The sequence below is a fragment of the Bdellovibrio sp. ZAP7 genome, assembly GCF_006874645.1.
Lineage (GTDB): Bacteria > Bdellovibrionota > Bdellovibrionia > Bdellovibrionales > Bdellovibrionaceae > Bdellovibrio.
In genome coordinates, this window is record NZ_CP030082.1 from 1 (window position 1) to 57,671 (window position 57,671).

The following is a 57,671-nucleotide window of genomic DNA, read 5'->3' on the forward strand; positions in this document are numbered from 1 at the left end:
ATGGAGTTAAACGCTTCTTTCTGGACATTGATTAAGACAAAAATGAAAAGTCGTAATGATAACAATAAGTTATTAGATACGTGGCTAGACCCTATTGAATATATCAGTACTGGGGGCTCTTTTGAGCGTCCCAAATTGATACTTGGAGTACCCAACGCCCTCCACCAATATTTTGTGATCGAGAACCTTCAGGATAAGATTTACACTGAGATTTCGGATACTTACAAGAGACCTTTCGAAGTTGAGTTTAATGTTACGGGCGCCAAAGTGAATACTCATATTGAAACTGTGAACACCGTGGAGGAGACTCCTTCTCACCAAGGTTCAGAGGTTCTTCAGGCACAACTTTCACGTGCTCAGGCTATTCAGACTACTCAACCTAGGTCCAGCGATACGTTAAATGTGGATTTGACCTTTTCGACCTTCGTCGTGGGTAAAAATTCTGAATTCGCTCATGCAGCTTGTTTCAACGTAGCCAGGAATCCTGGAGCGGACGATTACAATCCTCTCTATATATATGGACCCGTTGGGATGGGTAAAACCCATCTTTTACACGCAGCTGGAAATCACATTCGTGAACAATTTCCGCAACTTAGAATCACTTACTTATCGGCTGAACGCTTTATGAATGAGTGCATTTCGGCGATTCGTCGTCACGAAATGGATAAGTTCCGCCAAAAATACCGCGAAAACTCCGACATCCTATTAGTGGATGATGTGCAGTTCATCGCGCGTGGTGAGGCTGTTCAAGAAGAGTTCTTCCACACAGTGAATAGCTTCATCGACACTCGTAAGCAGGTTATCCTGGCCAGTGATCGTATGCCGAAGGATATCCACGGACTTGAAGATCGCAGTCGTACCCGTCTTGAACGTGGTTTGATCGCAGACATCACCATGCCTGATTTGGAAACTCGTATCGCGATCCTTAGATATAAAGCTGAAAAGTTTAATATGCGACTGCCTGAAGATGTTGTTCATCACATCGCACGCATCTCTAAACGGTCCATCAGAGAGCTGGAAGGCAACCTTAAGAAGGTGAAGATGTTCTCTGAGCTTCAAGGTCTGCCGATTGATGGCGAGCTTGTGAAGCGCATCCTTTCACACCATGAAACTCAATCCACTATCTCTGTTGAAGAGATTATGAAAATGACAGCGGATCACTTTAAAGTACGTGTTTTGGATCTAAAATCCTCCACGCGCGCCAAGCCAATTGTCGTTCCACGTCAAATCTCGATGTATTTGATTAAGAAGTTTTTGGACAAATCACTCGTGGATATCGGCAAAGCTTTCGGCGGAAAAGATCACACGACGGTGATGAACGCGCTGGATCGAGTGAAATCTCTACAGGCGACGGATCAAGATATCGCAAAAGATATCGAGGATTTAGAGCAGAGAATCCACAATATCACAGGGGTGTGAATGTGGACTGTGGATAGAGTTGTGGAAGGATCTGGGGGAAGAAATGTGGATCTGAGTTACCCCCAAAATTCGCAACTTTCAGCCAAACTTGTACAGAGGCTTTATCCACAATTGTTTTTTAGTGTTTACACGCACTTACAGGATTTGTTAGGTTTTCCACGCCCCTACTACTACTACTAGTTATTTATATTAATAGTAATAGATAATAAGAAGGGTGTTTTAAGAGGAATTAGTTATGAAGATCGAAATTGATAAAAGAGATCTATTAAGCCTTATCGGTAAAACTCAAAACATCGTTGAGAAGCGCAATACAATGCCCATTCTCATCAACGTACTTCTTGAAGCAGATCAAAATTTACTGAAAGTATTCGCAACAGATTTGGAAGTAAGTCTTACAGACCAAATCAAAGCGCAAGTTCATCAACCAGGTAAAGTAGCGGTATCTGCAAAAAGTCTTTTCGAAATCGCGAAAGAACTTTCTGAAGGCCCAATCACTTTAATCAAAAAAGAAAATAACTGGTTGGAGATCAAACAAGGGAAATACACATCTAAGATTGTTGGTATCTCTGCTGAAGAATATCCGATCTTCCCTACTTACAACTCTCAAGCCTTCATCAAAATTGCAGCGCAAGTTTTGAAAGAGATGATTGATAAAACAATTTACTCAGTATCGAACGATGAAACTCGTTATCACTTGAACGGTGTATTCTTTGAATTGAATCCACAAGCCGGTTTCAAAATGGTAGCGACAGATGGTCATCGTATGAGTTTGGTTTCGAAAGAATCCTCAGACGTAAAAGTTTCTGCAACTCAAGGTGTGATCATTCCTCGTAAAGGTCTTCATGAAATCAAAAAGATTTTGGAAGGCATCGATGGGTCTGTGGAAATAGCTGTGGAAGGCTCCCAATTCGTATTAAAACATTCATCAACAATCTTGATGATTCGTTTGATCGAAGGAAAGTACCCGAATTATCAACAGTTTATTCCACAGAAGCTGACGCAAAAAGTGATGATCAACAAGGAAGCTTTCCTGACTTCACTAAAACGCGTTTCACTTTTGGCGAATCAAAAATCAAAAGCAGTATTGTTGAATCTTTCAAACGGCCGTATGGAAATTTCTTCGAACAATCCAGAGTTGGGTGACGCGAAAGAGGAAATCGAAGTTGAATACGCTGGTGGCGATATTAAAATCGGTTTCAATGCAAAATACATCACTGACATTTTGACTAGCATGAACCACGACAAGATCGATTTCGAATTGAACGATCACTTGTCACCTGGTTTGATGAGACCTCATAACGACACTTCTTACACTTGTGTTGTTATGCCTATGAGAATCTAATGATCTTTGAACGACTACGTCTTGTAAATTTTCGTAACTACCGAGACGTAGTATTAAAGTTTTCCCCTCGCGTGAATGTCTTCGTTGGAGACAACGGTCAGGGGAAAACAAATCTCCTTGAAGCAATGTACATGATCTCTCAAGGTGATTCCTTTCGCTACTCAGATAACTCTACGATGATTAACTCGAATAATCAGGAAGCGCTTATTCAAGCACTGATTACTCAAAACGATCTTCACTACAAATTGAAATTGGGATTATCGAAAAGTCGCAAAGTGCTTACGTTGAATGAAAAACGTGTGAGCTCGGCAGACGTTCGCAAAATTTTCGCTAGTGTTGTGTTCAGTCCGGAAAGTTTAGCAGCAATCAAAGAAGGTGCTGATCACCGCCGCGAACTGGTTGATGATTTGCTCGTGACGTTTGATCGCAAGAACACGGATTTGATCTCGGATTATCGTAAAGCACTGAAAACTCGCAACAAGATGCTTAAGAACTTTATTGAGGGTGAGGCTGACCGTGGGCTTACTCAGAACCTTTTAGAGTCCCTACACCCCCAATTCGTGCGTTTAGCGACGGATTTAACTCATGCGCGCATCACCGCACTAGCGGGTTTGGCGAAAGATTTTAATAATGCCATGCAATACATTTCTGGCACTTCTGCTGTGGATATCTCAGTGGAATACCTGATTTCAGACGAGAACGCTGTGAGTTTCACTCGTGAACAAGTCCAAATGTCTCTCGAAAAACGTCTCGGAGAATTGCATGATGCGGAGCTCTCATCTGGAACTAGTTTGGTAGGGCCACACAAACATGACATCGTCTTCCTATATGGTGGAAAAGACTCAAGATTTTTTTGTAGCCAAGGGCAGCAAAGAGCGATCATTCTTTCTTTCAAAATGGCTCAAATTGTGTATCATAGGAAGGCTCACGGAACCTATCCCGTGCTGATGTTGGACGATGTCTTATCCGAGCTCGATAAAACTAAAAGAGATGCGCTGATTACGTTCTTACACGAGATCAACACTCAAATTTTTGTTACGACTACGGACTTCACATTGCCCGACTCCTTCAGTCTGGATCAGCTTTCCGTTGTGCGTATCAAGGATGGACAAATCCTTGATGCATAAACGCGACTTACTCGACAGCGTCGAGTGGTATGCAAAAGCAATGAGGGGTTACAGTGTCTACAGAAGAACAACAGCAACCAGCTTCCTATTCAGCTGATTCAATTCAAGTTCTTGAAGGTCTTGAAGCGGTTCGTAAACGTCCCGGGATGTATATCGGTGATACACAATTCAAGGGTTATCATCACCTTGTGTATGAGATTGTGGATAACTCGGTAGACGAACATCTTGCGGGATATTGCAAAACAATCAAAGTATCTATCAACGCAGATGAGTCCATCACAGTCGAAGATGACGGTCGTGGTATTCCTGTTGCGACTCAAAAACAAACTGGTAAATCAGCTCTTGAGCTAGTTATGACCGTACTTCACGCCGGTGGTAAATTCGATGGCGGTGGATATAAAGTTTCTGGCGGTCTACATGGCGTGGGTGCTTCCGTTGTAAATGCCCTTTCCACTCGCGTAAGCGTTGAAGTTCAACGTGAAGGTCACTTCTGGAGACAAAACTACGAGCGTGGCAAAATCTTAGCGCCAATTGAAAAAGGCGAAGAGACTACAAAAACTGGAACAAAAACAACTTTCAAACCAGATCGTGATATTTTCAAAGACGAAACTTTGACTTACGATTTTGCGACTCTTGCAAATCGTTTCCGTGAACTTGCTTTCCTAAATGCAGGTCTTCATATTTCTTTATCTGACGAACGCACAGGTAAGAAACAAGATTTCCAATACGCTGAAGGTGTTGCGGAATTCGTCAAGTACATGAATCAGTCTAAAAAATCTCTTCATAACGAAGTGGTTTACTTCAAAGGCGAAAAAGACGAAGTCGAAGTTGAGATCGCAATGCAGTGGAATGATTCATATTCAGAATCTATTTTCACATATTGCAATAACATCAACACACATGAAGGTGGTACTCACCTTGTTGGTTTCCGTGCAGCGCTAACTCGTACAACGAATGCATATGCGACTGAAAAAAATCTTTTAAAAGATCTAAAAACAAATCTTGAGGGTGAAGACATCCGTGAAGGTTTGGCAGCAGTTATCTCTGTAAAAGTTCGCGAACCGCAATTCGAAGGACAAACAAAAACTAAACTTGGTAATGCCGAAGTAAAAGGTATCGTCGAGTCTTTGGTGAATGAGAAACTTGCTGACTGGATGGATCGCAATCCGTCCGTTTCTAAAAACGTTATCATGAAATGCGTGGAATCAGCGCGTGCTCGTGAGGCGGCTCGTAAAGCTCGTGATTTGACTCGTCGTAAGACAGCGTTGGATGGTGGTTCATTGCCAGGTAAAATGGCGGACTGCCAGGAACGTGATCCAGCTCTTTGCGAACTGTACCTGGTGGAAGGGGACTCCGCGGGAGGCTCCGCGAAGCAAGGTCGCGATCGTCGTACACAAGCGATTTTGCCGTTAAAAGGTAAAATCCTAAACGTAGAAAAAGCGCGCTTTGATAAAATTATTTCTTCTGAAGAGATCAAAGTTATTATCTCGGCACTAGGTACTGGTATCGGTAAAGATAACGTGAATGTTGATAAAATCCGTTATCACAAAATCATTATCATGACCGATGCCGACGTCGACGGTTCTCATATCATGACTCTGCTTTTAACGTTCTTCTATCGTCAAATGCCATTGGTACTTGAGCGCGGTTATGTGTATATCGCACAACCACCTTTGTACCGTGCTAAAAAAGGTAAAGAAGAAACATACTTAAAAAATGAAGCTGCTTTGACTGAGTATCTTTTGAGCTCGGGTCTTAACAACTTCAAAATCAAAGGCAAAGAAAACTTGCCTGAAGCAGATCTTCGTCAGTTGATCTTAAACATCCAGAAACTAAACAGTTTGATCCGTGTCTCTTCCAAGAAATACGACAAAGACGTTTTATATTTCATGTTAAGCAAAGTGGCTGATCTTGAAAAAACATTGAGTGATGAAGGCAAGTTGAAAACCGTTCTTGCTGACATGACGGCTTGGGTGAATGCGGATCCAAAACTTGGAATCACAGAATTCAAAGCGGAAGTAAAACAAGATGAAGCCACTGGGAAGCCATACGCAGACATCTATACTGTTCGCTATGCAGACCGCATGACAACAAAGTTCAGTCTGGACAGCTTGCGCTCTTCAGAAATGATCGAGCTTCGTAAAATCTGGGGTCAAATCCAAGGTATCAGTACACTTCCACTTACGATCATTGAGGGCGAAAACGAAGTGCAATTCGAAAGCTACAATGAGTTCTATGAACACGTTATGGAATCTACGAAAAAAGGAATCTACATCCAACGTTATAAAGGATTGGGAGAGATGAATCCGGAGCAGTTGTGGGAAACTACACTGAACAAGGAAAACAGAACTCTTCTAAGAGTTTCTATTGAAGACGCTGTTGCGGCTGATGAAACATTCTCTATCTTGATGGGTGAAATGGTTGAGCCTCGTCGTAACTTTATCCACGAAAATGCTCTACTGGCTCGTAGCCTTGACGTTTAATTTTTAGGTATTGGTGATTGAATATGGAAAATAGTAATCAAGAAAAAGGCGTCACGGTTGTCGATATCAGCAAGGAAATGCGTGGAGCATACCTTCAGTACTCGATGTCAGTTATCGTGGGTCGTGCACTTCCAGACGTACGTGATGGTTTAAAACCTGTACATCGTCGCGTTCTTTTCGCTCAAAGTGAAATGAACAACCGTCACAACAGACCGTATTTGAAATCTGCCCGTGTGGTGGGTGACGTGATCGGTAAATACCATCCACATGGTGACTCGGCTGTTTACGAAACAATGGTTCGTATGGCCCAGGATTTCTCTCTTCGCTACCCGCTTGAAGATGGTCAAGGTAATTTCGGTTCTATCGACGGCGACAGCGCAGCAGCCATGCGTTATACGGAAATCCGTATGACTCCGATGGCGGAAGAATTATTGAATGATCTTGAAAAAGAAACAGTAGCCTTCGGACCGAACTACGATGACTCTTTGCAAATTCCTTTGGTTTTGCCAGCGAAATTTCCAAATCTTTTGGTCAATGGTTCTTCAGGTATCGCGGTTGGTATGGCGACAAATATTCCGCCACACAACTTGGGTGAAGTGATTGATGGTACAATCCATTTGATCAACAACCCTACTTGCCAACTTGAAGACCTAATGGTGCACATCAAGGGACCAGACTTCCCTTCTGCCGGTGTGATCGCAGGACGTGAAGGTATCTTACAGGCTTACAAAAAAGGCCGCGGCATTATTTCACTTAAAGCCGTTGCGGAAATCGTTCCAAACAAAGACCGCGAAGATATCATCATCACGGAAATCCCATACCAAGTTAATAAAGCAAAACTTATCGAAAGCATCGCGGACCTAGTTCGTGATAAAGCAATCGAAGGTATCTCTGATATCCGGGATGAATCATCTCGTGAAGGTATGCGTATCGTGATCAATCTAAAACGTGGCGAAAACGCTTCCGTTATTTTGAATCGCTTGTACAAATTCACTCAAATGCAAGTGTCTGTTGGCATCATCATGCTGGCGCTTGATGCGAAAAACCAACCGGTTACTTTCGATTTGAAAGGCATGCTTGAGGCCTTCGTTGATCACCGTCGTGACGTCGTTACGAAGCGTTGTATCTTCGAACTTAAAAAAGCCCAAGAGCGCGCGCACATCTTGGAAGGTTTGAAAAAAGCCCTTGATCACATCGAAGAAGTTATCAAGACGATCCGTGCTTCTAAAGAAGCCCATGCGGCTCGTGAAGCCTTGATGTCTAAATTCGAATTCTCTGAACGCCAAGCGATTGCAATCCTGGAAATGCGTTTGCAACGTTTGACTGGTTTAGAGCGCGACAAAATCATCGAAGAACTTGCTGAATTACAAAAGCAAATTGACTGGTTAAAATTCGTTTTGGCTGACGTTCGTGAAATCTACAAAATCATCGTTGGTGAGCTTGAAGATATGAAAAAACGTTACGCTGACCCTCGCCGTACTCAACTGCAAGGCAGTCTAGACGATATCGAAGACGAAGATTTGATCGCTGACGAAGATATGGTTGTGACAGTCACAAACACAGGTCTTATCAAGCGTATGCCAACAGCTGAATACCGCGTTCAAAAACGTGGTGGTAAAGGCTTGAAAGGCATGGAAACAAAAGAAGAAGACTATGTAACAGACTTGTTCTCTGCTTCCACAAAAACGATGCTTCTAGTGTTTACTGATAAAGGTAAAGTGTACTGGGTGAAAGTTCATAAACTTCCACTTGGCAGCAGAACTTCAAAAGGTAAGTCATTGGCAAACGTTGTCCAACTTGCTTCGGGCGAAAGTGTTCGTGCAATTCTTCCAGTGGATGAATTCAACGAAAACAAATTCGCTGTTATGTTGACTGAAAAAGGTATCATCAAAAAAACGTCTTTGGATTCTTTTGCGAATCCACGAACTGCGGGTGTTATCGCTCTGACCACAGATCTTGATGACGGCATTATCGCTGTTAAAATTTCTGATGGTCAGTCAGACATCTTCATCGCAACAAAAGAAGGTATGTCGATTCGTTTCAACGAAAACGACGTGCGTGGAATGGGTCGTACAGCTCGTGGGGTGAAAGCAATCACACTTGCGAAAGACGACGTCGTTGTGGCGATGGAAGTACTGGAGAAAAATACTCCAGACACAATCTTGATGGTGACTTCGAAAGGTTACGGTAAACGTTCAGAAGTGGGCGAATACCGCGTTCAATCTCGTGGTGGTGTAGGTATCATCACTCAGAAAACAACGGACAAGGTTGGTAACGTTGTCGGGACTAAAAAAGTTTCTGAGAAACACGAATTGATCCTTTCAACAGACAATGGACAAGTTATCCGTATGAAAATGACGGATATCTCTGTTCTTGGTCGTAACACTCAAGGTGTTCGTTTGATTAACATCGACGAAAAAGACGAGACAGTAACTGGTTTGGCAGTGGTTGAAGACGATCAATCTGACGAAGCAGCTTCTAATCCGAATGCACCTGAAGGCGTAACTCACTAATATGATCAGAGGAGTACTGGCTGTAATATTCCTACTCCTCACCGCCTGCTCCACTCAGGAGCAGGGTGACTTTAAGACCGCAGAAAAAAATGTGTCTCAGGGTAACTATAAGGTCGCCCTGGAATACTTCGACCGGGTCATTCTTCGAAACAACAAATCTGAATATCCCATGGATGCGGCTCGTGAGGCTGCCCGTGTCGCTTTCTTTGAATTAAAAGACTATGAGCGTACGATTGGGTATCATCGATTTATCGTCCTCCATTCGAGCGATGAAAAAGAGCGCCTGCAATCACAAAAGCAGATTGCAGAGATCTACTTTAACAATCTTCAGAACTATCAGGCTTCGATTGTTGAATTCAGCAAACTGCAACAGATGCCTCATACAGATCTTGAGGCTTCTCAATATCAAATGAGTGTGGCGCGTGCGCACTACTACATGAATAACTTCTTCCAGGCGGAATCAGAGATCGATTCATTGCTGCGTTTAAAGTCCGACGACAATATTCGCTTCCAGGCATTGATGTTAAAAGGAAATATTCTGGTCGCTAAGAAAGAATTCAATAAAGCCACAGATATCTTTAAAGGTATTATCGAGAAATATCCACAACGTGCTGTTCAAGAAAATGTGGGACTGACGTTGGCCGTATGCTATGAGGAAAATGATAATTTCAAAGAAGCGATTAAGGTTCTTGAGGGTTATCGCGGAAAATACAGTCCGCCAGAATACATCGAGCTTCGAATCAAACGTCTGCAAGAGCGTATGAAAAATGCCCCGGGTGCGAAAGGCTTTAGGAAGTAATGAAAAAGTATATAATTTTTGCATCCATCGGCTTCGAACTTGTCGGCTTGATCATCGGGTGTTTTTACTTGGGCGAACTTCTGGATAGTAAGTATCAAACCAAAGGCATGGCCTTTGTTGGTTTGAGTTTGGCGGCCCTGGTGGGCTGGCTCGTCCGTGTGATTTGGCTTTTAAAACGCATGGATGCCCAAGAAGAAAAAGAAAACGCGAATAAGAAACCATAAATGAAAAGAGTTTTAATTTCTCAGGCCCTCATTACAGCCCTTGGCTACTTTGCCTTGCTGTTTTTTGCCGCGCCTAATCATGCAAACTCTTACGTCTGGGGCTCTTTAACCATCCTTTTAAGCTTTTCCATGATGGGCTTGGGGTACGGGCTCGTCTTCCGAAAGAAATTGGTTGCCCTAGGCGTCTCCCTCATTGTATTTAAGTACGCGATTTTAGGCATTATTATCTTCACTCTGGTTAAACTCGATTGGTTTTCATCAATCTGGTTTGCGATGGGTGTTGCTAGCTTTATTTTATCGGCAATTTACTATGCGATCAGTGAAGCTTTGAGAGAGGAAAGAGAAGATGGCGGCAGAACACCACCCGTTTAACTGGACACAGCTTATCCCTGCAGTTGGCGTTGAGTATTATCACATTGCAACTCTTGCGATCGCAACTGTAGCAACTATCGGTATCGGTTTGATGGCTCGTGCATCTTTGGGTAAAGGTGAAGTTGCAGTTCTTCCAGCTGACAAATTCTCTCTTCGCGGCATCATGGAGATGCTGACAGAGATGATGTCAGGTCTTTCAGAAATGGTTATCGGCGAGCACGGTAAACACTACGTTCCTTTCTTTACTTCCGTATTCTTCTTCGTCGTATTCAACAACTTGATCGGTATGATTCCGGGCATGACTCCGGCGACTGAAAACATCAATACGACATTCGGTTTCGGTATCTTGATGTTCTTGTTCTATAACTTCCAAGGTGTAAAAGAAAACGGTCCTATCGCTTACCTTAAACACTTTATGGGCCCAGTTATTTTCTTGGCTCCGTTGATGTTCGTAATCGAAATCGTTTCCCACTTGGTTCGTCCCTTCTCATTAGGTCTTCGTCTTGCGAACGTAATGATGGGTGACCATACGGTACTATCTGTATTCTTGGATCTAGTACCAATCGGCGTACCAATTCCATTCTATATGATGGGATTGTTCGTATGCTTTGTTCAGGCTTTTGTATTTACTTTGCTTTCAATGGTTTACGTAGCATTCGCGATTGCACACGACCACTAAGAAGCAAATATTTAACCGTTCTCTAAAGGAGACACACATGAAAAAAATGATCGTAACTCTAGTTGCTATGTTGGTATCTGTATCTGCATTCGCTCAAGAAACTGCTGCTCCAGTAGTTGCTGCAGCTGGCACTGACAAAGGTTTGGTAGCTATCGCTGCTGCTTTGGCAATCGCTTTGTCTGTATTCGGTGGCGCTTTGGCACAAGGTAAAACTGCTGCTACAGCTCTTGATGGTATCGCTCGTAACCCAGCGGCTTCTGGTAAACTTTTGATCCCAATGATCTTGGGTCTAGCTCTTATCGAGTCTCTAGTTATCTACGCGTTGATCATCGCTTTGAAACTTTCTTAATTCCTCGCGCTCTTAAGCGCAGTAATTAAAAAGATCAGAAATGATTTTTAAAAAGGCTGGGTTCATCCCGGCCTTTTTTATTTGGTACGGACCCACTTTGTCCACTCAGACGCTCCTTTAATCAAGTAAGTCCCTACCTCCTAAAGGTACGGCCTTACTTTATCCATCTACCCAAAATTGCCAGATTCAAAAAAATCAGGATTCTTAATCAAACAATTTATTTAAAATCAGCAATTTCTACTGCCGGAGCGGCAGTGCGGCCGTCCGCACCTTCTCAAATCCAATATAATATCTCTGCAGTTTCTTTTCCTATTTACCTTGCCCTTAGGACAACCTCGATAAATAACTCGAGGTTAGGATGAAGAACTGGCTTACCATCGGACAATTTGCGAAATCTATCGGTGTATCAGCGAAAGCTTTGCGTCTTTACGAAGATATGGGTTTGTTGAAATCCCATGTGCGTGGAGAAAACGGCTATCGATATTACGATGAATCGCAATTAGAAATCGCTCAACGTTTGAAAGACTTTAAAGACCTTGGATTTACTTTGGTAGAAATCAAATCTCTGCTAGAGGCCGATGAATCTTTAAATTCAGATAAGCTCGCAGATTCAATGCATGCACGCTTGAAAGTCATTTCACACCATGCAGAACTTTTGAAATCACAGAAGGAACAAATCGAACGTATCCTCTCCTCTTTGCAAAAGAAACAAGAGCCGCTTGAAGCGGAACAAAGGAGAGCGATCATGAGTTACTACGGTAAAGTTTCGATTCTTATCACTGGCTGTGACGGTTTAGAAAAAACTGCCTACTTCGTGCAGGAACATTTCAAAAAATCTGGCCAAGATGTTCCAGTATTGACGTGGTCGTTGGGCATGCAACTGCCTGAGCTGAAGCCTTATATTCTTATCCTTCCGGAAAAGTTTCTTTCATACGAAGAAATTCTGAAAATAAATGCTGATGTGATTGTTATTAAAAGTGTAAGCGTTCACTCCGATGAAATGGAAAAACGATATCTCAAATTATTCACCGAGGTAGGTCCGCATGTGACTACTGTGATTAATGCTGATGATCGCGCATCGGTTTCATTCGCAGCCCAAGAGGACGTTCGTAAGGGTCGAATCTTTTATTTCACGAAAAATCGTGCGCTTGAGCCGCAGATTAAACACATCGGTGGAGTTATCAGCAGCGGAGAATCCTTGGAGATATACGGATTTAATTTAAAATCAAAGGTAGAGATGCAATATAAACGCATTTTAGCTTTTGAAGAAGAGATTGCACTTGTGTCTTCATTCGCTGCAGTGATGTCGGTGGGGTTAGAAAAAGAAAATCTAACAAGTGCCATCGCACAGCTCAAATAAGCAAATTGCACAAAATAAAAAGGGCCGGTGTTTCCACCAGCCCTTTGCTTTATCGTTATATTACTACCCGATTATAGGTATTTGTTCACGACCGCTTCTACCCGGTCTTGGATGCGTTTCATACCTTCGGCAGTTGTTGCTTCATAACGAACAACCAATACCGGTTGCGTGTTGGAGGCGCGGCAAAGGGCCCAACCGTCCTCGAAGCTTAGGCGAATACCATCAGTCAAATTTACCTGGTAGTCTGCGCCTGGGCCGCCCTTGAAAGCTTCTTTCATTTTCTCGACGATCAAAACTTTTTTCTCTTCAGTCGTGTCGATGCGAATTTCTGGCGTGTTGAATGCTGGAGGCAAACCTTCAAGCAATTGTGGAATTGTTTTACCCGTTTTTGCCAGGATCTCTACCAGGCGAAGACCCGCGTAAGGTGCATCGTCGTAACCGAAGTTACGATCGGCAAAGAAGATGTGACCAGACATCTCGCCGCCGAATGGTGCTTTTTCAACTTTGATTTTTTCTTTGATCAAAGAGTGGCCCGTTTTCCACATGATCGGTTGGCCACCGTGTTTTGAGATGTCGTGGTACAGGCGATCAGAACATTTCACATCGCCGACGATTTTTGCGCCCTTGTTTGTTTCAAGAATTGCGCGGGATACGATGGTCATAAGCTCATCACCGTAAACCATGCGACCTGTGTGATCGACTACACCGATACGATCGGCGTCGCCATCAAAGCCGATACCACAAACGGCACCTTCTTTTTTGACTTGGGCAGCAAGATCCACCAAATTTTCTTCAACAGTTGGATCTGGATGGTGATTCGGGAATGTACCATCTGGTTCTTCAAACAGGATTGTCGGTTTCAAACCACAGGCTTCGAACAAACCGCGAACTACGGAACCACCAGCTCCGTTACCGCAGTCTAAAACGACCTTAACGTTTTTCATTTGGCCGAATTCTTTTTTGTAGTGTTCGTAGTAGCTTGGGCGGATGTCGAAAGATTCAACAGAACCTTTTCCATCGATATATTCACCTTTTTCGATAATTTTGCGAAGCTCTTGGATTTCTTCACCAAAGATGGTCGTTTTACCCAAAGAAATTTTGAAACCATTAAATTCTGGAGGATTATGAGAGCCAGTTACTTGAACGGCGCCATCCACCTTCATTGTGAAGGTCGAGAAATAACACACAGGGCTCGTTACAAGGCCCAAGTGAATAACTTTAGCACCTGAATCAACGAAACCTTTTTCCATGCTTTTAACGATCGCCGGAGAGCTTACACGGGCGTCGTGGCCGATCGTCAGTGTTGGATTAGAAATGTTTTTAACGTTCTTCATGTGAACTACGAATGCGCGCGCCAAAAGATAAGCGAAATTGTCGTCAAACTGACCGTTGTAAACGCCACGGATGTCGTATTCTCTGAAAATTACCGGTTGATACATAGAAACCTCACTTCAACTAGGTATTGGAAAATATTAGAAATAATCCTAACTAGGACTGCTGTCGAGTCAAATTAATAGACCAGCGAATAGCATCAATCATAGAGTTGGGATTGGCTTTATTTTTGCCAAAAATATCCTTCGCTGTGCCGTGATCGACACTCGTGCGAACGAATGGAATTCCCAGGCTGATGTGCACTCCACTATCTTGTCCATGAATCATCTTAAAAGGGATTAAACCTTGGTCATGATACAGGCATAAATACACGGAATATTTTTTCCAGTTCTCTTTAAAAAAAGCCGCATCGGGAACTAATGGACCCACATAGGGAATACTTTTTTCTTTAGCAAAAGAAGCCAGGTTTGGAAAAACCAATAGCTCTTCGCCGCCGATCATCCCCTGCTCGCCCGCATGAGGATTTAAGCCTAATATGCCAATGGGTTTGGACCGTTTGGAGGCTGGTAAAGATTTGCGTAATTGATCTGCATGCAATAAGGCTTCAGCGACCGTACTAAAACTGATGTGCTTTGAAATATGAGCAACTGACAAATGCCCTGTCGCCAAAACGACATTGAATTCACTGCCCGCAAATCCCATATGCACAGTTTTGGTTCTGGAAACGCGCTTAAGAATGTCGGTGTGCCCAAGGTCTTTAAAGCCAGCATCTTTGATCAAAGTTTTTGATAAAGGAGCCGTTGCCATGCCGTCGAGTTGCTTTTTCATGCAGGCTTTGGCGGTGGTTTCAACCCAATGAGCCGGCGACAAGTCAGAGCAGATATCAACCAGATAAGGACCCTCGATTTTTAGGCCCTCTTCAAGCGAGTCGACAACAATGCGTTTGAATTTCTGATCGATGAGTTTTAGATATTTTGCAGAGGCGCTGTCGTTTCGCCATAGGAAGAATTGCACACCTTTTTGTGGACCGAGTTTGTGAAGGGCCTTGGCTGTGACTTCAAAGCCAATCCCATCATCATCGCCCGTGGTAAGTGCAATTCGTTTGTTACTCATTAATTCTGATAAAAGAGTCGTCGCGTTTGTTTTGTAACCAAAGACGAAGTTGTCTTTTGAAACTAGCTTCCAAAAGTTGAGCTTTGATGCGGTCTTTTTGTTTTTCAAACTTAGGATCTGGCGTCAGCTTTTTAGTCGTCAATTTTACGATGTGGAAACCCAGACGAGATTTTACGATTCCTGTTGTTTCACCAACTTTAAGGCTCGAGATAGCTTCCTCAATTTCCGGAATGAATTCGCCGGATTTAAAAGTACCCAAAGCACCGCCAGCAGAGAAATTTGGATCTTCACTGAATTGTTGCGCCAAAGTTTCAAAGTTTTCCCCGGAACGAAGTTTCGAAAGAGCTGTCTCAGCGCGTTTGTATGCAGCTTCAGAGCCACCTTTTTTTGGAGAAAAGAAGATGTGGGAAACGGAGAACTCGTCAATTGCGGGCTTATTGTTTGGATTTGATTTTAGATATTCATTCAAAGCGTCTTCATCTGAAATACGCAATTTTGAAATGATCTCTGTATCCATCAAATTCTGCTTTTCGATCTTTTCTTTTAGAAAAATTTTGTATTCAGGGATATTGATGCCTTGGCCCTTAAGAATGCTCATAAGCTCGGTTTCGCTTACGTTATTTCTTTTGGCCATGTCTTTGAACTCTTGTTCAACACGGTCATTCGTCACAGTCAGATTCAGGCGCTTGATTTCAGACGAAAGAATCTTTTCGTTAATCAAATAGTCCATCTGCGCTTTGCGATCTTTCTTTAAAGCATCAGCAGACTTACCATCCATCAAAGCGTCATCAATCATACCTGGCTTTGCAATACGACTTTGCAATTCCTTAAGGTCAGATTCCAAGATGATTTCGTTGTTCACAACAGCCAAAGTTTTTTCAACGACTTCGGCTTTAACCGGTACTGCTAAAAATAAAGAAACAAGCAAACTAATCATTATTCCCTCGGGTATCTACGGAGATGGAATTCATCAACTCGTAGTCCTTTAGAACTTTACTACTTCTGAGCTGGGCATCAAGCCACGCCACGTATTCTGCCTGCTCGCGTTGTGCTTTAAGCGCGCGCGTAATCTGGGGGCGAACCTCTTCGAGAGTCAAAGTAGACGCTGGAGCCTTTTTTTCCACACGAATTAGGTGAATCCCGAAGGGACTTTTGATCATTTGTACGCCAACAGAGTTTGTGAACAGGCGGTCAAAGTAATCCACGGTTCCTTTTTCAATCCAACCGATAACGCCACCCTGCTTGGCCTCGGGAGTGATGGAGAATTTCTTGGCAAGTTCCGCGAAATCTTTGGTTTTTAGATCCGTTTTAATCGCGTCTGCTTTGGATTCTTCATCGACGACGATCTGGCGGATATAAATGCGCTCTTTGCGTTTATACATATCCTTGTGGTCATCGTAATAACGTTTAATCTCTTCTTCAGCGATCGGTTTAGCCTTCTCATTAATCTTTTTGAAAACTTCACGTTCAATCAGGCTGTAACGAAGTTCTTCGCGCCATTCTGCAAAGGATAGGTTCTCTTGAGCCAAAGCACGGCGGAAAGAAAGATCATCAGGATAGTTGGCTCGGAGCTTATCCACTTCCTTATCCAGACTGTTTTCAGAAACCACGATGCTTTGCGCGCGTGCCCAATCCAAGGTTAAGCTCTTCACCAAAAAATCGCGAAGAATTTCTTCTTTGATTCTTTGAACGTTGTTGGGATCTTTGGCGGCCAACGCATCAAAGTTTTTAAGCTTACGTGCCAACTGATTTGCGAATTCCTTCGCCGTCAGAACGTGTTCATTTACTTTCTCAACAGGTTGTTTAGAAAGTTTTTGATATTTGGAAGGACAACCCGCCAACAACATGCTTGTTAAAATAAAAAGCCCCGTTTTGGCGGGGCTCTTTAGGAATTTCATCTGCTAGTTCCTTATTTGATAAGGTTTTTGTTTTCTTTGATCGAGTACGATTTTTTCAATTTTTCGAAGTACTCATTAAAGATCACTTTTCTTTTCTCATCGTATACTGCCGCTCTGATTTGGCGTTTATCCGCATTTTCGAAGCTGCGACGACCTGTTACTTTGATGATGTGGAAGCCATATGGAGATTCGATGAGCCCCTTGATGTCACCGACCTTCATGGAAGCTGCCGCCTCATAGTATGCAGGAACGATTGTTACACGTGATTGCCAACCGATGTCGCCACCAGCTTGCTTTGAAATCGCGTCGTCTGAATAAAGTTTAACCAGCTCTTCAAACGGACGTTTTGATTTTTTAACTTCCGTATAGATTTCTTCAGCACGTTTTCTAGCTTCAGCGATTTGTGCCGGAGTTGCACCTTGTTTAAACTCAATCAAGATGTTGCTAGTGCGGATTTCAGGATTGTTTTTGTACCAATCTTGCAATTCTTTGTCAGAAATCGTGATTTTTTGAACTTTAGGACCCAACTCTTTTTCCAAAAGAGCTTTGTACATCGCCTGACGAAGTTGGTCTTGAACGATAGGATCTTTTTCTAGATTGCGCTTTTCAGCCTCTTGCAAACCCACTTCATAACGAACCATATCTTCCAGGAAAAGATCTTTCGGTGGAGGGTTTGTCGTTTTAGATTTGATGTCGTTGTATTTCTTATTGAATTCATCAAGAGTGATCGTTTTTTTGCCCACCTGAGCTAACACTTCCGAAGATTTCTGCGCGAACGCCGGTGCTGCGATGAGCATCAAGATGCTGATAACTAATTTCATACTTTAAAAGTCCCTTTTAAAAGTTGATGCAAACTATGTTAAAACGCTAGCACTAGGCCTTATTATCCGCAATGAAATTAACAGCTTGCTGACGAGTCTGGTGTAAAAGGGACTCTAACTCTAGAGCAAGGTCTGGGTTTCTTGGATCCTGCTCCTTTGTGACTGGAGGAAGACATTCACTCCAAACAATCGTCACTTTCGCGAAGGGTTTAGGCAGGAAAGTTTTATTCCAGGATCTTGGGAAATAAATCGCACGATCAACGTACACGCCAGCCGCATAAATCGGGCCGTGAATCATGCGTGATAATTCAAAAACTCCGGGCTTTACTTTGTGTAACGGACCTTTAGGGCCATCCACCGCAAAGCTGCAATTTCCCCCGTCTTTTACTAAACGCAAAAGACCTTTCAGCGCTTGAACACTGCCACGAGAAGAGGATCCGCGACTGGTTTTTGCGCCCATCCATTTCAGTACAGTTGCCATCAGTTCGCCGTCTTTGGATTGAGATGCAATCGTGGCAATTCGATAGCGTTTAACGATAGAAAGAAGTGCCAGCTCGTCACCATGCCAGTGAGCAAGTACAACCGGGTTCTTATTTTCCAGGGATTTTTTAAGTGATTCAGGCTCGAAAAGACGAACCCTCCACGTCCATGAGAGGGTTCGATAAAATACAAACACAATAATCGGAAGGATGTATTTCCTAAACACGATTAGTGGTGAAGAGCCTTTTTGAACTCTTCAGTCAATTTTGGAACGATATCAAAAGCGTCACCTACGATACCGTAAGTTGCTTTTTGGAAGATTGGAGCATTTGCATCGTTGTTAATAGCAACGATAACTTTAGATGAACCCATACCTGCCAAATGTTGAATCGCGCCCGAGATACCAACCGCGATGTACAATGTTGGAGCTACTGTTTTACCAGTTTGACCAACTTGCATACCGTGTCCTACCCATCCAGCATCGACTACTGCACGAGTTGCACCTACAGTTGCACCCAAAACATCAGCAAGATCGTTCAACATTTTAAAGTTCGCAGCTTCTTTCAAACCACGACCACCAGAAACGATGATGTTTGCTTCCGTCAAATCCAACTTCTCTGAAGCGCCTTTGACAATTTCTTTGATCAAAGTTTTCAAATCAGTTGCTGCATTAGGGTTTTCAACAACACTTGCAGTTTTAGATGTGTCAGCAGCTTCAACTGGAAGTTGATTTGCACGCATCAAAACGATTTTGATAGGGCTGTTTTCAAAGTTAACAGTCGCAAATGCTTTACCAGAGTACATCGGTTTAACAGCAGTTACGTTGTCACCAGAGATAGTCAACTGAGTGCAATCACTTGCAACACCTGTATTCAGGCGAGCCGCAACACGTGGGAACAAATCCTTACCTGTTGAAGAAGCAGAAGCCAAGATGATGGAAGGTTGAACTTTGTTTACGATGGCAACGACATTTGCAGTGTAAGATTCTGGATTGTAAGAATCCAAAGCCGCGTCTTTCACAACATGAACTTCAGAAGCACCGTTGTGGCCGATAGCTGCAGTTACATCACCTGCGTGAGAACCGAATGTCACAGCAACTACTGTGTTGCCGGATTTCGCTGCCGCCTGCAAAAGCTCAATAGAGCTGCGTTTAAGTTTACCGTTTGTTTGTTCAGCAAAAACTAATACTTTACCCATTGCCAGCTCCTACAGAACCTTCGCTTCATCGCGAAGAAGTTTAACAAGCTCAGCTGCTTGTGCAGAAGAGTCGCCAGAAAGCATTTTAACCGCTGGTTTATCAGCTGGAAGTGTCATGCCAGAGTATTTTACTTTGATGTCAGTTGCAGGAATGTTCAAAGAAGAGAACTCGATCTCTTTGATCACCTTCTTCTTAGCTTTCATGATACCAGGAAGAGAAGCGTAACGAGGCATGTTCAAGCCTTTGTTCGCGCCAACCACTGCTGGTGTCATCATTTGTACAACTTCCTTCGCGCCACCCTCAACATCACGCTCAACAGTTACGTTTTCGCCGTTGAAAGCGAATTTAGAAACCACAGTCGTGTGAGGTACGTTTAAGAATTCAGCCATCATTTGGCTTACAGAAGAAGCGTTGTCATCAATCGCAAGCTTGCCGGTGAAAATGATTTTCATTCCGCCCTCAGCTTTGATCACTTCAGCAAGTGCTTTCGCAGTTGAGAAGTTATCTAGACCTTCCCCGTTGATTACGATGGCTTCGTCAGCACCCATAGCAAGCGCTGTACGCAAAGATTCTACAACACGCGCTTTAGGACCGGCGCTTAAAACCCAAACTTGAGAGCCTGGATTTGCGTCGCGAAGCTTGTTAGCTTCTTCGACTGCGTATTCGTCGTAAGGGTTCATAACCCATTTAATCCCCGCCGTATCGATACCGGTTTGGTCGGGAGAGATTTTGATTTTAGTTTCAGTGTCTGGCACCTGTTTGATGCACACGAAAATCTTCATATTTTTACCCCGTTTTTAGAGGACCAGTTCTATCGCAGATGATTTCAGAGGCAAAACTAAATCCTCAAAGTCTAACATGTTGCGAAACATGACAGGGGTCATGGACAAATCAAACCCCCGAGGAGTAAGTTAATTAAAAACTTAATGAGAATATAAAGCTATCACACAAGGGGTTTCACACCATGTTTGGATTTCTCGGAACGACTGTCGGGAAAAAGTACTTAATGGGAATCACTGGTCTTATTTGGGCGGGTTTCGTGCTTGCTCACATGGCCGGAAACATGCTCATTTTCGTAAGTCACGACGCCTACAATGCTTATGGCCACGCACTTACCAGCGGTAAAATCATCTACGTTGCCGAACTAGTTCTGGTGCTGGCGTTGATCACCCACGTGTTTATGGCGATTTCTTTGACGAAAAACAATCGCGAAGCCAAAGGCCAAAAATACGCTGTGGCGGCTAAGGGCGCAAAAAGAGTTTCCCTGGCTTCACGAACAATGGCGATTCAGGGTTCATTGATTCTGGTTTTCGTTATTCTTCATTTGATCACTTTCAAGTACGGTCAACATTATGAGACCAACGTAAACGGCGTTCCCATGCGTGATCTGGCGAAATTGATGGAAGAGGTTTTCCAACAACCAGGCTATGTGGTTTGGTATGTGGTTGCCTTGATTCTGTTGGGTTTCCACTTGAAGCACGGTGTGGGCTCCACTTTCCAATCTTTGGGTTTGATGGAAGGCACTTATCGTAACGTTTGGGCTAAGCTAAGTATCGGTTACGGAATTATCGTAGCCCTTGGTTTTATCTCTCAACCTCTTTACCTCTTCCTCACTCTCTAAGGAGCACACGTCATGGCTAACATTTTAGATAGCAAAATTCCAAGTGGTGCGATTGAAGACAAATGGGAAAAAGCCAAGTTTGAAAACAAACTTGTAAACCCTGCGAATAAAAGAAAACACTCTGTGATCGTTGTAGGGACTGGCTTGGCTGGTGCTTCTGCAGCGGCTTCCCTGGGTGAGCTTGGTTATAAAGTAAAAGCATTCTGCGTGCATGAATCCCCTCGCCGCGCCCATTCCGTGGCCGCTCAAGGTGGTATAAATGCTGCTAAAAATTATCAAAACGATGGTGACTCCACTTACCGTCTTTTCTACGACACTGTTAAGGGTGGTGACTTCCGTGCACGTGAAGCAAACGTTTACCGTTTGGCTGAAGTGTCAGCGAACATCATCGACCAAATGGTTTCTCAGGGTGTTCCTTTTGCCCGTGAATACGGCGGTACACTAGCAAATCGTTCATTCGGTGGTGCGCAAGTTTCCCGTACGTTCTATGCCCGCGGTCAAACAGGTCAGCAGCTTTTGTTGGGTGCTTACTCGCAAATGATGAGACAGGTTGACGCTGGAACGGTTGAACTTCGCTACCGTCGCGAAATGCTGGATCTTGTTGTTATCGACGGAAAAGCACGCGGTATCATCGTTCGTAACTTGCTAACAGGTGAAATCGAAGCGCACGAAGCCGATGCGGTTATCATCGCTTCTGGCGGCTACTCAAACGTGTTCTTCCTTTCTACGAATGCGATGAACTGTGCGGTTACGGCTGCATGGAAAGCCCACAAACGTGGCGCTTATTTCGCAAATCCTTGCTACACGCAAATTCATCCAACATGCATCCCAGTTCACGGGGAAAATCAGTCAAAACTTACCTTGATGTCTGAATCTCTTCGTAATGACGGTCGTGTATGGGTTCCAAAAGCCGTGGGTGACAAACGTCATCCAAACGACATTCCAGAAAATGAACGCGATTACTACTTGGAGCGCGTTTACCCATCATTTGGGAACCTGGCTCCTCGTGACGTGGCTTCTCGTCAGGCGAAATATGCTTGTGATGAAGGTCGTGGCGTAAATGAATCTGGTAAAGCAGTTTACTTGGATTTCGCTGATTCTATTAAACGCCTTGGCGAAGATAAAATTTCTGAGCGTTACGGCAACTTGTTTGAAATGTACGAAAAAATCACGGGTGATAATCCATATAAGCGTCCAATGATGATCTACCCTGCTCCTCACTACACAATGGGTGGCCTGTGGGTTGACTACAATCTTCAATCAACAATTCCTGGCTGCTTCGTTGCTGGCGAGGCGAACTTCTCTGACCACGGTGCGAATCGCTTGGGTGCTTCGGCATTGATGCAAGGTTTGGCAGATGGTTACTTCGTAGTTCCTTACTCTATCGGTAATTACTTGGGCGGCACTAAACTCAATAAAGTAACGACGAACGACGATGCTTTCAAGGCAGCAGTTGACGGCGTTAAAAAAGAGATCAGCACACTAGTAAATATCAAAGGGAACCGCACAGTTGATAGCTTCCACAAAGAGCTGGGCAACATCATGTGGGAAAACTGCGGTATGGGTCGTAATGCTGCTGGCCTTAAGAAGGCTTTGGAAGAGATTCCAAAAGTTCGTGAAGAATTCTGGCAAAACGTTCGTATCCCAGGTGATCCAAATTATCTTAACGTTGAGCTTGAAAAAGCAGGGCGTGTTGCAGACTTCTTGGAGCTTGGTGAGTTGATGTGTCGTGATGCTCTTGAGCGTGAAGAATCATGCGGCGGTCACTTCCGTGAAGAACATCAGGATAATGGTGAGGCAAAACGTGACGACACAAACTTCTGTCACGTTGCTGCGTGGGAATACACAGGCGACATGAAAACGTCTGTTCGCCACAAAGAAGAACTTACTTTCGAAAACGTTCACCTAGCAACTCGTAGCTATAAATAAGAGGCTTAAAATGAGTGGAAAACATATCAATCTGACTTTGAAAGTTTGGAGACAAAAAGGAGCTAAAGATCAGGGCTCCTTCGTTGAGTACCAAGCAAAGAATGTTTCTGAGCACGCTTCGTTTCTAGAGATGCTAGATGCCGTGAACGAAGAGATCGTGGCAAAAGGCGAAGAGCCAATTGCATTTGACCATGACTGCCGCGAAGGTATCTGCGGCACATGCGGTTTCGTTATCGATGGCGAGGCACACGGTAAGTTGAAGGCAACCACAGTTTGCCAACTTCATATGCGTAACTATAATGATGGCGAAACATTGACTATCGAGCCGTTCAGAGCGAACTCGTTCCCGGTTATCAAAGACTTGATGGTGGATCGTTCTGCATTCGACCGTATCATTTCTTCGGGTGGTTACATTTCTCAAAATACGGGAAATCCTCAAGATGCGAATGCTATCTTGGTTCCAAAAGCAGATGCTGACGAAGCGATGAGCTCGGCAACTTGCATCGGTTGTGGTGCGTGTGTGGCGGCTTGTAAAAATGCTTCTGCAGCCCTGTTTACCTCTGCAAAAATCTCTCATATGGCTTTGCTTCCGCAGGGTGCTGTTGAAAAAAATGAACGTGCTTTGCGCATGGTTGCAGCTATGGATTCTGAAGGTTTCGGTGCTTGTACGACCACGGGTGCGTGTGAAGCTGCTTGTCCTAAAGAAATTCAGCTGACAAACATCTCTCGTATGAACCGTCAGTTCTTGGGAGCAGTTTTGACTCAAAGACCTAAGCATAAAGATGGCGGCGCTGGCTAACATCCCAGCTTCGTTTGAGTAACGCATAGTTCTTAAAAATATTCGTAATATTAAGGGGTTCAGGTAACTGAGCCCCTTTTTTTGTACTATTTTTTAACCTTTAAATTCTGCATCATCGGTCCGTCTTAATGAGAGACGCAACCTCGACCTTCATCTGTGATTTTCTTCTAAAGCTCGATCATCAAACTTCCGAAAACTAGACCAAGGATTGGGCTTATGAAGAAGATTGATCAACTAATGGCAGAACTTGGCTTCAATAAAAATGCGCCCGATAGCGTGAAAGAAGCCTTTATTAAACATCTTATTAAAGTATCTGAAGGTGTAAACGTAGTGACCCCCTCTGAGAAAAGAGAGATGGCCCAGAATCCCGAAAAGATTGTGCAGTTTAAACTGCCTGAACAAATGAGCTTCGGATTCGCCGACGAGAAATCCCCTCGTCCAACACGACCAAAGACGGGTTAGATCGCTTGCTTTACTTTAGATTCATAAAACTTGTATATGGACAATGGTCTAGGTTTCGCTGTTGACTCCAAAAACAAATAAAATCCTGACTTTGGCGTTGGTACCATTTTGGAACTGGAGGACCACCCGGCAATTTTTGCCGAGACTTTCCTCCTGTACCCATCAAGGAGGGATTTATGAGAGGGCTTATTGGAAGAGCCGTGCTCGGTTTGTTCGTTTCTGCTAGCGCTTTCGCTGCTAAACCTGAAGCTGTGCCTGGTGAATATATCGTTCAATTGAAAAATCAATACGCGATTCAGTCGACACAAGTTTTGAGTCAGCAACTAGGTGCATTCGTTAAAGAAACAATCCCTAGCATGAACATCGTGGTTATCAAAAGACCTGTGTTTGAACTTACGGACAACGTAATCAAAACGCTTTCTCAAAATCCATTAGTAGACATCGTTGAACCAAACTATATCTACCGTATCAACAAAACTCCAAACGATCCAATGTTCACGCGTCTTTGGGGCATGAACAATACTAAGACTGCCGGTATCGATATCGGCGCTCTTCAAGCTTGGGATATCACAACAGGTTCTCAAGATGTTTTGGTTGCGGTTATTGATACTGGTATCGACTACAACCATCCAGATCTTAAAGACAACTTGTGGACGAACGCTGCTGAGCTTAACGGTCAAGCGGGAGTAGACGACGACGGCAACGGCGTTATTGACGATATCTACGGTGCAAACTTTGTAAAGGCAGACAAACCAACTGGTAATCCCCTTGATGACCACGGTCACGGTTCTCACTGCTCTGGCACAATCGGCGCCAAAGGTGACGACGGTAAAGGTATTGTTGGTGTAAACTGGAATGTTCGTTTGATGGGTGTAAAATTCTTGTCTGCGGACGGTTCTGGTTCACTTGAAGGCGCTCTTAAAGGTATCGACTATGCAGTTAGCATGGGCGCAAAAATCCTTTCAAACTCTTGGGGTGGCGGCGGCTACTCTGAAACCTTGAAACAGGCTATCCAAAGAGCCAACGACAAAGGTGTTCTTTTCGTAGCGGCGGCGGGTAACGAATCTAACGATAACGATGCAAATCCAACTTACCCAGCAACGTACGACATTCCAAACGTACTTGCGGTAGCAGCGATTGATGATGGTGGTCGTTTGGCTTCTTTCTCGAACTACGGAAAAACAAAAGTTCACGTAGCAGCTCCGGGCGTAAACATCTATTCATCAATTAAAAATGGTGGTTACGATTCTTGGTCTGGTACTTCAATGGCAACTCCGCACGTTTCTGGTATCGCGGCTCTTCTTGCGGCGAACGAACCAAACTTGACGGGCTTGCAACTTAAAGAACGTATCATGGCGACTGCGAAACCAATTCCTGGTCTTCGTGGTAAGGTTCGCACAATGGGTATCGCAAATGCTTACTCTGCTTTGACAAACACGATTGCTCCACCAGATGCAAATGATCCGGTTAACTGGCAAACAGTTTCTGCAAGCGTTTCCTCTGCTCACCCTTACGCAAGCAAAACAAATGCGACTTTCGAAGTAAGAGCCGCGGGCGCGAAACAAATCGCGATCTATTTCGAAAAATTCGACACAGAACGTGATTACGATAAAGTTGAGATCTACGATTCAACTGGAAAATTGGTTCAAACGTTATCTGGCAAAGCTGACGATACATTTTCCAGCGTTATCGAGGGTGACTCTGCAAAAGTAGTGTTCACTTCTGATGACTCTGTAAACCGTTACGGTTTCGACATCACCAAAATTGCTTTCCGCTAATCTGGGACCATTTTAAATCTAAAAAGCCATCACGTCCTGCGTGGTGGCTTTTTGTTTTTAGTCATATGCACACCCCCAACGCTGCCTTTTCGAGTCCTGCCGCCGATAATAGGACTTATTGACGGAGGTTTGCATGCAACCCGAAATAGAGCGCAATAAGAGCAATGCCAGAAACAATGCTGGTAAAAAACCAAGCATTCGTGGTCGCCTCAGAGATGAATACGATATTCAAAGTGAAACCATTAAAAAAGGACAACTGGAAGGTGTACTTGAGCGCAAAACTTTTGCACAAGAAACCAGTGTCTTCGTCGGAACCGCATTGGTGGTTTTTTCCCTTTTGGGTTTCGTTGTGGATAATCTGTTAGGCGCGCACCTTTCGCCGGCTCACAATGTGATTCACTTAGTGGCTGGTGCTTTGTTGGTTTGGTTTGGCTTTAGCAGCGAGCAAAAAGCAAAAAAGTGCTCTTTAATTTTCGGTGCTTTCTATGCGGTCTTGGGTGTGCTGGGATTTATGGTTGGAACACCAGGGATGCCGAGCGTGGGAAATCTTGTTCGTGACGATTCTTTATGGCTGGTAGTTCCCGAACATCTGGAATTGGGATCCACAGATCACTTGATCCACTTGCTTTTGGCGGCGGTGCTTATTGGTGGAGCATTAATGAAATTTCGCCGACTTCGTCGCGAGGAGCTTTAGTCCTCGCGCACGCCCTCTTGTAGAAACTTTTCGATTTTCAAATTCGTATAGTCTGGGAAGTCCAACTGCGTGCAGTGCGAACCATATGGCACCAGAACGAATTCAGAGTGCTTGATTTTTTCTTTTAAGTGATACTGAAAGCGAATCGGAGTGACAGCGTCTTTCTCGCCAGAAATCACCAGCACCGGAACTTCAATTTTCTCCAGAATGCTTTCACCATCAAATTTCATCAGCTCTTCAAAAAGCGATATGAAAACTTTTAAGTTCATGCGCGCGACGCCGCGACAATAAACTTCAATGTCTTTGAAATGAGTGACACGCAGATTGAAACCACCCGCTAGAGCTGCCGCATACATCGCCAAAGGATTGTCTACGGCAACTTTCCACAGAGTATTCCACAGATCAGGTTGGTTTTCGTATTGTGTTTTTACGAAATAGAAAAACGGTTCGATCACATCCAGCCCAAACATTCCTTTGATAGGATTTCTGGCAAAACCATTAATGAAGGTCATCGAGCGAATCGCATCTGGATTTGAAGAATACAGATTCAATAAAACGGGAGCACCAAAACTGTGTCCTGCAAAGTGCGCGCTCTTAATGTCTAAATGTTCAAGCAAACCCAGAATGTCTTTGCTAAGAGCATCCAATGTCAGTTGGCTCATGTCGACGATCGGATTGCTTTTATGGTGACCGCGCAAATCAAAAGCGATGACTTGATAGTTCTTAGAGAAATATTCGATCTGATAGTGCCAGTGATTAATCAGGCACGCGATACCATAGATCAATACTAACGGCTCACCTTGCCCATGGGTTTCGTAATAGATGGAAGTGCCATCATAGCTTTCAAATGTTCCGATGCTTTTTGGCGTTGTTTCCATGAGGACCTTCTTAACTAGAGATAAGAGACTTTAATCACCGTGCTGCCAACAGAGATCATATCTCCATCTGAGAGCATTTCGGCAGACACCTTCTTATTATTAAGAGTCACCCGCCCTGTTGCCAAAACTTTTAACTCCACCTGGCCTGGTCCCGCAATAAGTTGGAAGGCATCGCGAGGCGCGTCCACGTCCAATAGTTCAACATCCAAAGAGTCTGCGCCCGCAGTTCGGGGGCCATACCCTAAAATAATTTCCTCATCGGCTTGGATCCCGCGAAGAAACGTTAACTTTAAAGCGGGGGAAAATCTTTGCAGCTCTTGCTCGGGTTCGGAGTTCTGAATTTGCAGCTGAGGAACCGTAGCGCTCACGATGTTGCGCCAAGTCAGAAGACGCTCAAAGCTGCTGGCTTGTTCTTCTTCAACCGTGACGACTTTAAACTGAGTGCGTCCGATCTCAAAGATAACCCCTGGAATTAACGCGACTTTTTTCACACGGCGACCGGAAATATAAAGCCCATTGGAGGAATCTAAATCCAGCAGAACCAACTGCCCTTTTCCATCCAAAGCGATCTGCGCATGCTTGCTGGAGACCTTGGGGTCCTTCACAATGATGTCGGCATTGGCTCTGCCCATAGTCATTCCGTCCGTCAGTTGATGCCGGGAGCCTTCGTTTACGCCGTTAAGAACCTCAATAAATGTGACCATTTAGGTATGATAGGACTGGATTCGGGCGAATCAAAGGACTATTCCTTGTGCTCAAACTTAAGGCGTGCTAAACCCGTTAAACATTTTAAAAAGTCATCCTTGTTCCCACCCCTGTATGGTGGGGGCTTTAACCGAAAGGATTATACATGGAAACTAAAAACACTATGCCTTACGAGGTTGTTGTTCTTATGCATCCAGATGCAACTTCTGAAGATCAAAAAGATCTTTTTAAGAAGAACAAAGCAACTATCGAAAACTTCAAGGGTTCTATCAACTCTCTTGAAACTTGGGGTAAACGTAACTTGGCGACTCCAATCGGCAAGTTGAAAAAAGCGATCTACTTCCACTCTACATTCGAAGCTGACACTCAAGCTATCGCTGAGTTGGAACGTACTATGCGTATCAACGACAAAGTACTTCGCTTTATGCATACTCGCCTAGACGAGCGTGTATCTTTGGCTAAGTTCATGGAAGGCTTCAAAAAAGGTCTTTCTGAATCTGCTGCTCGTGAAAAAGAGCGCGAAGCTAAAATGCAAGCACGTAAAGCTGCGTTCGCTGCTGCTAAAGCAGACCGCGCTGAACGTGGTGAGTAATTAAGGGCGTAAGCCATGAAGAAGTACGCGTCTCCACAGAAATTCATTACGATTTCATCTCTCTCGGTCTTGTTGTCGATGATGACTGTGGTATTACACGCGCCTCTTCTTCGTGTGCTCCGTCAGGCTTTCGGTCCTTGGGCTTTTTGGATCCTGGGATTGTTAGTAACAGGGGCTGCGTGGCTCCTCAATGCCCCACCTTTAGCGATGTTCATTGGCTCCGTTTGGATGACTTTAGGGGTATACAATGAACTTGAGCAAAAAGGACTTGGGTGGTGGCTATCCGGTATTTTGAGTGTGTTGCTCGGGACAGGTGCTGCAAGCATCGCTCTTTACGGCGCATTCACAGTAAATGGGATTAACACGTACGCTGAAGTTCAAAAGCTGGTCGAACAATTTATTGAGCAGATTCAACAAGTGAATCCCGCTTTTAAGTTGCAAGCCTCAGATTTGATGCAGCAGTTCCCATCAGCCATTGCTATTACTTTGATTATAGCACTAGGTGTGGGATTAATTTTTGAGAGAAGGGTTTTTTCGTGGCTCAATTTGCCCCGCGAGAAAATTGCCTCTCAGCTCAAGTTGTCGGAATATCGTTTGCCTGACTTTTTTATTTGGGTAGCGATGACAGCCTTCCTTCTGACAATGGTGAGTTTTGGCGGTAAGGCCATTGCGATCCTCGCAACAAATATTGTGAACGTAGCACTCGTTCTCTATTTCTTTCAGGGGTTAGCAGTGTTGGAGGTATTCCTAAATTCGATTAAGGCAGGAACTGTCAGTCGAGTTTTGGTGTACATAATCTTGGTCGGCCAGTTAGTACTTATTTTGAGTATTGTTGGTTTGATCGATTACTGGCTGGATTTTAGAAGTCGCATTCGTAAGATGACGGCTCCAAAAGCTGGCTAACATAATGGAGATCACATGAAAGTTATTCTTCAAAAAGACGTAAAAGATGTAGGCCGTGTTGGTGAGTTGGTGAACGTTTCTGAAGGTTTCGCGAGAAACTTCTTGTTCCCACGTAAATTGGCTGCTGAAGCTACAGAAAAACGCGTAAAAGAGTACGAACACTTGAAACGCGTTGCTGAGACTAAAAAGAAAAAAGCCTTGGCTGAACGCCAAGAGCTTTTGAACAAAATCAACGGCACAACTGTATCCTTCAAATTGCAAGCTGGTGCAGACTCTGACAAGCTTTTCGGTACTGTAACAACTACAGATATCTCTAAAGAGCTTCAAAAAATGGGTCACTCTATCGACCGTCGCGATATCCACTTGGAAGAGCCAATCAAAGTATTGGGTCAACACAAAGCGGTTATCCGTTACGCTGAAGGTTTGGAAGCTAAGATCCAAATCGCAGTTGAGCGCGCATAATTTACATTAAGTACGCATAACTATGAAGAGGCCTCGGGAAACCGGGGCCTTTTTTATTTGGGAAACGTGCTCTCCGAGTTTTGCAGCCGTAATTTTTTGTCAACTTTACTATAAGGTAATCTTATGGGGCGTATCGAATTTTTTATATTGCCCTGGTTCCAAAATGGGTGTTTAAAGAGCGCCATTGGAGGGGTTCCATGAACACAATCAAATCTCTTAAGTTGGCTTTATCTTTGGGTGCACTAGCGACAATCGCTGCTTGTACTCCAAACAAATCTGCATCTCTTAAGTCAGGCAACAACTCCGGTATTATCGGTGGTGAAGCTGTAGCTCAAAACGATATCATCAGAAAATCTACTGTATCTATCGTTGTGAACGTTCTGACTCAAGACAATCAACAAGGTCAGTTCCTGTGCACAGGTTCAATCATCGCTGACAATATGATCCTTACGGCTGCTCACTGTATCCCTGGTACGGAGTACAAAAAAGCTGCGATGTTCGTAGTGTTCGCAACGGATCTTAATAAAATGACTAAAGACCAAATCAAACCTGTTACTGGTGTTGTGGTTCACAACCAATACGGTGAAGGTGATGCGCGTCTTCGTGCAACGATTGAAAAGCTTAAAAAAGCCGGCAACCCAAATGGTGATGGCGTTGAACTTTCTGATCGTGACCAAGGTGCCGATAACTACGATCTAGCAGTTATCAAAATCCAAGGTAAAATTCCTGCTGACTACCAAATCGCAAATATCCTTAAAGATGAAACGATCTTGAAAAACGGCGCGAACGTAACTCTTGCTGGTTACGGTTTGACGAATGTTAAAAAAGAACAAGTTGATCTTAAAAAGTACCCAGATCTTGATGCAGCTATCGCTAGCGGTCAGATCGCTTGTACTTATGACAAGAAAACTTGCTACATCCTGACTCAAGAAAACGAAAACATCTTGAAGAAAACTGATGTAGGTGTGATCCAACCATACGGCGATACTGAAGTTGCTTTGGATCAATCTCAAGGTAAAGGTGCTTGCCACGGTGACTCTGGCGGTCCAGCGTTCATCAACGTAGGTGGAGTTGAATACCTTTGGGGTGTTACAAGCCGCGGTACTGGTAAAGATGGTATCGACGATTGCTCAAACTACGCGATCTACACAAAAATCAACGCTGAGTGGAACTTCGTTTCTGCAGCGATGATACAATTGAACACTTCTGTTAAAGAAGACGTTCAAACTCAAGAAGCTCCAGCCGAATCCCAAGAAGAAGCTGCTCTTGACTACGAAATCTAATTTTTTAATTTAAAGAGTAAATGGAAAAGGCCTCGGGAAACCGGGGCCTTTTTTATTTTGTATATCGTGGCTAAATCGAGCGGAGGTTTGAGCCTATGCGGATTTGATTTCTTCTTCGTTCGCGAGCTCCAAGAACACCTGGTTCAAGTAGTCGGCCATAATTTCTCTTAATTGGTCGATGGTCATCTCTTCTGCATTCGTTCCGTGTGCAGCCATCAGTTTATGTAGCTCATTCGCTACCGGGTTCTGGGGAAGTCCTGTGGCTTCAACCACGACTTGGGCTAAACCCTTTTCCATCATTGCCTCCGTGCTCAGAATAGGCGCGATCCATGCGCCCATGTCTTATCGACTCTTTCACTCAATCAAGGGGTTAATTTAACCTCAATCTAAAAACGAATATGTGGGCTTTGGTCCAGTCAGTTTGGTGCAAATTTCGAACAATTTTGAGATGTACTCATAGAAATCCTAATGAGTGTTCCCTATGACTCCGATAAGTACTTTAGGAGCCATAATATGAACGTACGGGTTTTGGTTTTAGGTATTGCAGCTTTGATTCTATCAGCCTGTTCTTTTGACGTGAACCTCCTTGGAAACAAGGGGGCTGGAGCACTTCCCTCTGATGGAGACGGACTGTTCCCTTTGGGGGAACAAAAAGCCTATTTTGGTGGTTCAGTCGCGACGGCCGTGGACTCTTTGGGAAATGTTTATGTCGCAGATCCATCTGTTGGTGGGTCCATCACTGTCCTGAATGCGCAGATGGCGACCGTGCGCGTGTTGGCGTCCACGGGATCAGCAGATGGCCAAGTCAGCAGTCCAAATGGAATGGTCATCGATTCAAACGATAACGTTTATGTTAATGATTACGGAAATTTTCGAATTCAAAAATTCGACTCTAGCGGAACCTTTGTTCGCAAATGGGGCGTCAGTGGCGGCGACGTTAATAATCCGTTTGAGTTCAATGTAATGTCGGGAATTGCGATTGATTCCAATGACAATATCTATGTTCTGAATATGAATGGTCCCAATCATGGGATGGAAGTTCGTGTCTTTGATACAGATGGAAACTTGGTTCGTAAGTGGGGCCAGTGGGATGACGGTGTCACCTGCCCGAGCTGTGACGGTTATTTTGATTCCATATATGGTATTGCAATCGACAAGGATGATTACGTCTATGTCGGCGATTATATGAAAGGAAGAATTCAAAAATTTGATTCGCTGGGCGTGCACCAGTTAAACATCGGATCGCCGGGTTCGGGTGCGGGTCAAATTCCAAACGTTTTTATTGGAATTGCCGTAGCGTCTAACGGAACTATTTATGTATCTCAGGAAAGTTCTCCGCCAAGGATTCAAAAGTTTTCTGCAGCGGGAACATATGTTTCTGAGCTTAGCAGTGCCGGTTCAAGTTCAAGTCAATTCGTAAGACCCTGGGCGATCGGCTTTGATCGACAAGGCAATATTTTGGTTTCGGATTTAACGAATGGTTTTGCGGGTGCAATCAAGAAATTTTCTGCGAGCGAAACCTTCATTGCTGCGATTCAGTCTGGCGGAAACGGTAATGGACAACTTAATAAACCCTTTGCAGTGGCAATATCCAAGGCTGGATTCGTTGTCGGCGCAGATAGTGGAAATTACCGAGTTGCCAAATGGGATGCTGACGGGAATTGGCTTTTGAATTTTGGCAGTCAGGGCTGGGGCAACGGTCAATTCACTATGCCCGTCTCCATCGGTGCGGATGATTTGGGAAATATTTACGTCTTGGACTACGATCAACCTAATACCAGAATTAAAGTTCAAAAATTTTCCAACTCAGGAACTTTCATTAGGGAGTGGGATGGATCTGCGGGCGCTGGAACTACTATCACTTCATCCTATGGCCTGGCGGTTGCCGGGAATGGTGATGTGTATGTTGCCGATGTCAGCCATGCGAAAATTCAAAAATTTGATACCGACGGAAACCATATTGCAGATTTAGGAGTGGGTACTCTTGCGATGCCAGTCAACATTGCTCTGGGTTTGAATAGCAACTTATTCGTGACAGATGGTACCGGAAAGGTTTTTGAACTTGATACCACGTCGGGTGCAAAACTTGGTGAATTTGGTTCTGGTCTGTTCACTTTCCCATGGGGTATCACTGTCAGTCCGGTGACGGGTGATGTTTATGTTGGCGATTTGGTTGCAAATACCATCAAACAATTTAGTGCTGCGGGAATTTTAGGGTCGATCAGCTGGGGTGGCTTTGGATTTGCGTCAGGAAAATTTTCTGCGTTGGCAGGCATGGCTTCAGATGAAAATGGATTTATCTATACCGCTGACAACAGCAACTCCCGTATTCAAAAATTCAATGGCCTGGGAGTTGCGTTCTAACTAGCGCCGATTCGAATGTTTTTTGCCCCAGTGCTTTGCATTTGGTAAGAACCAATACAGCACTGGGAGCAGGATTCTGCGCGGAAGAAGTCTGCGAATATAATAAAACACAGTGGCGTCTAATGTTGCCGGAATCCATAGCGATGGATTTTCGGTTTTAATTGTTTTGATAATCAGTTTTGCAATCTTATGCGCAGACGAGCGCGACATCCGCATCATCTTAGCCACAAACGGCGTCATGTTTTGATAGAAATCGCAATAAGGTCCATCCCAGTTATGTGCAGGATCTGATAACTCTGAATGATAAACATTTTGAAACGAGTTGCTGTTCACGAATCCTGGCTGAATCAATGAAACCTGCACGCCAAAGGGACGCATCTCATACCACAAAGATTCACTCGCACCTTCAAGCGCATACTTGGAGGCGGAGTAAGAGGACATAGTCGGCATCGCAAGCATTCCCGCAACCGAAGACACATTGATGATTTTGCCTCTGCCCGTTTCACGCATATATGGCAGCACCCTGCGAATCAAACCCATCGGTCCCAGATAGTTTGTTTCCATTTGCAGAAGTTCGTCTTTGGCCGTCATGTGTTCAATGACCGAGCGATACGAGATACCGGCGTTATTCACCAAGATATCCACACCACCCCAAGTTTTATTCACGTGATTGATAAGTTCTTTGCGCTCTTCCTCTTTGGTGACATCCAAAGGATAGATCATGAATCGTTCGTTTTCTAAAAACTGATCGTGAAGTTTTTGAATGCTTTTTTCTCGGGCCGTCGCAACGACACGATATTCAGGATGTTCGTTGTAAAGTAAATGAGCGAGCTCAAGTCCAATGCCATTCGAACAACCCGTAACTAAAACGACAGGCTTGAAAGACTGAGGAATATTTCTGCGGTGATAACGTGAAAAAGGCCACATACGTGGCCCTTATTATCCTAGGCCGGAGCTCCAGGAGCAAAGTTTTTCGGTCTGCCACCTGGCATCGGAGGTGGTGCTTGTGGTGGAGGAAGAGAGTTAACCCCTGGCCCTTCATTTTCAGCGTCCTTAAAGCGGGAGTGTTTCGCGTCGAAACGAAGTTTAACGGTACCCGTCGCACCATTACGCTGCTTGCCAACGATTACTTCCGCGTGACCGGCTTTTTCTGGATCTTCCTTGTCGTAGTAATCATCACGGTAAAGCATCATGATAACGTCGGCATCTTGCTCGATCGATCCGGATTCACGAAGGTCAGAAAGCATCGGACGACGGTCCGCACGACCCTCTACCCCACGATTCAACTGGGCTAGTGCGATGATAGGAACCTGAAGTTCCTTGGCAATTGCCTTTAAGCTTTTGGAAATTTCAGCAACCTCTTGCTCACGCGAAGAGAATTTTTGCTTCATGCTCATCAACTGCAAGTAGTCGATCATGATGCAATCAAGTCCGTGTTCTGCTTTTAAACGACGAGCACGGGAGCGGATCTCGAACGGCGACATACCTGGAGTATCATCGATGAAGATTCCGGCCTCAGAAAGGGCGCTGGCTGCGTTAATCAGCTTTGGCCAAGCGGAGTCTTGGATCTTACCATTACGGATCTCATTCATGTTCACACGCGCTTCAGACGACAACATACGCATCATCATGGCTTCCTTACCCATCTCGAGAGAGAAGTAAGCAATAACCTTTTTAGCACGAAGAGCGATGTGTTGGGCAACGTTCAAAGAGAACGCCGTTTTACCCATAGAAGGACGAGCGGCGATAATCGTCATCTCACCAGGGTGAAGTCCCGATGTCATCTTATCAAGCTCGGTGAAGCCTGAAGGAAGACCGGTAACGTCTGCTTTGCGTTTGTAAAGTTCCTCGATCTTTTGGATGGAAGCCTTTACGATTTCCATAGAGCCCACAAGACCAGTGGCTTGTTTTGTTTCAGACAACTTAAAGATTTCGCTCTCGGCCTGATCCATGAAGGATTCAACGTCGACGAAATCTTGATCGTATGCACGCTCGATCAATTTGCTGTTTGTCGTGATCATTTTCCGCAACATGCTTTTCTCGCGAACGATTTTCGCGTGAGAACCAATGTTGGCAGAGGAAATCGTTTTATCCAAAAGACCGATCAGATATTCAGGTCCACCGACCATATCCATGGAACCTTCGGCCTGAAGCACGTTGGTAACAGTGATGATGTCGATGGGCTGATTTTTACTGTGAAGATCTTTGATCGCAGCATAAATCTTTTGATGTGAAGGCTTATAGAAGTCCTCTGCGAAGAGAACGTCACCAACTTGATCGAGAGCTTCTCGATCAAGCATCAGGCCGCCCAGTATGGACTGTTCGGCATCTAGATTTTGCGGTGGAATACGAGTACTCACGACACAACCCCTCGTGTGAGAATATCAAAAAAAGTGCGAGACTGAGCTAGGTGGTGGTTCTGGGTGGCTCGCTGGTGCTAAAATTCAAAAGAATTATTAGTTCAATTTTTTAACACGAATTTTGTAGTTATCAATTTTCTTCTTAAGAGTGTTGCGATTGATGCCAAGCATCTGAGCAGTTTTAACTTGGTTGCCATTGTAGGCACGTAGAGCAAGCTCAAGTAGCGGTTTTTCAACTTGTTCGATTACAACATTGTACAAACCGTTCAATTCTACTTGCGCTTCTTTTTGTTGAGCAAAAAGAACTTCAAGTTTGCTTTTAACAAGCTTTTCCAAGCTTACAGACTGAAGGTTAGCGACAAAAAGATTATCAGAACTGTTAAGGTTCGGCGTCATGGATCTCCCGGAATTACATCAGTGCTTGGGTTTTTGGAGTAACTATACTCCGCGTGTTTCGGGAGACCAAATATACTTATGCAGTTGCAATTGCAACCTTGCAGATGATTTTTGCTGCAATATTTTTTCTGCCAACCAGCGTTCAGATACTTGGGTGTATGATGGGCTGTATAAAACCACAAATTTTTCGAACAAATTGTGTTGACGACAGAAATTTTCAGACCAGCTGAAGTCTTCCTCGGAACAGATCACAAACTTGTATTCCGTGCTGGGAGTGGAATGCGCGATGTTCTCCATCAAGAAAGAATCTGCTGCGCCACTGTCTGGAGTTTTCACATCCAAAATAATTTTTACTCGTGGATCTACTGCAGCAATATTTTTGGAACCAGAAGTTTCCAAAGAAACTTTGTAACCCTTGTCGCATAACTCTTTCATCAAAGTGTGAACTTCTTTTTGTAACAACGGTTCGCCACCCGTGATGCAGACATACGGTGCTTGGTGAGAATCAATCTCTTTGATGATGGCATCCAAGGACTGCATTTCGCCTTCGTAGTAGGAATACTTTGTATCGCAATAGGTGCAACGCAGGTTGCACGCGGTTGTGCGCACAAACACCGTAGGGTTCCCTACGTACGTTGTTTCACCTTGGATACTATAAAAAATCTCATTAATTTTAAGCATTCTAACTGGCTCTTTGTCTTGGAGGCCCTGCGCCACTTGGTGCGAGGCAGGTCCGTACTTGTACCCTCCTCCAGTCCTAAGTCAAGGTTGTGCTTCCCGAGCATGACTAACCCAGCGAAATTTCGTAAATTTTTTAAATGAACCAATTCCTCAAAAAGTTCCGTCAAGACGTCACTGCAATCTGTTTTTTGGGCCTAGGTCTTTTTATCACCCTGTCCTTGGTAAGCTACAACCCTCAAGACCCATCCCTTAACTCCATTGGACAAGGACTAAAAGCCCTAAATTACTGCGGAATTGTCGGCAGTTTTCTGGCTGACGGGCTTTATCAGCTCTTTGGATTAGCTGCTTGGGTCATCGTTGCGAGCCTGGGGCGTATGGCTTTTGCGGCCTTCAGAGGCGAATCTCTGAATATTAAAAACATTCGTTTTGTGTGGGCGCTTTTGCTGATCGTCGATGTGGCGGCCTTGCTTTCGATCTATATGCCGACGACTCGCCTGTTCCAGAATCAAATCGCTTTAGGTGGAATGCTGGGCATGGGAGTGTCTTCAGCATTGATGCGTGCGTTCGCCTATGCCGGCGTGCAGGTGATTTTGTGGACGTTCATGGCCGTGCTGGTGGTGTTCTATTCCGAAAAAACGTTGCAGGAACTTGCGGAAGTACCACAGGAATTCTTTGCGATGCTTAAGAAACAGAAAGTTGGCGATCGCATCGCTGCTTTCTTTGGTGGCGCTTTTGTAAACGAGAAGAAAGCCGCTCCTAAAAAAGATAAGAAAAAAGATGAGCCTAAGAAGGCCTTCCCTCTTGCTGACAAAAAATTTGTAGGTAAAGACGAAGAGGAAGAAGACAAGGATCTGAAACTTCTTCTGGATGCCGCTGAGGAAGAAGAGGAAGAGGACGAAGAAGAAGACGAAGAGCTTTTTGCGGACGCCGATTCCGATGAAGACGAGGAGGAGGAAGAAGAAACTCCTGCTCTTCGTATGGCGCAAAAACGTAAAGTGGTGATGAAAGCAAAACCACCTCGTCGTGTCGAAAACTGGGAAATGCCAAAGCTGGCGTTACTTGAAGACCCTCCAGTTTCTCGTATCAAAATTGATAAAGCCGAGATTCAAAGAAAAGCCGATGCGTTGGTTGAGAAGCTTAAAAATTTCTCGGTTGAAGGTTCGATTCAAGATGCGAAACCAGGCCCTCTGGTTACGATGTATGAATTTAAACCGAATGCGGACGTTAAGATCTCTAAAATTTCTGAACTTGAAGATGACTTGTCGCTGGCGCTTTCTTCGGAGTCTGTGCGCGTGGTGGGTCATATCCCAGGAACGGATGTTGTGGGTATCGAGACAGCAAATTTAAAGCGTGAAACAGTTTACTATAAAGACTTGATCGCAGAAGACACATTCTGGAGCGAGGACCTTGCGTTGCCGATGGCTGTCGGTCGCACAGTGGATGGTGAACCGAAAGTTGTGGATCTGCGCAAGATGCCTCACTTGTTGATCGCAGGTACGACGGGTTCTGGTAAGTCCGTATTTGTTGGATCCATCATCACGGGATTGTTATTCCGTCACTCCCCTAAAACTTTGCGTTTGGTTTTGATCGATCCAAAAATGGTCGATTTGGCTCCGTTTGCTACCGTTCCGCACTTGGCAATTCCTCACGTGACAGAACCCAAGAAAGCGGCGACCGCGCTGAAGTGGGCTGTGCGTGAAATGGAAAAACGATATAAGTCTCTTTCTAAGTTCGGTGTTGGAAAAATTGAAGCGTTCAATGAAAAAACTGGCGGTCTTGCGAAAGACGAAATTGAACAACACGAAAAAATCAATCAGGAGCTGGAAGAGGGCAAAGCAAAACTTGATCAGTATTACTATCAACCACTTCCCTACGTTGTAATTGTGGTGGATGAGCTTGCCGACTTGATGATCACTGAAAAACAAAATATCGAAGAGCCCATTCAGCGTCTGACGCAAAAAGCGCGTGCCTGCGGAATCCATTTGATCTTAGCTACTCAGTCTCCACGTAAAGACGTTGTGACGGGTTTGATTAAAACAAATATTCCGGGTAGAGTGGCCTTGAAGGTGGCTTCGAAAATGGACTCCAGAATTATCATAGATGACTCCGGAGCTGAACGCCTTCTGCCAAATGGTGACATGCTATTCCAAGCACCTGGTATCGGGAAACCAACTCGCCATCACGGACCGTATTTGAAAGATGCCGAGATTGCTAATGTCGTAAAACATTGGGCATCCCAAGGTGAACCAGAGTATGACCCACTTGCAATGAAGGCACTTGATGGATTCGCCGGTGGCGATGGCGCTGAAGCTGGTGGCGATGACGGTGGTGGATTTGGTGATGAAGAATACGATGAACGTTACGATGAAATCCTTTCGTGGGCTTCTGGTCAGAAAGAAATTTCAGCGTCATTGATCCAACGTAAATTCCGTTTAGGTTATCCACGCGCTGCTCGCATGATTGAAGTTTTCGAAAAAGAAGGCGTTGTTGGTCCAGCTAATGGCAGCAAGCCGCGTCAAGTCCTCGTTACTTCTTACCGCGAAACTTAATAGAAGCTTGCTAGTCCTCCTTTGGTCGTGCTGCAATAGATAGCAACAAAACCATCAAGGAGGATTTTTATGATCAAAGCAATTATTGCTACTCTTGCACTAACTTTTTCAGTTTCTGCATTCGCAACGCCATCTATCGCTGACGTAGTAGTTCAGGCTCAATTGCCTGCTATCGCTGAACAAGCTCACACATTGGGTTTGGACTGGAAAGTTGGCGACACTGCTAACTACAACCTAGATATGGGTGGATTCATCAAAGGTAAAATGGTGATGTCTGTTAAATCTATCGGTGCTGACGGCATCTGGATGCAACAAGATATGGATCTTGGTTTCGCAGGTAAACAAAACGTAGAAACTCTTATCGATCCAAACACTGGCGCGGTTAAAAAAATGATCGTGAACGGTAAAGAGCAAGAAGTACCTAAACAAGACGTTGAAGTTGTCGATATCAAAGAAGACAAAATCACAGTTCCAGCTGGTACATTTGAATGCGTTCACGCAATCCTAAAAGACAAAAAAGACAACTCTGAAATCAACGCGTGGATTAACCCACAATTGATTCCAATGTCTGGTTTGTTGAAACAAGTTGCTCCAAGCCAATTCGGCCAAGTAACTGTTGAATTGACTTCTTTCTCTAAAAAGTAGTTCATGAAGTCGATCTTCTTGAAAGCCGCTCTAGGAGCGGCTTTTTTATTACCAGCCCCAGCCTTTTCTCAGTCAAAATCTGAGACCTACAAAGATATTATCGAGAAAGCCTATAACCTGAGTTTGCAGAAGGATCGTCAACAAGCTTTGAACATCCTAAATGCAGCAATTGCGCGTGATTCCCGTCCCCTGGCGCAGGCAGAATTAAAAAAAGCGGCCCTGGATGTGGCCCACGTTTTCTTTAGCGACAAAGCTCAACAGCTTTACGAAACTTCTCTTTCGCTAAAAAAATCCGATTTGAATCAAGCTATTTCCAAATTGAGCGAAGCCCAACGCATTGAACCTGACAATTTGACCATCATCATCGAAGCAGCCCGCCTGCAGATCGCCAAAAGTGATTGTTCGAATGCTCAGGAAGGTTTGGTGAAGGCGCTAAAACTTGTGCCTTTTGATGAAGACCTAAAACTCGCTAATGCACAGGCTCAGGCTTGCAGCGGTTCGTGGGTGGAGTTTGCTAAAAACCCTGAGTCCGTTGATGCGAAAAAGTCCTCATATCAGAAATATTGGATGGCTTTGACGGTTGAGCATCAGCTGAAACTTAAAAATCTGACAAAAGCTTCTGAGGTTTCCGCAAATTTGATAAAATTGGAGCCTAAATATCCTGAAGCCAGCTATTGGAGCTGGAAGGTTTCGCAAGCATTGAAAAAGAGCAATGTCGAATTTGGTCAGAAATACGTGATGGCATGCAAAAACATTTCAGCGAGCCAGTACAGACAGTATATGATAGATCCCATGCTTTGTCGCCGCACCACTGAAGTCGAAGGCGAAATCAAGGGGATGAATGGAACCACTGAATAAATCCATATTATTTTTTCTGGTCAGCGCATTTATCGCTGGCTGTGGAGTGAAGGGCGCACCTCTTCCACCACTCACCCCTCCTCCGTTGGGACGTGGGGAGCCGACCTATTCGGATACCACACGTAAGGCAAAACAAAAAGCTCGTCCCATAAATCAGGATAACGAAGAAGCTCCGGGCAACTCAGGGGGCGAGCAGTGAACCATATGCTTCCAGTGAAAATCACGAAAATGTCGGGCGCAGGAAATACTTTTGCGTTTGTCGATGGTCGTGGCGCTTCAAGTTGGAAGGATGTGGAAAAGCATCTGGGAAAATCGCGACCTGAGATTGCAAAACTTGTTTGTGACCGCGTTCTTGGTATCGCAACAGATGGATTCATTGTGATCGAAGACGCATCCGAAGGCTTTGATTTTAATTGGGATTTTTATAACTCAGATGGTTCCACTGCCGAAATGTGCGGTAATGCCGCTCGCTGTGCTGCTCGTTATTGTTATGAATATATAGGCAATAAGGAACACGCGAACATTCGTTTTAAAACTGGCGCAGGCTTAGTCACGGCGCAGATTTTGGGAAATGGTAAGATCCGCGTTAAGATGCCAGACGCTCGCGTCGTAAAAAACCCGATCGAGTTAGAAACTCGTTCAAGTGTTAAGGAAAAATTTGTCCTAGTTAATACTGGCGTTCCACATTTGGTTCAAAAAATTCATGCCTTTGTAGATTCCGTGAATCTGAAGGATCTGGCGCGAGAAATGAGAACCCATGAATCACTTAAGCCAGCTGGAGCGAATGTAACTTTCTATGCTGAAGTTGAAGCAGGTAAAGTAAGAGCGGTAACCTTTGAGCGTGGAGTTGAAGACTATACTTTGGCTTGCGGGACAGGGGCCGTGGCCGCCGCATTGGTAAGCTCGCTGGAAAATCATTTAAAAGTAATCGAAGTACAAATGCCTGGGGGAGTGATGGAAGTCCACTTCTTTGACGGCGACCCAAAACCACTTTTGGTGGGTGATGCTGTTTTTGTCGGAGACTTCCAATACAACCTTGAGGTGGTACGATGAAAAATTTCAAAGGCACATTCACGGCACTTCTGACGCCATTTAAAAACGGAAAAATTGATTACACATCTTTGGATAAGATGGTGAAGCATCAACTAGAAAACGGTGTTGATGGTTTTGTGATCAATGGTACGACTGCTGAAAGCCCCACACTAACAGAGACAGAAAAAACTGAACTGTTTAAGCATGCGCGCAAATTGGTTGGCCCAACAGTTCCTTTGATTATGGGAACGGGCTCTAATGACACAGCAAAAACCATCGAAGACTCCAAAAAAGCAGAAGCTTTGGGTGCTGATGCGATTTTGGTGGTTGTGCCTTACTACAATAAACCTCCTCAACGTGGATTGTTTGCTCACTTTAAAGCGGTTGCAGAATCCGTAAAAATTCCCACGATTTTGTACAACGTTCCAGGTAGAACTATTACTGCCCTTGCGCCCGAAACGGTTGCGGATCTTGCAAAAGTAAGGGGTGTTGTAGGAATCAAAGAGGCCTCTGGAAAAATGGATGTGGCCGAACAAATCATCAAAGCTTGCGGGAAAGAATTTATCATGCTTTCAGGGGATGATGGAACTTACGTTGATTTCTTGAACCGTGGTGGCCATGGAGTTATCTCTGTTGCCTCCCACGTTATACCTAAGCAAATGGTGCAATGGAAAAAATGGGTTCAAGAGGGCAAGCTTGCTGAAGCAAATGCCGACATCCAAAAATACATGAATCTGATTGATCTGTTGTTCGTCGAGGCAAATCCCATTCCAGTAAAAAAAGCTGTGCAGTTAATGGGCTTGGTTGATTCCGCTGAGATGCGTTTGCCATTGATGGAGCTTACTCCAGAGCACACGGAAAAGCTGAAGATGGAAATGAAAAAAGTGGGAGTGCTTGCGTGAAAAAATTAAAGATCGGACTGGTCGGCGCTAACGGTCGCATGGGCCGCGAGATTGCAGAAGTTATCAGCGCAAGCTCCAGCTGTGATGTTATCTATACCTTGGGCCGCGATAAAAAAGTCGATCACAAGATGGCTGAAAAAGTTGACGTATGGATCGACTTTTCTTCGCCGGAAGCCCTGCCAGAGGTTTTGAAAATTGCTTCTCGCCACGGAACTCCCGTTGTTTGCGGTACTACGGGATTTAGCAAAAAAGAAAAGTCACTTTTAGAAAAAACCAGCAAAGAGGTTCCTGTATTGTGGGCGTCCAATATGAGCATGGGTGTTGCGGTTTTGAATGAAGCACTGAAAGTGTTTTCATCTATCGCGAACTTTGATTATCAAATCGAAGAGTTTCATCACATCCGAAAGAAAGATAAGCCATCAGGCACAGCCATCACTCTTCAGGAAAATCTAGAAAAGGCTGTGGGCAAAAAGTGTCCTGAGCCCCTTGCTATTCGCGGTGGCGGTATTTTCGGTATTCACAAAGTTCACGCCATGAGTGACGAAGAAGTTATCACCTTTGAACACTCTGCTTTGAATCGCTCCGTTTTTGCTAAAGGAGCTGTACGAGCTGCCGAGTGGTTGGCCAAACAGAAAAAGCCAGGTCTTTATCAAATCCGCGACGTATTGTTCGGTAAATAATAATGTCCAGTGTTTTACATAATTCTCTTATTTCTGTGACTCTGGATCTAATGGGCGGCGAAGAAAAGGCCCGTGAGCTTTTGTATAAGATTTCTGAGTGCGGTGAAATTTTAAATGTTTCATCGATTTATAAACGCTATACCAGTGACGCCAAAAATGATCTGAGTGCGCGTATCGAGTTTGTCCTGCGTTTTGAAACGATGATGAGCGTTGAACAGCATTTGCATTTGGTTTTATCTTTGTGCGATGAGGGATCGTCAGGATTGGTGCAAAGAAGCCATGTCGAAATGATTCTGCTCGCCTATGATGACGTGATTTTGATGTCACCTCGCTTAACCCTTCCCTACCCTCAGCTTCATACAGATGCTCTCATTATTCGCTGTGCGGCAGAGGCATGGGGTCAATATGAGCACCCAATCTATCAAAAAACCCTCAGTGAAATTTCAAAAACCGCGAGAACCGCGCGGGATGCAGAGTTCTATAAACAGGGCAAAAGCCTTATTGATTTTTAGTCTCCGCCAACGTACAAATTTAGGGATTCTATTGTGACCTTAAATTGGAGATTTCATGAAGTTTTTCATCGATACAGCTGATATTGAAGAAATTAAACAAGCTAACCTTCGTGGTTGGGTTGATGGCGTAACTACAAATCCTTCTTTGATTGCAAAATCAGGTCGCGATTTCCACACAGTGATCAAAGAAATTTGCAAAGAGATCTCTGGCCCCGTTTCAGCTGAAGTAATCAGTTTGCAACACGAAGAAATGGTTCGCGAAGGTCGCGAGCTTGCAAAACTTGCTGACAACGTTGTTGTTAAAGTTCCGATGACTGAAGATGGCATGATCGCAGTTAAAAAATTCACTGCGGAAGGTATCAAGACTAACGTCACGTTGGTGTTCTCTCCACTTCAAGCACTTTTAGCAGCTAAAGCTGGTGCCTCCATGGTTTCTCCATTCGTAGGTCGTTTGGATGACATTGGTTCAGATGGTATGGAGATGGTTAATCAGGTTATCCAAATCTATCAAAACTATGATTTTGCTACGGAAGTTTTGGTGGCATCTGTTCGCTCACCAATGCATTTGCAGTTCGCTGCTCAAATGGGCGCAGATATCGCAACTATTCCATTCAAAGTTATGCAAGGTATGACTCATCATCCACTTACGGACAAAGGTATTAAATTGTTCATGGATGACTGGAATAAGGTTCAAAAGAAATAATGAAATCAAATCTGCTGATCGCCTTCGTATTTTCTATTTTTCTTGCTGGATGCCAAACATCCGGGGTGCTTCTTCGCGAAACACCATTGGGAGTTAGTGAAACACGCAAGGTGATCATGTCAGTCATCGGGGAAGTTCGCGAAGTCAGTGAAAACGGCCGCGAGCTTTTCTCTAAGTACTATGATCGCAAAGGCAACCCCATCCAAAGTATGGATATGGCCAAAGAACGCTATTACAGCCATCTTATTGTACTTGGTGATCGCCGCCCCTATGATATCTCGGTCGAGGTGATGGTCGAGGCTAGGGATTCTGATGGTGGTTGGGAACTTGTAGACCGTGATGATCATAAAGCCCAAGTGCTTGCCGACAAGCTTAAAAGAGCACTTAACCAAAGTCGTGACTCACGTAACGTCATTGACGACTTCCGTAGCTTCTAAATACCATAAAAGAGTAGGCAATTTGCCTAATTGATCAAGGGGAGTACGTTGCAAGGAATGCGACTTAAACGGTTGATACCGTTTGCTGTGCTAGCTGGATGCTTTGCATGGTCAAGCCATACAGGTGGTTTGAAGTACATCCCTATTTACGAAGGCCTTACAATTCGTGCTCAAAAAAGTTCTCCTCCGCACGTAGCATTCGAAGAAACAATTCGTCCAAATTCAAATTTTAGCGAGTGGGACCATTTTCAATCCATGATGCCTGTGGCATTGGGGGTTGAAAAAAAGTCTCCGGCACTATTCGCGAAAAAGGTCGTCCTCGCTGAGATGACTATTCAAAAGCAAGTTGAGACTGTGGCTACAAACGTTCGCAGTGAAGCTTCTTCAGCGGGTGTAGGTTACAGCGCTGATGATGCTTGGATGTCACAACTTTCCAATGCCCAAAGAAACCGTCTACAGGCTGCGCAAGTTCGTGATGATGTTTTAAATCACGATTGGCAGCAAGAGCCGTCATGGGCTGAATCAGCAGCAGCGGCTTTAGAAAAATCTGGTCTTATTAATTCACGCGGAGATGTTTTATCACCGAATAATAAAAAAGGCGTCGCTGTTAACGGTGTTCGTGGGGAATCTTTGGATCGCCCTTCGGTTCAACGTTCCAGTGCGTCCGATGTTAATCAAAATAGCTTCGCTTCTTCAGCAAATGGCAGCGACGGCAGCCAATCTTTTGTTGGTGGAAATAATTCTTCTGACATAACGACGGGAGTTCGCAGAATCGTCGGCCCGATCGAAATCACAGGTGGTTTGGCTGTTACAAACGAACATCATATTGAAATTCGTCGTAACGATGAGGGTGTACTTAAAGAATTGGGTCGAGTTGATCTGATGAAAGGCACTTATAATATCGATGTTGAGCAAACGACTGGAACTGTGGTTGCCCGCTTGGTGAATAAAGAAGGCAAAACTATGGGTGAAGGCAGTTTCCGTTTGAACCGCTTGGTTGCGGGAACCCAAAATTTTCTGTCGGGTCCAAAAATCAAAGTTGAACCACATCCTGATTACACTGTGGCTTTGACAGGGGCTTACAACTCAAAGGCAAATGATGCGGCTCCAGCGCAAACTCGAGTGACCTTTGTTAAAGGTGTCAGCGATGTGAAAGTAAACCGCGAAGGCATTGCCTCGATGGAAAATGTCACCCGCGGATCTTCAACCGTTATGAGAGCGGCCGCTCCAAAGCATTTAGAAACCACCAACTTGATTGTCTCCGGTAAAGAGTCTCGTTCGACACTTTACCCTGAATCTATGGTGACGGCGTTGATGGATATCATCGCACAACACAGAAATGAATCCTATGAGGGCGTTCCTTCCCTGATCTGGGGTAAGGTGATGCTGGATGGAAAGCCGGTATCTGGAATCGAAGTAACGGTTGAAACAGCTCCGGATTTGAAACCAATATATTTCAATCAGTTTATGATGCCGGACATGAACCTGACTAAGACCAGCGATAACGGTCTTTATGCTTTCGTTCAAGTTCCGACTGGATTCCACTCTTTGCTAGCGACAAGATCAGATTCGATCTTTGGTTACGTTAACGTCGTTTCTGAACAAGGCGCCGTTGCTCAGGGCGACTTGGAAGCCACAATGAAAAACGAGTCGGTTCCACTAAGAGTTTTCGATGCTTTCAGCGGCGAGCCGATTTCAGCGACGATCACGATGCAATCTTTGGCAGAGGACCTTGCTGTGCCAACGGGTGCAACGACGATTAGCCTGCCACACTTGAATCGCTTTGGTCTGACAAGAGTTCATGCTGACGGCGCAGATTACATCCCTGCCCGTTATGTATATAATGACAACGATGATTTCATCCATTTCCCGCTGGTTCGTTGGGAATGGCTAAGAGCTATTAAAGCGTTTATGAAAATTAACGAAATGCCAAAGTCTGGATTAATCGTGGGTTTCGTTCCTGATGAAGACTTTGAAGTATTCTTGGCGGCATACGATAACTTCAATCAGCAAGACATCGTGTACTTTGATATGCAAGGTCGCATCCTGCAAAACCGTAAAGGTGCAGCTGGCGGCGGATTTGTTATCTATAATGTTCCGGAAGACACTCACGAAGTGGTGGTTACTGGAACTCGCACGCAAAAGATCTATTCTCGTGTTGTTCCAGTAGATGCAAACTCGCTATCGGTTCTTAATTTTAGAGAATAGAGAACTCCGAGACTTTTTTCTTAAAGAAATCCCCGCGATCTTCAAATGACTTAAATTCATCAAGGCTTGTTCCGCCTGGGCTTAATAAGACTGTGTCCGCGGCTTTTACCTTTGAAAAAATATATCCAATAGCTTCATCCAAGCGGGCGAAACTATTTCCCTTAAGCTGGGATTTGCTTTGGGCAACAGCTCGGCACTCACCAAAAAATACGAACTCAGTGCGAGTCATCTTAGACAAAGAAGATAACTGCTCCCAGGGAAGATTTTTGTCTCTGCCACCTAAAAGCAAAAATAAAATGCCATCAGGATGAAGAGTATCGGAAGCTGCGGTTGCAGCGATCATCACACTATCAAGCGCCGTAGCCTTGCTGTCGTTAATGAAACGTACGCCCTTTACCTCGCCTAGATTTTCCAAGCGGTGGCTAAGACCTTTAAAGTTTTTCATCGCTTCAACAGCTGCGGTCGGCCACCCTGCTTCCATGGCCAGGGCTGTTGCCAGCGCCATGTTGTCTTGATTGTGTTGGCCTATTAGTTGCGCTTTTTGCAACTGATGGGCCTGAAGTTCGGTGTCTTTTTTAGAGACCACTTTGACTTGAGCCGAAGGCTTCTGAGCCTTTGAATACTCGACCAAGTCACCACCCTCAGAATTTAAAAGCATCTTATTTTTGGTCATTCCCAAGATACTCCACTTCGTTTGATAGTAGTGCTCGATGCTGTCGTATCGCTCTAAGTGATTTGAAGTGAAGTAAGTGATGGCTGAATAATCCAGGGATAGTAGTTCGCAATTCTCTAACTGATAGCTCGAAAGCTCTAATACAACCCAGTCAGCAACGGGACGCTTTTTCTCAACCACGTCCGCAGCGTAGGTCGCAAAAGGAATTCCCAAATTGCCGCCAACAAAGCCAGTTTTTGAAAAGCCCTCAAGACCCGCCTGAAGAAGAGACACTGTCGTACTTTTACCCACTGATCCGGTAACACCCATTAGTTTTTCGGTGGACAAACATGAGCAGGCCAAAGTGATTTCACTGGTGATGCGAATCCCCTGATTTTTTGCGTCTTTAATCCATGCAGATGCCAAGGGAACGCCGGGAGAGACTACAAGCGTTTGGGGTTTTCCTTCAGACATGAGTTTATTTGAATCCTTGAAGTCAGCTGAATCCAGTTTTCCGTCGAAAGTTAGAATGTTCTCCGGGCTGATTCCGCAAGCGATAAGTAAACGTTTTGCGGAGTCTCCGCTTTTACCCATACCTACGATAGCGATTGGTGTCTTCAGGTTCTTGATATATTGGCTCATCTGGCAGATAGTATTATTAGGAGGGTGTTTTGCCCACTTCTTTTTTTGCGCATCCAAAGTCTGATTTTAAATCAGCGCAATATACAGCAATCATCAGCGATCTGCATCTAACTGAAGCAGAGCCGGTGAACTTGCGTTTTCCATTATGGAAAAAATTTAAGACTCGTCAGTTCTTCTATGATGATGTTTTTGAAACCTTTCTCAGACATATCGAACAGCGTGCGCAGGGAGCTCCTGTTGAGCTGATTTTGAATGGCGACATTTTCGATTTTGACAGCGTGATGAATTTGCCAGAGGAACCAGTGTTTCGCATCAGCTGGCTTGAGAAGCATCGCGGTCTTTATCCGCGCGCGGAAAGATCTCGCCATAAAATCGAAGTGATTCTGCGCGATCACATGCCATTTGTCAGATCTTTGAAAGAGTTTATTCTTCGCGGAAATCGCGCGGTGTTTGTCATCGGAAATCATGATTTGGAACTTCACTTTTTGGAAGTTCAACATGAGATCATGAGGCATTTGAATTTGCCTGAAGATAAGCGCGAAGAAGTCCGCTTTGTCGAATGGTTCTATATCAGCAATCAGGACACTTTGATTGAACATGGTAATCAGTACGACCCGTACTGTATGTGCGAAGATCCGGTGAATCCGTTTGTTCGTGGTTACAACTATGTGGCGCTAAAACTTCCATTCGGAAATTTGGCTTGTCGTTATATTTCCAATGGTATGGGGTTCTTTAATCCCCATGTCGACACGAACTATATTATGACTCTGAAAGAGTACATTTTGTTCTTTTTCAAATATATCTGGAGAGCACAACCGGGCTTAGTATTCACTTGGTTCTGGGGATCGCTTGCGACTCTGGTGCATTCTTTCTTTGACCGTCTTTCAGCGCCGATACGCAATCCATTAAAGATTGAGGACCGTATCGAGATTATTGCTGAAAAATCCAATGCAGAACCGCGTATGGTTCGAGAAATGAAGGAACTTTTTGTCGCACCTGCTGCAAGTGAGCCGATGCTTCTGGCTCGAGAGCTTTGGCTTGATCGCGCCTTTATTGTGTTCATTGCGTTCTTTTTGATCTTTGAATTGATGGTTTTTGTTCGCTCGGTTTATGAAATTTCATTTTTTTGGGCATTTATCCCTCTGTTTTTGCTGTTGCCGTTCTTTTTGTTCTACAGCAAATCGGTCACATCCTTGGTTTCCAGTTACAAAGAACCGGATGATCGGGTTTTGGCTATGGCGAGTGCCATCACTAAGGTGAAACGAATTGTTTACGGGCATACGCACCACACAAGACATGAAATTATCGGTTCCGTGGAACACCTAAACAGTGGATGCTGGTCTCCGGCATTCCTGGATGTTGAGTGTACAAAACCGATCGATCAAAAAACCTTTGTTTGGATCTCTCCAGGAGAACATAATTCTCGTCAGGCAGAGCTTTGTAAGTTTGTGGATGGAACCTCTGAAGTAATGACAGGTAATCGCGGCGCTTAACCGCTCAGCATTATTGCGCCGCAAAAAAGATTTCCCATTGTCAATTATAGGTCCCTTATGCAAACCTTTTACTGTTCAATTTTTAACTAAGGATGGAGAGTCATCATGGCAGAAGTACTTGTTGTAACTAGCAAAGTGAAAAAACTTATCAAAGAAAAAGGTGGCATGAACACTTCCGCTGAAACTATCGACGTTCTCAGCAAAGCTATCGAGCAACTTTGCCTTAAAGGCGTAGAGTCTGCAAAAGCAGACGGCCGTAAAACAGTTATGGCTCGCGATATCGTTATCGATCACCTTTAATTTTTAATTAAAGATGATACGAAGAAAACCCACAGCGAAAACTGTGGGTTTTTTATTTTCTAAAGCATCTTCTGAAGATCTTCCCAGGAAATGATTTTCACGCCCAGGGTTTGTGCTTTATCGACCTTAGAGCCCGGGTCATCCCCGACGACAAGATAGCTGAGCTTTGAAGAAACTGAGCTTAGAATCTTACCCCCATTTTTTTCAATCACATCTTTGGCATCATCACGTTTCACCGGCAAAGTTCCAGTGATAAGAAAGCTCATTCCCGAAAGTGCACCTTCGGTGGCGCGCACGGGGTTTGTGATTTCCACACCAAGCTTAAGCATTTCGTGAACTTCTTTGACGAGCTTTTTGTTAGACGTCCATTCGCGAATAGAAGTTGCAACCTTGGGCCCGATTTCTGGCACTTGCAACAGCTCTTCTTCGGAGGCGTTTAAGAAGTTTTCAATATTAACAAAGTGGTCAGCAAGCAGCTTGGCCGTTTGTTCGCCGACGAAACGAATTCCCAAACCAAAAATGAATCTGGCAAGCGTTGGCTTTTTGCTGTTCTCAATGCTTGTAATAATATTTTCTGCGGACTTGTCTCCTTGGCGTTCCAAAGAAAGGATGTCTTCTTTCGTCAGGCGGTAAAAATCGGAGAACGAAGTCAGCATTTTATTATCAACTAATGTCTCAATCAGGCGATCGCCAATTTTATCCAAATTCATCGCACGACGTCCGACGAAGTGTTTTAGCGACTCTTTGATCATCGCGATACAAAGTGGGTTCGTGCAGCGGGTAACGACTTCGCCTTCAGCTTTGTGAACGGGAGATCCGCAGGCGGGGCACTTTTCTGGCATTAAGAATGGCTTACTATTTTTTGGGCGCTTTTCCAGAACCACGGCCACTACTTCCGGAATCACATCGCCAGCGCGTTGAATGATGACCGTATCACCGATGCGAACATCTTTGCGATCAATCTCATCTTGATTGTGAAGAGTGGAATTTGTAACGGTAACGCCACCCACTTTAACGGGAGTCATGATTGCAACCGGAGTCAGGGCTCCTGTGCGACCGACCTGGATGTGAATATTTTCAATCACGGTTGTTGCTTGTTCAGGTTTAAACTTGGCAGCCGTTGCCCAGCGCGGACTTCTTGCGACCAGGCCTAAATCGTCTTGAAGGCGCAATGAATTCACTTTGATCACGATACCATCAATATCAAATGGTAAAGATGAACGAACTTTTTCAATATGGTGATAGTAATCAACTACCTCTTGCGGTCCTTTACACAAGCGAACCAGATCCGGGTTTGATTTTATCGCCGTCGGAATTCCGTGGTCAGCAAAATATTCTTGAATGCCTTCTTGGGTTTCAAATGTTTTACCCTCAACCATACCCAGAGCATAGCCAAAGAACTTAAGCGGTCGAGCCGCAGCAACTTTAGAATCTAATTGGCGCATAGATCCTGCGGCGGCATTTCGAGGGTTGGCAAATGTTGGTTGTCCACTTTCCTGCTGAGTCTCATTCAGTTCAGCGAAATCTTTTTTGAAAATTAGAACTTCGCCACGAACTTCGAAAACTTCGGGAGCATTCTTAATTTTTAGCGGAATGCTTTTGATCGTTTTTACATTTTCGGTCACGTCCTCGCCAATAGTTCCATCACCACGGGTCAGGGCGCGAACCAGTTGACCGTTCTCATAGATTATTTCCATTGAAAGGCCGTCAAACTTAAGTTCGCAAAAATACTCCACCTCTTTGTCGGAACTCAGAAACTTTTTGATGCGTTCATCGAATTCAAAGATGTCTTCCGGTGAATAACTATTGGCAAGAGACAACATCGGCAGGCGATGTGTTGCCTTGGTGAAGCTTTCTAAAACCTTTCCACCCACGCGCTGGCTTGGGGAATCTGACAGGTCCAATCCCTTTTCAGACTTTTCTATCTTTAAAAGCTCATCAAATAGCTGATCATACTCATAGTCGGTGATCGCCGGGCGATCCATGACGTAATAGTTGTGGTCGTGTTCAGCAATGATCTTTTTAAGCTCTTCGTGGCGTTTCTTAGACATACGGAGGACATTATCACGAGCACTTAAACTGAATCACGCAATTGCGTGCGCCCGCGCAGCGCTCCAAGGTCCAGCGGCTGATTCGCTTGATGACTGACACGCGAATTTTGAATATTCTCATCGCTGGAATTGCTCCCAAGGAGATCGTCAGGATGGATAAAAAAGCTGTCGAACACATCGCCAAGCTGGCTCGATTACAAATCACTGATGCTGAGGCTGTCGAATTCAGCGCGCAGATGGAAAAAATCCTCCAGAATTTTCAGAAAATTGAGAATATCAATACTCAGGGCGTGGAACCTATGGTGACGCCGACGGAAATCGAATCTTTTTGGCGCGAAGATCAGGTTGTTCAAAACTACAAACCTGAAGACATGGTGGCAAACGCACCCGATCGGGCAGGAAATCTGTTTAAAGTCCCACCTGTGGTATAGGAGTTAAGAGTGGATTTAACTTTTGCCTCGTTAAGCGAGATCTCTGACGCTGTAAAATCAAAAAAAGTTAGTGCGAAAGAAGTGGCCGCACATTTTCAAAAAAGAATCGAGTCACTTGATTCAAAATTGAACGCGTTTACTTCGCATAATCCGAATGCTCTTAAAGATGCCGAAAATACGGATTCAAGGATTGCAAAGGGCGAAGACGTGGGTCTGCTTGCCGGCGTGCCTTTTGGCATTAAAGAAATGCTTTGTACCAAGGGTTTAAAAACTACAGCGGGCTCAAAGATTTTAAGTAACTTTGTTCCACCTTATGACTCGACTGTGGTTGCGCGTCTAAAAAAACAAGGCGTTACGGTCATGGGAAAATTGAATCAAGATGAATTCGCAATGGGTTCTTCGAATGAAACATCGTTTTATGGCGCCGTTAAAAATCCATGGGATGTTAATCGTGTCCCCGGTGGATCTTCAGGTGGATCCGCCGCAGCTCAAGCGGCGCGTTTAGTTGCGGGGACCATTGGAACTGATACAGGTGGATCCATTCGTCAGCCAGCAAGCTTCTGTGGAATAGTGGGCGTAAAACCCACGTATGGCCGTGTCAGTCGTTACGGAATTATTGCATTTGCTTCTTCGCTGGATCAAGCCGGTCCCATGGTAAGCTCGGTTAAAGATGCGGCTCTGACTATGGAAGTAATTTCTGGTCACGATCCTATGGACTCAACTTCATCTCAAAAAGCAGTTCCTTCTTGGTCAAAGAACCTTTCCACTGATGTGAAAGGTTTAAAGATCGGCGTGATCAAAGAATACATGAAGGGCGGCTTAGACGTCGACACGGAAAAAACTTTCAGTGAATCCTTGAAGACTTTAAAAAGTATGGGTGCAGAGATTGTTGAAGTTTCTGTGTCGATGTCAGAATTTGCTGTGCCTATTTACTATCTGGTCGCAACAAGTGAAGCGTCATCAAATTTAGCTCGCTATGATGGAATTCGTTATGGCTACCGCGCAGAGTTTCCAAGCCTAGCGGGCGTAGAGCTGGAAGATTTTTACGCAAAAACTCGCGGTGAAGGATTTGGCCAAGAAGTAAAACGCAGAATTATGTTGGGTACTTATTGTCTTTCAAGCGGTTATTACGATGCCTACTATACCAAGGCTGGCCAAGTTCGTCGTATGTTGACTGAACAGTATCTGGCGGCATTTAGAAATTGCGATGTGATTTTAAGTCCGGTCACAACATCACCAGCCTTTAAAATCGGTGAATTGGTATCAGATCCATTGGCGATGTACATGAATGACATCTTCACTACGTCCACGAACTTAGCGGGTCTGCCTGGTATGAGTGTTCCTTTTGGAGCATCCAGCACGGGCTTGCCTATTGGTGTCCAAGTCACGGCCAATCACTTTGACGAGCAACGCATGCTGAATGTCGCAGCGGCCTTGGAATCAGTTTCTCCGGTGAAAGGAAAAAAACCCCATGTCATATAGAGGTTATGAACCTGTCATCGGTATTGAAATTCACGTGCAGCTGCAAACGCTCAGTAAGATGTTTTGCGCGGATGCAACGAACTTTGATGCGGCCGATAATGAAAATGTGTCTCCGGTAAGCGCAGGTATGCCGGGAACATTGCCGGTCGTAAATAAACGCGCTATTGAATTCGGCATTAAAACTGGATTGGCATTGGGCTGTGAAATCAGAAGAAAATCTGTCTTTGCGAGAAAGAACTATTTTTATCCAGACATGCCTAAAGGTTATCAGATTTCTCAGTATGACCAGCCGATCTGTGAGAATGGAAAAATCACATTTAGAGTAAATGGTGTGGATAAAACTGTGAATATCTCTCGAGCGCATTTGGAAGAAGATGCAGGAAAATCAAATCACAGTGGTGCGCACACGCTTATTAATTTAAATCGTGCCGGAATTCCACTTTTGGAAGTTGTGACGGGTCCTGATTTGCGTTCTCCGGCGGAGGCTGCGGAATACGGTCGTACTATTCGTCAAATTGTTCGCTACCTTGATGTCTGTGACGGAAACCTTGAGGAGGGATCGCTACGCTGTGATTGCAATGTCTCCGTTCGAAAAACTGGTCAAGAGCAATTTGGAACGAAAGTAGAAATCAAGAACGTCAACTCATTCCGCTTTGTTGAAAAAGCGATCGAGTACGAGATTGAAAGACAGATCGATGAGCTTGAGCGCGGAGGAAAAATCATTCAGGAAACCCGATTGTGGGATCCTGATAAGAATCGCACTTTTTCGATGCGTTCAAAAGAAGATGCTCAAGACTATCGTTATTTCCCGGATCCAGATTTGCTGCCACTGATTGTAACAGATCAGTGGATTGAGCAAATTCGTAAGGAACTTCCAGAGCTGCCAATTGCCAGAGCTAAAAGATTTCATGACGAACACGGTCTTCCGGAATCCGATGCGCACGTTCTGACGATTGAAAAATCAGTGGCGGATTATTACGAAGCCACGGCCCAGGTATCTAAAAATCATAAAGCCTCGGCGAACTGGATTATGTCAGAGCTGATGCGTGAGTTAAATACGGCAAATATGGATATCGATAGATCACCGATTAAACCCGCGCAATTAGGAAAAATGATTGCGATGATCGACACAGGTACAATTTCGGGAAAAATGGCAAAAAACGTTTTCCAAGAAATGTGGGATTCAGGTAAAGAGCCAGATGTTATTGTAAAAGAAAAAGGACTTGTGCAAATCACTGATACGTCGGCGATTGAAAAAATCATCGATGAAGTTTTGACGAATAATGCTCAAGCGGTCGAAGACCATAAGTCAGGCAAAAAGAAAAATCTTTTTGGATTCTTTGTGGGAGCGGTTATGAAAGCTTCCAAAGGCCAAGCCAGCCCCGATCTGGTAAATAAGATTCTGCAGGAGAAACTTAAGTAATATGAAAGTCGCAGCACTTGATTTAGGGACGAATACCTTTTTATGTCTGATCGCCGAAGGTGATAAGAACGGAATTACCAAGGTTCATAAAGACCTGGTTGAAGTCGTGCGCCTGGGACAAGACGTAGATAAAACCGGAGAGCTTCATCCAGAAGCTTTGATTCGCGCTAAAAAATGTCTGACTGAATTTAAAAAAGAAATCGATAAGCATAACGTTGATAAAATTCTTGCGATGGCGACGTCAGCAGCACGTGATGCCAGAAATGGTCAGGATCTTTTTAATATCGGGAAAGAATTGGGCATTCCTATTGAAGTTATTCCCGGCGAAGACGAAGCGCGTATCAGCTATCAGGGTGCAACTGGTGGAGTGATCGATCCGACTAAGACCAATCTGGTGATTGACGTAGGTGGTGGTTCGACCGAGTTCATTGTTGGTCACGGCGAAAAGATCCTATTCGGTGAAAGTCTTAACATGGGTGGCGTTCGTTTGACGGAAAGATTTGTTACACAACAACCTGTTCCCCAAAATGAACAAGCGAAACTTAATGTATATATAGATGAACAGCTTCAAAAAATTCTGCCGGAACTTCGCAAGAACAAACTGGATCAGATTCTTGCTGTTGCAGGCACCCCGACTTCAATCGTGGCGATTGAGGTGGGCGGTTTCGATGAAAAGAAAGTTGATAACTATTTCGTGACCAAAGAAAGACTTGAGTACTGGGTGAATGTCTTTGCCCAAACTTCAGTCGAGGAAAAGCGAAGCAAGTACCAACTAGGAGGTCGTGCCGATATTATTTTTGCTGGAGCCTCCATCTTATTGAATACAGTCAAAGCTTTGGGCATGGCTGGTATGGTTGTTTCTACTAAAGGGGTTAGATATGGCGTCGCTCTTGAGATGCTTCGTTCTGGGGATCATTCTTAGTTTTGCGGTAACATCTGGAGCAGCAGATAAGTTTCCGACTAAATCAATTAAAGTGGGTAACAAAACGTTAACTGTTGAGGTTGCAACAACATCGAAGCAGCAAGAGCAAGGTTTGATGTTTCGCACACACCTTGGAGAAGATGAAGGCATGCTCTTTGTTTTCTCCAATGAAGAAACCAGATTCTTTTGGATGAAGGACACGATGATTGATCTTTCTATTGGATATTTTAATAAGGATGGAAAACTAATCGACGTCCAGGAAATGAAGTCTGGCAAAGGTCTAGCAGACACGTCTCTTCCATCCTATGCCAGCGCACAACCCGCAAAGTACGC

At 44.4% G+C, this 57,671-nt stretch carries 57 protein-coding genes (1 of these 57 running past the window's edge); 40 read left to right on the plus strand and 17 right to left on the minus strand.

All coding sequences use genetic code 11. The features are described from left to right. From dnaA to DOM22_RS00055, 11 genes are all read left to right on the plus strand, one after another. On the plus strand, positions 1–1,419 hold the full coding sequence (dnaA, locus tag DOM22_RS00005; RefSeq protein WP_142698422.1) for a chromosomal replication initiator protein DnaA: 1,419 nt from the start codon (positions 1–3) through the stop codon (positions 1,417–1,419). 235 nt (positions 1,420–1,654) lie between these two features. After that, on the plus strand, positions 1,655–2,761 hold the full coding sequence (gene dnaN, locus DOM22_RS00010) for a DNA polymerase III subunit beta (protein WP_142698424.1): 1,107 nt from the start codon (positions 1,655–1,657) through the stop codon (positions 2,759–2,761). After that, the gene (locus tag DOM22_RS00015; RefSeq protein ID WP_142698425.1) at positions 2,761–3,888 is read left to right on the plus strand and encodes a DNA replication/repair protein RecF; all 1,128 of its coding nucleotides are present in this window, start codon (positions 2,761–2,763) and stop codon (positions 3,886–3,888) included. The genes dnaN and DOM22_RS00015 overlap by 1 nt, the downstream gene beginning before the upstream one ends. Before the next feature lie 53 nt (positions 3,889–3,941). Next, entirely contained in the window at positions 3,942–6,371 is a 2,430-nt protein-coding gene (gyrB, locus tag DOM22_RS00020) for a DNA topoisomerase (ATP-hydrolyzing) subunit B (RefSeq protein ID WP_142698426.1), read from the plus strand. Positions 6,372–6,394: 23 nt separating this feature from the next. Then, positions 6,395–8,884 carry a DNA gyrase subunit A gene (gene gyrA, locus DOM22_RS00025; RefSeq protein WP_142698427.1) on the plus strand — a complete coding sequence of 830 codons (2,490 nt, stop codon included), beginning with the start codon at positions 6,395–6,397 and terminating at the stop codon, positions 8,882–8,884. 1 nt (position 8,885) lies between these two features. Beyond that, positions 8,886–9,683, plus strand: coding sequence for a tetratricopeptide repeat protein (locus DOM22_RS00030; RefSeq protein ID WP_142698428.1), 798 nt, complete (start codon positions 8,886–8,888; stop codon positions 9,681–9,683). Further along, a complete protein-coding gene (locus DOM22_RS00035) occupies positions 9,683–9,907 on the plus strand; it encodes an AtpZ/AtpI family protein (protein ID WP_142698429.1) in 225 nt (74 codons plus the stop codon). Before DOM22_RS00030 ends, DOM22_RS00035 begins: the two co-directional genes overlap by 1 nt. Then, the gene (locus tag DOM22_RS00040; RefSeq protein ID WP_142698430.1) at positions 9,908–10,279 is read left to right on the plus strand and encodes a hypothetical protein; all 372 of its coding nucleotides are present in this window, start codon (positions 9,908–9,910) and stop codon (positions 10,277–10,279) included. It abuts the gene before it with no gap. Next, positions 10,254–10,958 carry a F0F1 ATP synthase subunit A gene (gene atpB / locus DOM22_RS00045; RefSeq protein ID WP_142698431.1) on the plus strand — a complete coding sequence of 235 codons (705 nt, stop codon included), beginning with the start codon at positions 10,254–10,256 and terminating at the stop codon, positions 10,956–10,958. Before DOM22_RS00040 ends, atpB begins: the two co-directional genes overlap by 26 nt. 37 nt (positions 10,959–10,995) lie before the next feature. Further along, positions 10,996–11,307, plus strand: coding sequence for an ATP synthase F0 subunit C (locus tag DOM22_RS00050; RefSeq protein WP_142698432.1), 312 nt, complete (start codon positions 10,996–10,998; stop codon positions 11,305–11,307). 358 nt (positions 11,308–11,665) lie between these two features. Continuing rightward, complete coding sequence (locus DOM22_RS00055) at positions 11,666–12,667, plus strand: MerR family transcriptional regulator (protein ID WP_142698433.1); 1,002 nt, start codon at positions 11,666–11,668, stop codon at positions 12,665–12,667. A gap of 71 nt (positions 12,668–12,738) precedes the next feature. Here the strand turns inward: DOM22_RS00055 and DOM22_RS00060 are convergent, their stop codons facing one another. From DOM22_RS00060 to DOM22_RS00095, 8 genes are read right to left on the minus strand one after another with little or no spacing between them, the layout of a single operon-like run. Continuing rightward, a complete protein-coding gene (locus tag DOM22_RS00060; protein ID WP_142698434.1) occupies positions 12,739–14,106 on the minus strand; it encodes a phosphomannomutase/phosphoglucomutase in 1,368 nt (455 codons plus the stop codon). A gap of 49 nt (positions 14,107–14,155) precedes the next feature. Then, positions 14,156–15,112, minus strand: a complete 957-nt coding sequence (locus DOM22_RS00065; protein ID WP_142698435.1) for a 4-hydroxythreonine-4-phosphate dehydrogenase PdxA — start codon at positions 15,110–15,112, stop codon at positions 14,156–14,158. Beyond that, the gene (locus tag DOM22_RS00070; protein ID WP_142698436.1) at positions 15,105–16,049 is read right to left on the minus strand and encodes a peptidylprolyl isomerase; all 945 of its coding nucleotides are present in this window, start codon (positions 16,047–16,049) and stop codon (positions 15,105–15,107) included. The genes DOM22_RS00065 and DOM22_RS00070 overlap by 8 nt, the downstream gene beginning before the upstream one ends. Further along, positions 16,042–17,010, minus strand: coding sequence for a peptidyl-prolyl cis-trans isomerase (locus DOM22_RS00075; protein ID WP_142698437.1), 969 nt, complete (start codon positions 17,008–17,010; stop codon positions 16,042–16,044). The genes DOM22_RS00070 and DOM22_RS00075 overlap by 8 nt, the downstream gene beginning before the upstream one ends. Before the next feature lie 11 nt (positions 17,011–17,021). After that, positions 17,022–17,831, minus strand: coding sequence for a peptidylprolyl isomerase (locus tag DOM22_RS00080; RefSeq protein WP_142698438.1), 810 nt, complete (start codon positions 17,829–17,831; stop codon positions 17,022–17,024). Between the two features lie 52 nt (positions 17,832–17,883). Then, a complete protein-coding gene (locus DOM22_RS00085) occupies positions 17,884–18,537 on the minus strand; it encodes a lysophospholipid acyltransferase family protein (RefSeq protein WP_142698440.1) in 654 nt (217 codons plus the stop codon). A gap of 2 nt (positions 18,538–18,539) precedes the next feature. Beyond that, positions 18,540–19,508, minus strand: a complete 969-nt coding sequence (locus DOM22_RS00090; RefSeq protein ID WP_142698442.1) for an electron transfer flavoprotein subunit alpha/FixB family protein — start codon at positions 19,506–19,508, stop codon at positions 18,540–18,542. Between the two features lie 9 nt (positions 19,509–19,517). Further along, on the minus strand, positions 19,518–20,291 hold the full coding sequence (locus tag DOM22_RS00095; protein ID WP_142698443.1) for an electron transfer flavoprotein subunit beta/FixA family protein: 774 nt from the start codon (positions 20,289–20,291) through the stop codon (positions 19,518–19,520). Between the two features lie 182 nt (positions 20,292–20,473). On the opposite strand from DOM22_RS00095, the gene DOM22_RS00100 reads away from it, so the two are divergent. The 6 genes from DOM22_RS00100 to DOM22_RS00125 all read left to right on the plus strand — a co-directional run bounded on the left by DOM22_RS00100 (position 20,474) and on the right by DOM22_RS00125 (position 26,792). Next, positions 20,474–21,130: a succinate dehydrogenase cytochrome b subunit gene (locus DOM22_RS00100; protein WP_142698444.1), complete on the plus strand. Its 657-nt coding sequence runs from the start codon at positions 20,474–20,476 to the stop codon at positions 21,128–21,130. A gap of 12 nt (positions 21,131–21,142) precedes the next feature. Further along, the gene (locus tag DOM22_RS00105) at positions 21,143–23,059 is read left to right on the plus strand and encodes a fumarate reductase/succinate dehydrogenase flavoprotein subunit (RefSeq protein WP_142698445.1); all 1,917 of its coding nucleotides are present in this window, start codon (positions 21,143–21,145) and stop codon (positions 23,057–23,059) included. A 10-nt stretch (positions 23,060–23,069) separates the two neighbouring features. Beyond that, the gene (locus tag DOM22_RS00110) at positions 23,070–23,858 is read left to right on the plus strand and encodes a succinate dehydrogenase/fumarate reductase iron-sulfur subunit (protein WP_142698446.1); all 789 of its coding nucleotides are present in this window, start codon (positions 23,070–23,072) and stop codon (positions 23,856–23,858) included. A gap of 216 nt (positions 23,859–24,074) precedes the next feature. Next, a complete protein-coding gene (locus DOM22_RS00115; protein WP_142698447.1) occupies positions 24,075–24,320 on the plus strand; it encodes a hypothetical protein in 246 nt (81 codons plus the stop codon). 176 nt (positions 24,321–24,496) lie between these two features. Continuing rightward, positions 24,497–26,098 carry a S8 family serine peptidase gene (locus tag DOM22_RS00120; RefSeq protein WP_142698448.1) on the plus strand — a complete coding sequence of 534 codons (1,602 nt, stop codon included), beginning with the start codon at positions 24,497–24,499 and terminating at the stop codon, positions 26,096–26,098. A 133-nt stretch (positions 26,099–26,231) separates the two neighbouring features. Next, complete coding sequence (locus tag DOM22_RS00125; protein WP_142698449.1) at positions 26,232–26,792, plus strand: DUF4383 domain-containing protein; 561 nt, start codon at positions 26,232–26,234, stop codon at positions 26,790–26,792. Here the strand turns inward: DOM22_RS00125 and DOM22_RS00130 are convergent. Beyond that, positions 26,789–27,670 (minus strand): alpha/beta fold hydrolase, encoded by an 882-nt coding sequence (locus tag DOM22_RS00130; RefSeq protein ID WP_142698450.1) that lies wholly within the window; start codon positions 27,668–27,670, stop codon positions 26,789–26,791. The two genes, DOM22_RS00125 and DOM22_RS00130, sit on opposite strands and share 4 nt — an antisense overlap. Positions 27,671–27,684: 14 nt before the next feature. Then, positions 27,685–28,374, minus strand: a complete 690-nt coding sequence (locus DOM22_RS00135) for an FHA domain-containing protein (protein ID WP_142698451.1) — start codon at positions 28,372–28,374, stop codon at positions 27,685–27,687. A gap of 146 nt (positions 28,375–28,520) precedes the next feature. Here DOM22_RS00135 and rpsF point away from each other — a divergent pair, with 146 nt between their 5' ends. From rpsF to DOM22_RS00155, 4 genes are all read left to right on the plus strand, one after another. Next, on the plus strand, positions 28,521–28,967 hold the full coding sequence (gene rpsF / locus DOM22_RS00140) for a 30S ribosomal protein S6 (protein WP_142698452.1): 447 nt from the start codon (positions 28,521–28,523) through the stop codon (positions 28,965–28,967). 15 nt (positions 28,968–28,982) lie between these two features. Then, on the plus strand, positions 28,983–29,870 hold the full coding sequence (locus DOM22_RS00145) for a DUF2232 domain-containing protein (protein ID WP_142698453.1): 888 nt from the start codon (positions 28,983–28,985) through the stop codon (positions 29,868–29,870). Between the two features lie 15 nt (positions 29,871–29,885). Beyond that, entirely contained in the window at positions 29,886–30,332 is a 447-nt protein-coding gene (gene rplI, locus DOM22_RS00150) for a 50S ribosomal protein L9 (protein WP_142698455.1), read from the plus strand. 197 nt (positions 30,333–30,529) lie between these two features. Then, complete coding sequence (locus DOM22_RS00155) at positions 30,530–31,615, plus strand: trypsin-like serine protease (RefSeq protein WP_142698457.1); 1,086 nt, start codon at positions 30,530–30,532, stop codon at positions 31,613–31,615. A gap of 93 nt (positions 31,616–31,708) precedes the next feature. Here DOM22_RS00155 and DOM22_RS00160 read toward each other — a convergent pair whose 3' ends face one another. Beyond that, on the minus strand, positions 31,709–31,954 hold the full coding sequence (locus DOM22_RS00160) for a hypothetical protein (protein ID WP_246845769.1): 246 nt from the start codon (positions 31,952–31,954) through the stop codon (positions 31,709–31,711). Positions 31,955–32,128: 174 nt separating this feature from the next. Between DOM22_RS00160 and DOM22_RS00165 the strand changes: the two genes are divergently transcribed. Beyond that, positions 32,129–33,979: a hypothetical protein gene (locus tag DOM22_RS00165; protein WP_168196513.1), complete on the plus strand. Its 1,851-nt coding sequence runs from the start codon at positions 32,129–32,131 to the stop codon at positions 33,977–33,979. On the opposite strand, the gene DOM22_RS00170 is transcribed toward DOM22_RS00165, so the two are convergent. From DOM22_RS00170 to DOM22_RS00185, 4 genes are all read right to left on the minus strand, one after another. Continuing rightward, the gene (locus DOM22_RS00170; RefSeq protein ID WP_142698460.1) at positions 33,980–34,906 is read right to left on the minus strand and encodes an SDR family oxidoreductase; all 927 of its coding nucleotides are present in this window, start codon (positions 34,904–34,906) and stop codon (positions 33,980–33,982) included. A gap of 17 nt (positions 34,907–34,923) precedes the next feature. After that, on the minus strand, positions 34,924–36,339 hold the full coding sequence (gene dnaB, locus DOM22_RS00175; RefSeq protein ID WP_142698462.1) for a replicative DNA helicase: 1,416 nt from the start codon (positions 36,337–36,339) through the stop codon (positions 34,924–34,926). A gap of 96 nt (positions 36,340–36,435) precedes the next feature. Further along, on the minus strand, positions 36,436–36,735 hold the full coding sequence (locus tag DOM22_RS00180) for a helix-turn-helix domain-containing protein (protein WP_061834327.1): 300 nt from the start codon (positions 36,733–36,735) through the stop codon (positions 36,436–36,438). Between the two features lie 42 nt (positions 36,736–36,777). Further along, complete coding sequence (locus DOM22_RS00185; RefSeq protein ID WP_142698463.1) at positions 36,778–37,416, minus strand: radical SAM protein; 639 nt, start codon at positions 37,414–37,416, stop codon at positions 36,778–36,780. A 137-nt stretch (positions 37,417–37,553) separates the two neighbouring features. On the opposite strand from DOM22_RS00185, the gene DOM22_RS00190 reads away from it, so the two are divergent. The 11 genes from DOM22_RS00190 to DOM22_RS00240 all read left to right on the plus strand — a co-directional run bounded on the left by DOM22_RS00190 (position 37,554) and on the right by DOM22_RS00240 (position 47,942). Continuing rightward, on the plus strand, positions 37,554–39,965 hold the full coding sequence (locus DOM22_RS00190) for a DNA translocase FtsK (RefSeq protein WP_142698464.1): 2,412 nt from the start codon (positions 37,554–37,556) through the stop codon (positions 39,963–39,965). Between the two features lie 69 nt (positions 39,966–40,034). Then, positions 40,035–40,610, plus strand: coding sequence for a hypothetical protein (locus DOM22_RS00195; RefSeq protein ID WP_168196514.1), 576 nt, complete (start codon positions 40,035–40,037; stop codon positions 40,608–40,610). 3 nt (positions 40,611–40,613) lie between these two features. Next, entirely contained in the window at positions 40,614–41,468 is an 855-nt protein-coding gene (locus DOM22_RS00200) for a hypothetical protein (RefSeq protein WP_142698465.1), read from the plus strand. After that, positions 41,452–41,667 (plus strand): hypothetical protein, encoded by a 216-nt coding sequence (locus DOM22_RS00205; RefSeq protein WP_142698466.1) that lies wholly within the window; start codon positions 41,452–41,454, stop codon positions 41,665–41,667. Before DOM22_RS00200 ends, DOM22_RS00205 begins: the two co-directional genes overlap by 17 nt. A gap of 5 nt (positions 41,668–41,672) precedes the next feature. Then, positions 41,673–42,521, plus strand: coding sequence for a diaminopimelate epimerase (gene dapF, locus DOM22_RS00210; RefSeq protein ID WP_246845957.1), 849 nt, complete (start codon positions 41,673–41,675; stop codon positions 42,519–42,521). Continuing rightward, on the plus strand, positions 42,518–43,402 hold the full coding sequence (gene dapA, locus DOM22_RS00215; protein WP_142698468.1) for a 4-hydroxy-tetrahydrodipicolinate synthase: 885 nt from the start codon (positions 42,518–42,520) through the stop codon (positions 43,400–43,402). The genes dapF and dapA overlap by 4 nt, the downstream gene beginning before the upstream one ends. Then, the gene (gene dapB / locus DOM22_RS00220; RefSeq protein ID WP_142698469.1) at positions 43,399–44,082 is read left to right on the plus strand and encodes a 4-hydroxy-tetrahydrodipicolinate reductase; all 684 of its coding nucleotides are present in this window, start codon (positions 43,399–43,401) and stop codon (positions 44,080–44,082) included. Before dapA ends, dapB begins: the two co-directional genes overlap by 4 nt. Before the next feature lie 2 nt (positions 44,083–44,084). Next, positions 44,085–44,594 (plus strand): hypothetical protein, encoded by a 510-nt coding sequence (locus tag DOM22_RS00225; protein ID WP_142698470.1) that lies wholly within the window; start codon positions 44,085–44,087, stop codon positions 44,592–44,594. A gap of 55 nt (positions 44,595–44,649) precedes the next feature. After that, positions 44,650–45,297 carry a fructose-6-phosphate aldolase gene (gene fsa / locus DOM22_RS00230; RefSeq protein ID WP_142698471.1) on the plus strand — a complete coding sequence of 216 codons (648 nt, stop codon included), beginning with the start codon at positions 44,650–44,652 and terminating at the stop codon, positions 45,295–45,297. Further along, positions 45,297–45,734, plus strand: a complete 438-nt coding sequence (locus tag DOM22_RS00235) for a hypothetical protein (RefSeq protein ID WP_246845770.1) — start codon at positions 45,297–45,299, stop codon at positions 45,732–45,734. Before fsa ends, DOM22_RS00235 begins: the two co-directional genes overlap by 1 nt. A 57-nt stretch (positions 45,735–45,791) precedes the next feature. Continuing rightward, entirely contained in the window at positions 45,792–47,942 is a 2,151-nt protein-coding gene (locus DOM22_RS00240; protein WP_246845771.1) for a hypothetical protein, read from the plus strand. On the opposite strand, the gene murD is transcribed toward DOM22_RS00240, so the two are convergent. Then, positions 47,932–49,236, minus strand: a complete 1,305-nt coding sequence (gene murD / locus DOM22_RS00245) for a UDP-N-acetylmuramoyl-L-alanine--D-glutamate ligase (RefSeq protein WP_246845772.1) — start codon at positions 49,234–49,236, stop codon at positions 47,932–47,934. The genes DOM22_RS00240 and murD overlap by 11 nt on opposite strands. Before the next feature lie 29 nt (positions 49,237–49,265). Between murD and DOM22_RS00250 the strand changes: the two genes are divergently transcribed. Together DOM22_RS00250 and DOM22_RS00255 are read left to right on the plus strand one after the other, a co-directional pair. Continuing rightward, positions 49,266–50,729, plus strand: a complete 1,464-nt coding sequence (locus DOM22_RS00250) for a metallophosphoesterase (RefSeq protein ID WP_142698474.1) — start codon at positions 49,266–49,268, stop codon at positions 50,727–50,729. Positions 50,730–50,834: 105 nt separating this feature from the next. Continuing rightward, entirely contained in the window at positions 50,835–51,029 is a 195-nt protein-coding gene (locus DOM22_RS00255; RefSeq protein ID WP_142698475.1) for a histone-like protein, read from the plus strand. 59 nt (positions 51,030–51,088) lie between these two features. On the opposite strand, the gene ligA is transcribed toward DOM22_RS00255, so the two are convergent. Continuing rightward, positions 51,089–53,080 (minus strand): NAD-dependent DNA ligase LigA, encoded by a 1,992-nt coding sequence (gene ligA, locus DOM22_RS00260; protein WP_142698476.1) that lies wholly within the window; start codon positions 53,078–53,080, stop codon positions 51,089–51,091. Between the two features lie 152 nt (positions 53,081–53,232). Here ligA and gatC point away from each other — a divergent pair, with 152 nt between their 5' ends. The 5 genes in view from gatC to DOM22_RS00285 are tightly spaced (at most 9 nt apart) and all read left to right on the plus strand, a layout consistent with a single transcriptional unit that may run on beyond the window. Then, positions 53,233–53,511: an Asp-tRNA(Asn)/Glu-tRNA(Gln) amidotransferase subunit GatC gene (gatC, locus tag DOM22_RS00265; protein ID WP_142698477.1), complete on the plus strand. Its 279-nt coding sequence runs from the start codon at positions 53,233–53,235 to the stop codon at positions 53,509–53,511. 9 nt (positions 53,512–53,520) lie between these two features. Then, positions 53,521–54,993, plus strand: coding sequence for an Asp-tRNA(Asn)/Glu-tRNA(Gln) amidotransferase subunit GatA (gatA, locus tag DOM22_RS00270; RefSeq protein WP_142698478.1), 1,473 nt, complete (start codon positions 53,521–53,523; stop codon positions 54,991–54,993). After that, positions 54,983–56,416 (plus strand): Asp-tRNA(Asn)/Glu-tRNA(Gln) amidotransferase subunit GatB, encoded by a 1,434-nt coding sequence (gene gatB / locus DOM22_RS00275; protein ID WP_142698479.1) that lies wholly within the window; start codon positions 54,983–54,985, stop codon positions 56,414–56,416. The genes gatA and gatB overlap by 11 nt, the downstream gene beginning before the upstream one ends. A 1-nt stretch (position 56,417) precedes the next feature. Beyond that, entirely contained in the window at positions 56,418–57,338 is a 921-nt protein-coding gene (locus tag DOM22_RS00280; protein WP_142698480.1) for a Ppx/GppA phosphatase family protein, read from the plus strand. Continuing rightward, positions 57,295–57,671, plus strand: the 5' portion of a protein-coding gene (locus DOM22_RS00285; protein WP_142698481.1) for a DUF192 domain-containing protein. The gene runs 73 nt beyond the window's last position; 377 of the gene's 450 nt are visible here — the first part of the coding sequence; it begins with the start codon at positions 57,295–57,297; its stop codon lies beyond the right edge, outside the window. The genes DOM22_RS00280 and DOM22_RS00285 overlap by 44 nt, the downstream gene beginning before the upstream one ends.

Bases quoted from the DNA above. Each gene is read 5' to 3' on its own strand.
- DOM22_RS00155 (WP_142698457.1), top strand. From the start codon at position 30,530: ATGAACACAATCAAATCTCTTAAGTTGGCTTTATCTTTGGGTGCACTA.
- ligA (WP_142698476.1), bottom strand. From the start codon at position 53,080: ATGTCTAAGAAACGCCACGAAGAGCTTAAAAAGATCATTGCTGAACAC.
- DOM22_RS00105 (WP_142698445.1), top strand. From the start codon at position 21,143: ATGGCTAACATTTTAGATAGCAAAATTCCAAGTGGTGCGATTGAAGAC.
- DOM22_RS00240 (WP_246845771.1), top strand. From the start codon at position 45,792: ATGCGACTTAAACGGTTGATACCGTTTGCTGTGCTAGCTGGATGCTTT.
- DOM22_RS00145 (WP_142698453.1), top strand. From the start codon at position 28,983: ATGAAGAAGTACGCGTCTCCACAGAAATTCATTACGATTTCATCTCTC.
- DOM22_RS00135 (WP_142698451.1), bottom strand. From the start codon at position 28,374: ATGGTCACATTTATTGAGGTTCTTAACGGCGTAAACGAAGGCTCCCGG.
- DOM22_RS00015 (WP_142698425.1), top strand. From the start codon at position 2,761: ATGATCTTTGAACGACTACGTCTTGTAAATTTTCGTAACTACCGAGAC.
- DOM22_RS00200 (WP_142698465.1), top strand. From the start codon at position 40,614: ATGAAGTCGATCTTCTTGAAAGCCGCTCTAGGAGCGGCTTTTTTATTA.
- DOM22_RS00050 (WP_142698432.1), top strand. From the start codon at position 10,996: ATGAAAAAAATGATCGTAACTCTAGTTGCTATGTTGGTATCTGTATCT.
- DOM22_RS00280 (WP_142698480.1), top strand. From the start codon at position 56,418: ATGAAAGTCGCAGCACTTGATTTAGGGACGAATACCTTTTTATGTCTG.
- DOM22_RS00110 (WP_142698446.1), top strand. From the start codon at position 23,070: ATGAGTGGAAAACATATCAATCTGACTTTGAAAGTTTGGAGACAAAAA.
- DOM22_RS00080 (WP_142698438.1), bottom strand. From the start codon at position 17,831: ATGAAATTAGTTATCAGCATCTTGATGCTCATCGCAGCACCGGCGTTC.
- DOM22_RS00035 (WP_142698429.1), top strand. From the start codon at position 9,683: ATGAAAAAGTATATAATTTTTGCATCCATCGGCTTCGAACTTGTCGGC.
- dapF (WP_246845957.1), top strand. From the start codon at position 41,673: ATGCTTCCAGTGAAAATCACGAAAATGTCGGGCGCAGGAAATACTTTT.
- gatB (WP_142698479.1), top strand. From the start codon at position 54,983: ATGTCATATAGAGGTTATGAACCTGTCATCGGTATTGAAATTCACGTG.
- DOM22_RS00040 (WP_142698430.1), top strand. From the start codon at position 9,908: ATGAAAAGAGTTTTAATTTCTCAGGCCCTCATTACAGCCCTTGGCTAC.
- DOM22_RS00030 (WP_142698428.1), top strand. From the start codon at position 8,886: ATGATCAGAGGAGTACTGGCTGTAATATTCCTACTCCTCACCGCCTGC.
- DOM22_RS00100 (WP_142698444.1), top strand. From the start codon at position 20,474: ATGTTTGGATTTCTCGGAACGACTGTCGGGAAAAAGTACTTAATGGGA.
- rpsF (WP_142698452.1), top strand. From the start codon at position 28,521: ATGGAAACTAAAAACACTATGCCTTACGAGGTTGTTGTTCTTATGCAT.
- DOM22_RS00165 (WP_168196513.1), top strand. From the start codon at position 32,129: ATGAACGTACGGGTTTTGGTTTTAGGTATTGCAGCTTTGATTCTATCA.
- DOM22_RS00170 (WP_142698460.1), bottom strand. From the start codon at position 34,906: ATGTGGCCTTTTTCACGTTATCACCGCAGAAATATTCCTCAGTCTTTC.
- murD (WP_246845772.1), bottom strand. From the start codon at position 49,236: ATGAGCCAATATATCAAGAACCTGAAGACACCAATCGCTATCGTAGGT.
- DOM22_RS00225 (WP_142698470.1), top strand. From the start codon at position 44,085: ATGTCCAGTGTTTTACATAATTCTCTTATTTCTGTGACTCTGGATCTA.
- DOM22_RS00190 (WP_142698464.1), top strand. From the start codon at position 37,554: ATGAACCAATTCCTCAAAAAGTTCCGTCAAGACGTCACTGCAATCTGT.
- dapA (WP_142698468.1), top strand. From the start codon at position 42,518: ATGAAAAATTTCAAAGGCACATTCACGGCACTTCTGACGCCATTTAAA.
- DOM22_RS00055 (WP_142698433.1), top strand. From the start codon at position 11,666: ATGAAGAACTGGCTTACCATCGGACAATTTGCGAAATCTATCGGTGTA.
- DOM22_RS00060 (WP_142698434.1), bottom strand. From the start codon at position 14,106: ATGTATCAACCGGTAATTTTCAGAGAATACGACATCCGTGGCGTTTAC.
- gatC (WP_142698477.1), top strand. From the start codon at position 53,233: ATGGATAAAAAAGCTGTCGAACACATCGCCAAGCTGGCTCGATTACAA.
- DOM22_RS00185 (WP_142698463.1), bottom strand. From the start codon at position 37,416: ATGCTTAAAATTAATGAGATTTTTTATAGTATCCAAGGTGAAACAACG.
- atpB (WP_142698431.1), top strand. From the start codon at position 10,254: ATGGCGGCAGAACACCACCCGTTTAACTGGACACAGCTTATCCCTGCA.
- dnaN (WP_142698424.1), top strand. From the start codon at position 1,655: ATGAAGATCGAAATTGATAAAAGAGATCTATTAAGCCTTATCGGTAAA.
- gyrA (WP_142698427.1), top strand. From the start codon at position 6,395: ATGGAAAATAGTAATCAAGAAAAAGGCGTCACGGTTGTCGATATCAGC.
- rplI (WP_142698455.1), top strand. From the start codon at position 29,886: ATGAAAGTTATTCTTCAAAAAGACGTAAAAGATGTAGGCCGTGTTGGT.
- dnaA (WP_142698422.1), top strand. From the start codon at position 1: ATGGAGTTAAACGCTTCTTTCTGGACATTGATTAAGACAAAAATGAAA.
- DOM22_RS00065 (WP_142698435.1), bottom strand. From the start codon at position 15,112: ATGAGTAACAAACGAATTGCACTTACCACGGGCGATGATGATGGGATT.
- DOM22_RS00235 (WP_246845770.1), top strand. From the start codon at position 45,297: ATGAAATCAAATCTGCTGATCGCCTTCGTATTTTCTATTTTTCTTGCT.
- DOM22_RS00115 (WP_142698447.1), top strand. From the start codon at position 24,075: ATGAAGAAGATTGATCAACTAATGGCAGAACTTGGCTTCAATAAAAAT.
- DOM22_RS00195 (WP_168196514.1), top strand. From the start codon at position 40,035: ATGATCAAAGCAATTATTGCTACTCTTGCACTAACTTTTTCAGTTTCT.
- DOM22_RS00255 (WP_142698475.1), top strand. From the start codon at position 50,835: ATGGCAGAAGTACTTGTTGTAACTAGCAAAGTGAAAAAACTTATCAAA.
- DOM22_RS00120 (WP_142698448.1), top strand. From the start codon at position 24,497: ATGAGAGGGCTTATTGGAAGAGCCGTGCTCGGTTTGTTCGTTTCTGCT.
- DOM22_RS00070 (WP_142698436.1), bottom strand. From the start codon at position 16,049: ATGATTAGTTTGCTTGTTTCTTTATTTTTAGCAGTACCGGTTAAAGCC.
- DOM22_RS00075 (WP_142698437.1), bottom strand. From the start codon at position 17,010: ATGAAATTCCTAAAGAGCCCCGCCAAAACGGGGCTTTTTATTTTAACA.
- DOM22_RS00130 (WP_142698450.1), bottom strand. From the start codon at position 27,670: ATGGAAACAACGCCAAAAAGCATCGGAACATTTGAAAGCTATGATGGC.
- DOM22_RS00095 (WP_142698443.1), bottom strand. From the start codon at position 20,291: ATGAAGATTTTCGTGTGCATCAAACAGGTGCCAGACACTGAAACTAAA.
- DOM22_RS00160 (WP_246845769.1), bottom strand. From the start codon at position 31,954: ATGGGCGCATGGATCGCGCCTATTCTGAGCACGGAGGCAATGATGGAA.
- DOM22_RS00180 (WP_061834327.1), bottom strand. From the start codon at position 36,735: ATGACGCCGAACCTTAACAGTTCTGATAATCTTTTTGTCGCTAACCTT.
- DOM22_RS00090 (WP_142698442.1), bottom strand. From the start codon at position 19,508: ATGGGTAAAGTATTAGTTTTTGCTGAACAAACAAACGGTAAACTTAAA.
- fsa (WP_142698471.1), top strand. From the start codon at position 44,650: ATGAAGTTTTTCATCGATACAGCTGATATTGAAGAAATTAAACAAGCT.
- DOM22_RS00205 (WP_142698466.1), top strand. From the start codon at position 41,452: ATGGAACCACTGAATAAATCCATATTATTTTTTCTGGTCAGCGCATTT.
- DOM22_RS00125 (WP_142698449.1), top strand. From the start codon at position 26,232: ATGCAACCCGAAATAGAGCGCAATAAGAGCAATGCCAGAAACAATGCT.